The sequence below is a fragment of the Acinetobacter sp. YH12254 genome, from assembly GCF_013417415.1.
Lineage (GTDB): Bacteria > Pseudomonadota > Gammaproteobacteria > Pseudomonadales > Moraxellaceae > Acinetobacter > Acinetobacter pseudolwoffii.
Map to the genome: position 1 here is coordinate 115,344 of NZ_VPEB01000003.1, position 56,357 is coordinate 171,700.

Sequence of the window (56,357 nt, forward strand, 5' to 3'; positions counted from 1 at the left end):
TGCAATTCAGCGGACAAACGGCTGCGATCACCGATAAAACGTAAGGCAATATTGAATTTTTCCATGCGGGGGAGTTGCTCATGAATCGTGTCAAGCAGGAGTTTCATGAGCAATTCGACTTCAAACTGTGGACGATTCCAGTTTTCACTGGAAAAGGCAAAAACAGTTAAAGCCTGGATATTTCTTTTTCTACAGTGTTCTACAATCGGATCCAGAACCGTTTTTCCTTCACGGTGTCCATCACCTTTCTGCATCTGATTTTTTTTGGCGAAACGATTGTTGCCATCCATAATGATGGCAACATGTTTCGGAAGACAGGGGTTTTCTTCAGCAGCGGTCATCGATGAATTAGACCTTCATCAATTCAGCTTCTTTCGCAGCCAAGCGTTTGTCAACTTCAGCAACAAATTTGTCGGTAATTTTCTGGATTTCATCAGCAGCACGACGTTCTTCATCTTCAGAAATTTCTTTTTCTTTCAATAAAGCTTTGATATCACCCAATACATCACGGCGAATGTTACGAATTGCCACTTTCGCATTTTCTGCTTCAGTACGGGCAACTTTCTGCATATCACGACGTGTTTCTTCAGTGAGTGCTGCCATAGGTACACGGATCGCATCTGCTGAAATCGGGTTAAGACCCAAGTCAGATTCACGAATCGCTTTATCAATTGCAGCCACCATTGAACGTTCAAATGGTTGAACCAACAGGGTGCGTGAATCTTCAACACCAACGTTTGCCACCTGGTTCAATGGAACGTCTGAACCATAGTAAGAAACCATCACATTATTTAAAATAGATGGATGCGCGCGACCGGTACGAACTTTTGCAAAACCATGCTCTAGAGATTCTAGAGTTTTGTTCATACGGTCTTCGCTGTCTTTTTTAAGATCGTTAATCATATGATCTTCCTTACTTAATTCTAAAAAAGTTAATTGCTAAATTAGCGCGTAGTATAAAGTGCTTTGGTGCTCACGTCATTAATTGGTAACGTGAGTCCCTTCTTTTTCGCCCATCACCACTGAAAGTAATGCGCCAGATTTATTCATATCGAATACTTGTAGCGGCACATTATGGTCACGACACAAACAGATCGCAGTTAAGTCCATGACACCCAGTTTTTCATCCAGCACCTGATCAAAGGTTAAAGTGTCATATTTAACCGCATCGTCATATTTGCTTGGATCTTTGTTATATACGCCATCGACTTTAGTGGCTTTCAAAATCAAATCTGATTCGATTTCAATACCACGCAAACATGCTGCGGTATCTGTGGTAAAGAATGGATTACCTGTACCTGCCACGAATACACACACTTCACCCTGAGTCAGGTGACGGATCGCATCACGGCTCGAGTAAGACTCAACCACAGTACCAATTGGCAGTGCAGACATCAAACGGGTTTTAATATTACGGCGCACCAAAGCGTCGCGTAGTGCCAGACCGTTCATCACGGTTGCCAGCATACCCATCTGGTCGCCAGTGACCCGGCCAACCAGACCGTCTTTTTGCAGCTGGCTACCGCGGTACAGGTTACCACCACCAACCACGATACCTACTTGTACGCCTAAACCCACAAGGTGCGCAATAGAAAGCGACATCTGGTCGAGCACTTGTGCATCGATTCCCATGTCTTTATTGCCTGCCAGTGCTTCACCAGAAAGCTTTAACAGGATGCGACCAAAGCGTGGCTTTTTAGAATCCAACATCATCAAACTCCAAAGTATTCAATTTAAATTTTTTTAATTCAAAATCTTAAGCGGATTTGACTGAAATGAGTTTTGCATACAGATCATATTCGTCTGCATCGGTAATCTCGACTTCAAGCAAATCCCCTGCCTTAATGACGCTTTTATCAATATCTTCCACAAAAACATTGCCATCAATTTCAGGTGCATCTGCATAAGAACGCGCAACTGCCACCGGGAATTCTTCTTCCAGATCATCTACCAGCACGGTCATGGTCTGACCAATACGTTTTTGGAGTTTGGCTGCCGAAATTTCTTGCTGAACCTGCATGAAACGCTCATAACGCTCTTGTTTAATTTCTTCAGGAACGTGGTCTGGCAAATCGTTTGCTGTCGCACCTTCAACTGGTGAATAGGTAAAGCAACCTACACGATCCAATTGAGCTTGTTTCAGCCAATCGAGCAGCATCTGGAAGTCTTCTTCGGTTTCACCCGGGAAGCCCACCACAAATGTTGAACGGATAACCAGATCAGGACATTTTTCACGCCAGATATTCAATCGCTCCAGTGTGTTTTCACTGTGCGCAGGACGTTTCATCAGCTTGAGAATTTTTGGACTCGCATGCTGAAATGGAATATCCAGATAAGGCAGGATTTTGCCTTGAGCCATCAGGTCAATCACGGCATCGACATGCGGATATGGATAAACATAGTGCAAACGCACCCAGACTCCCAACTGACCGAGTGCTTCACACATGTCATAGAATTTGGTTTTCACCGGCTGGCCGTTCCAGAAATCCAGCTTGTATTTGGTGTCCAGACCGTAAGCAGAAGTATCCTGGGAGATAACGAGTACTTCTTTAACACCGGCACGTTTCAGCGCTGCGGCTTCTTCAAGCACAGAACCAACTGGACGGGAGACCAAATCACCACGCATGCTTGGAATAATACAGAAAGTACAACGATGGTTGCAGCCTTCCGATATTTTCAAATAGGCATAATGTTTAGGTGTTAGGCGGATACCTTGCTCTGGAACTAAATCAATAAATGGATTGTGTTTTGGCGGTTCAGGCACGTATTGATGAACCGCATCCATAACATCTTTATATGCCGCTGCACCTGTCACTTTCAGGACATTCGGATGCATCTGGCGAATCTTGTCTTCGTCTTTACCTAGACAGCCTGTTACGATGACGCGACCATTCGCGCTCATCGCCTCACCAATCGCGTCTAGCGATTCTTGCACTGCGGATTCAATGAAACCACAGGTATTTACTACAACTAAATCAGCACCGTCATAATCCGAAGCGACGTCATAACCTTCAGTCTTTAACTGGGTTAAAATACGTTCAGAATCTACCAATGCCTTAGGACAACCTAAAGATACAAAACCGACTTTGGGGGACTTCATGAATTTTCGCTCTACTAGAATGCGCGTATTGTATGTCTTTTCGCATCATAAAAATAGTTGAAAACCTGACTCTTTGCATCATGCACTAAAATAACGCCATAAAATATACAACATATTTGCGCGCGCACCAAAATAGAACATTTTAGATTTACAGCCTCAATTTAATCCGCTATACCTAAGATGAATTGTGTCGCTGTGGCACATTTCTGCATTTCATCGCAATAAATAAGCTTTAGTCATAAAAGTTGGCGTGCATCTTGCATCAAATCAGAACTTAAAATTGATTAAATTGCTTTATGAAGATGCCATTGCGCCATTTTAATACAGGAAAAAAACCGCGAATGGATCAGCTTATTCCGATCGACTATCGTGTTTTAGTGGACAATATGACCACGTGTATCTTATTGGTAGACCGCGATCTTAATATTTATTATCTCAACTCTGCCTGCGAAGCCTTATTTGATGTGAGCTTATTTCGCGCCAGTGGAAGTCCGGCACTGGGTCTTCTGCAACATCCGACCGATGAGTTTAATACTGAAGAAGCGCTGAACAACACTTTAACTACAGGCCAACCTTATACGCGCCGTGAAGCCACACTGATTGTCAACTTTAAGGACATTCATGTCGATTACACGGTTTCTCAACTAAATCTGGGTAAGCCCTATCACCCACTGTTGTTAATCGAGCTCAATCCTCGTGACCGTATGCTTAAAATTTCGCGTGAAGAAAACCTGATTCAGCAACATCAAGTGGCTCGCCAGCTGATTCGCGGTGTCGCGCACGAAATCAAGAACCCACTCGGCGGAATTCGGGGGGCAACACAACTTCTGGCTCGCAGTCTGAATGATCCACAATACAAAGAATTTACCGATATTATTATTAGTGAAGTCGATCGACTCCGAAATCTGGCCGACACCATGCTCGGTTCACGCCAACTGCCAAGCTATGAGCTGGTAAATGTACATGAGCCACTTGAGCGGGTGCGCTCACTCATCGCCAATCAAAGCAAAAAGAAAATCAAGATTATTCGGGATTATGACCTGTCCTTACCTGAAGTGCTGGCAGACCGTGATCAACTGATTCAGGTGATCTTGAATATTTGCGCCAATGCAGTACAGGCCATGACCGAGAACAAAGAGTTTTTTGTCGATCACCAGCCTGAACTGGTTTTAAGAACCCGGATTCAGCGCCTATTTACCATTAACGGGGCAATTCATCGCTCTGTGGTACGCATTGATATTGAAGACAATGGCCCTGGGGTCCCCGAAGACATTATCGAATCTGTGTTTTATCCACTGGTCACCAGTCGCGCCAAAGGTACCGGACTGGGTCTCAGTATTGCTCAAAATATTATTCATCAGCATAACGGCATGATTGAATGTCAGTCCGTGGCTGGAAAAACCGTGTTTAGCTTATATTTACCTTGGGAGTCGAATCATGTCGCGAAATAAAATATGGGTGATTGATGACGATCGTGCCATGCGCTGGGTACTGGAAAAAACCTTTAAAGAAGAAGGCTTGGACGTGACCAGCTTTGAAGAAGCACAATCCGCACTAGATCAACTCAGTGTTGATGCACCAGATGTGATTCTGACCGATATCCGTATGCCGGGGATTGATGGACTCACCTTCTTGGGTAAGGTCAAACACAATTATCCTGACCTGCCTGTGATTATTATGACGGCGCATTCAGACCTAGAGTCTGCTGTATCAAGTTATCAAACTGGTGCTTTTGAATATCTGCCAAAGCCTTTTGATATTGATGAAGCGCTGGCACTGGTCAATCGTGCGATTTTGCATATTACCAAGCTGCAACAACAAGAATCAGCAAAAGTTGCCCCGCCGATTCAATCGACTGAAATTATCGGTGAATCTCCCGCCATGCAGGAAGTGTTTCGCGCCATCGGCCGTTTAGCGCAATCGCATATTACTGTACTCATTAATGGTGAGTCCGGTACAGGGAAAGAATTGGTGGCACATGCCTTGCACCGCCATTCACCGCGTAGTGCAAAGCCCTTTATTGCCCTGAATATGGCAGCCATTCCCAAAGACCTGATCGAAACCGAACTTTTTGGTCACGAAAAAGGTGCATTTACCGGTGCCAATACCCAGCGTCAAGGTCGTTTTGAACAGGCCAACGGCGGCACGCTGTTTCTGGATGAAATTGGCGACATGCCTTTTGAAACCCAAACCCGTTTATTGCGTGTTTTGGCCGATGGCGAGTTTTATCGTGTCGGTGGTCATATTCCCGTCAAGGTTGATGTGCGGATTGTGGCTGCCACACATCAGGATCTGGAAAAACTGGTACATGACGGCCGTTTCCGTGAAGACTTGTATCACCGCCTGAATGTGATTCGGATTCACATTCCAAAACTGGCACATCGCAGTGAAGACATTCCGATGCTGGCGCAGCACTTCCTGGCACGTGCTGGTAAAGAACTCGGCGTTAATCCCAAAATTCTGCGTCCTGAAACCCAGGAATATATGCAAAAACTGCCGTGGCAAGGCAACGTACGCCAGCTTGAAAATACCTGTCGCTGGCTAACCGTGATGATCACGGGTCGTGAAGTCTATCCAGAAGACCTACCACCTGAACTGAAACAAATTCCAATTCAAGATTTGGATTTAGGCTCACCAATTCCAAACTTAAACCAAGTGGGTCCACAGCACTGGGATGAATTGCTGGGTCAATGGGCCATGCAAAAACTCAAAAATGGCGAGATGAAACTTCTGGATGTCGCTACACCGATGTTTGAGCGCACCCTGATTAATGCTGCACTACAACAAACCCGTGGTCGCAAACGTCATGCAGCTGAACTTTTGGGCTGGGGCCGTAACACGCTGACCCGCAAGCTCAAAGAACTCGGTATGGATACGGCCGATGATGAGGTAGAAGAAGAAATCGAAAGTCCAAGCTAATCTATAAAAGCACCTTCGGGTTACTGCTCTCTCACAATTGAATTTCAGGTATTTGATTTGTAAGTGTGGCAAGAATGCCACACATTCCCCATCATGACAGAATGTAGTGTATGGGGAATAAAGACTTTTGCCTACTTTTGGTCTGTCAAAAGTAGGATTTAGCCTACACAAAGTCATTTAAATTTTTCAAAGAAAAGACAAGGCTGTGGAAAATTAAATATATAAAAATATCAAATATTTAAGCACATGGTGTCATCATATTGACCTGGTACTGAAATAAAGTTCAAATTGTGGAACAGTAGTGACCTTCGGGTGCTTTTTTATACTGAGGTGAGTTAAACAGTCAAGCCGATATAACGCGAATAACCTGCTGCGCCCAAGTCTGACTTTAAGATCAGATAATCTGAATAAGTACTGGCGGTAATTTCATCAAACATATTCACCTGATCGTCATTGGCATGCAGATCATCTACCGAACGTGGCATGCTGTGCTCAAATTCATCGGTCATATATTCAAAGCCAATATCCATGGCAATAAATAAAGTATGTTCACATGGCTGTACATATTGTTCTTCAGTCCAGTCAATAATGTTCTGCTGGCAATGTGGACAGGCAATATTATCGGTGGCCTGAATATCGAGTTCGATCAGTTGGTAAGGCATATAAAAATCAGTCAGTTTGCTATCCATCTATTTTAGCAAATTTTATCTGCCGATTTTACTCAATTAAAATATGAGCCATAACAAAGGAATCCGTAGATTCCTTTGTTATGGCAATAAAAATAGAAAACTGGCTTATTTATGAGCCGCCTTATAACGTGACAGTGCCGTGACTGCTACCGCTGATACAACCACCGCAGGTAAACTTGCCATAAGGATACCTGAAGTTCCCAAACCTAATGCCAAAATTTTCCCGGTTAATAACGGACCGGTCATGGCACCTAAACGACCTAAAGAAATGGCGCTGCCTACGCCTGTAACTTTACCTGCACCTGAATAAAAAATCGGTGAGATGCCATACAGAATAGATTGACCACCTGTAGAAAAGATCCCACCCATCACGCCGGCTAAAATTAATAGCGGAATCGAGGTACTGGTGAACAACAAAACCAAGGCAACAAATAAGCCGCTGTAAATAAGGGTTGCCATTTGCCACAATTTTAAACGATCTAGCAAATAACCCAAACCCAAGGTTCCTATCACCGCACCCACCTGAAACACCAGCATCACCAGAAATGCCTGCTGTTTTTGCAAGCCTTGTTCCATTAGCAGATTAGGCAACCAGCTAATCAGAATATAGTTGATCATCAAGGTAAAAAAGAAACCCACCCAAAGCGGCACTGTATTTTTATACTGTTGCTGCTTGAACAAAACCTCGACCATGCCCGGTACAGCTTCGCCAGATCTTTTTTGCGCTACCGCTGCTGTAGACTGATCTTTAAGAATAAAGGTCATAAAAGGGAGAAGCGCTAAAGGCGTTAAACCACCAATTAAAAATAAAGTCTGCCATTGAATATCTGGAAGCAGCATAGCCAAACCGGCGACAAAAATAGCACCGACAGGCAGGCCACAATACATCAAGCTATTGAGCTTACCGCGATTGGCTTCAGTTGCTTCATCTCCAACCACGGAAATCATGGTCGGCATTGCAGCACCCAGACCCAAACCGGTCAAGAAACGCGCAGCATATAAAACCTCGATGCTCGGTGCAATTGCAGTCAGCGACATGAACACACCAAAAATAGCCACAGACAACATCAGGACTTTCTTTTGTCCCAAATAATCCGCGATACGTCCGCCAAAGAATGCACCAAAGAGCATTCCAAAGACGCCCAGACTAAACACATAGCCCATCTGAACCTGATCTAAAGCAAAGCTTGCCGCAATTCCTTTTGCTGCAATCCCAGGTGCCTGAAGGTCAAAACCTTCAAAGAATGCGACCCAAAAACATAAAAATATTGTTAATATTTTTTGAACTTTTCCGCTGTGTGGCTGCGCCATGATTGATCTCCATCAATAACCTATAAATCGTTTGATAGCCTGACGATCCTATTCCCCCTATTCTTATCCTAATCTGGTCAGAGAAATACCACGACAATAGTCGGATTTAAGTTCATCAACTTGGCTCAACACCCTTTCCATTAGACCTAAAAGTTAAAATTTATAGACTTTTTACATCTTAATAATTTTTATTATCTTTATAAATAAGGCATTTAGTTAAATAGTAGTTATTTATAATTGAATGATAGCCGAGACTTATACAAAAATATCAGCCGATAAAAAGCCCGCATTGCGCGGGCTTTCTCACACTGTATTCTTAAGCAGATTTTTTCGTTTGTGCATTCTTACGAATCGTAATCATCACCAATTGAACAGCCGCAGGCGTCACACCCGGAATACGGCTGGCTTGCGCCAATGTTTCAGGACGTACATCCTTCAGTTTCAACGTGATTTCACGCGACAGACCCGACACGATGTCATAATCGAAGTCGCCTGGAATACGGGTTTCTTCAAGACGTTTCATTTGTGCCACATCTTCATGCTGACGGTTGATATAACCCGCATATTTCACTGCGATTTCAATCTGATCACCGACCTGCGCAGATACATCAGAACCGGTTAACTCGGCAATTTGCGCAAATGAAATATTTGGACGTTTCAAAAGATCGATCGCTGAACATTCTTTAGATAAATCTGCGCCAGTCATCTCAACGAATTTCTTGCCCATCGGATTGTTTGGAGCCGCCCAAAGATGCTGCAAACGACCGGTTTCTTTTTCAACTGCTTCCATTTTTTCGCAGTAAACCGCCCAACGTGCATCATCGACCAGACCCAATTCACGACCGATCGCAGTTAAACGCTGGTCAGCATTGTCTTCACGTAACATCAAACGATATTCAGCACGTGAGGTAAACATACGGTACGGTTCTTTGGTGCCTAACGTAATCAGGTCATCTACCAATACACCCATATAGGCTTCATCGCGTTTTGGTGTCCACTGCTCTTGATCCCAGGCACGACGTGCAGCATTTAAACCTGCCAGCAAACCTTGTGCACCTGCTTCTTCATAACCAGTGGTTCCATTAATTTGACCAGCAAAATACAGGTTATTAATCGCTTTGGTTTCAAGGGTAAATTTCAACGCTTGCGGGTTGAAATAGTCGTATTCAATGGCGTAGCCTGGACGCAAAATATGCGCATTTTCCATACCACGGATTGAGCGAACTAACTCAAACTGCACATCAAATGGCAATGAAGTTGAAATACCATTTGGATAAAGCTCGTGCGTATCCAGACCTTCCGGTTCCAAGAATACTTGATGCGAGTCTTTATCGGCAAAACGGTGAATCTTATCTTCAATTGATGGGCAATAACGCGGCCCCACACCTTCAATTTTACCGGTATACATTGGTGATCGATCTAGACCACCGCGAATAATCTCATGCGTACGTTCATTGGTATGGGTGATATAGCAGTTCACCTGTTCCGGATGCATAGACGCATCGCCCATAAACGACATGGTTGGAGATGGGAAATCACCCGGCTGCGGTGTCATTACAGAAAAGTCGACCGAACGTGCATCGATACGCGGTGGTGTACCGGTTTTTAAACGCCCCACAGGTAAATTCAATTCGCGCAAACGTGCTGCCAATGAAATCGACGGCGGATCACCGGCACGACCACCACTGGATTTTTCCAGACCAACGTGAATTACGCCACCCAAGAATGTACCCGCAGTCAACACCACAGTTTTGGCATCAAAACGAATGCCCATTTGGGTAACCACACCTTTGACGGTATCGCCTTCAACAATCAGGTCATCAGCCGCTTGCTGGAAAATATCCAAGTTCGCCTGATTCTCTAAGGTTTCACGAATTGCCGCTTTAAAACGGACACGGTCTGCCTGCGCACGTGTTGCACGAACTGCTGCACCTTTACGCGAGTTCAAAATACGGAACTGAATACCGCCTTTGTCGGCAGCCAGCGCCATTGCACCGCCCAAGGCATCAATTTCACGCACCAAGTGCGATTTACCAATACCACCGATGGCCGGGTTACAGCTCATCTGCCCTAAAGTCTCAATGTTATGAGTTAAGAGTAAAGTCTGTCGACCCATACGCGCTGCAGCCAGAGCTGCTTCTGTACCGGCGTGACCGCCACCGATAACAATGACATCGTATACTTTAGGATAATGCATAGTGGTAATTGAGAGATAAAAAAGGATAGCTGAGTATTATAGCAAATTTCACTCTAAAGTAGACAAATTCAGTGCAATTTATCCTGAGATAAATCGCACTTAACTCGCATAACAATAAAGCACTGTAATTTAACTTTGCAGAGGGACTATATAAATTAAACATATAAACTGAGAAATTTACTCGATTTGCATTGTTTAATCTGGCGCATTTTTTAATCTATATGTTGGTTACATTACAAACAAAGGTATAAAAGATGAATAAGAATATTTTCCTCTCAACCGTTCTATGTGGTTTATGTTTTGCGCCATTTGCAGCCTCAGCAAATGATAAGGTCGAAACCACTTATAATGCGCAAAAGTATCAACAGGTTTGTAAAGGCAAAACCCAAGGTGCTCAAGTCAGTTTTGCTCATCGAGGCATTATCTGGAATGGAACCTGTGAGCCACAGTTTTTCGCTTCATCAAAAAATGCTTCAATCAAAGGTGATGAAGCTGAACTCATGAGTACCTGTAGTGGCAATAGTAGCGCGACCACCGCCACCATTAATGGAACCGAAGTCAAAGGTAAATGTGCTTTAGGCTTTATGCCGCCACGCCCTCAGGGACAATCCCAAATGCACAGTCAGCCAATGCAACCACAAATGAGCCAGCCGCAAATGCAGCAACCAATGAATGACCAGCAGACTCCGCCTGATGCGCAAATGCAAACTCAGCCAGGCATGTAAGCTGTCATAGCTCTAAATAGCTTACATTTCAAGTAAAAGCTTTGACGGGCAAAGTGAATACATTTTGCCCGTTTTATATTGCTTATTTATTCAGCTCCGCTACACTTAAAATCTATCTAAAAATCAATAATAAAAAGGGATTTTTCATGGATTCGGGGTTTTTTAACTTTTTTTTGCCTATTACCTTGGCAATCATGATGATGGGGCTGGGACTCGAATTAAAAATCAAGGATTTCCTGCGCTTAAGCCGCTATCCTAAAGTCATTTTTATTGCCCTATTTACACAGCTCGTGCTGTTGACCAGTATTGCTTTCTTTATTTGCCTGATTCTGGACTTAGCTCCTTTACTCGCAGTAGGTTTAATGCTTCTGGCCGCTTCACCAGGAGGCCCAACCGCCAACCTGTTTAGCTATCTGTATAAAGGCGATGTCGCACTGAATATCACCCTGACTGCCATCAATACCATCATTTCTATTTTCACCCTGCCCTTTATTATCAATCTCTCATTACAATATTTTATGAGTCACGACTCGACTGTGACATTTCCAGTTGAAAAAATGATACAGGTCTTTTTAATTACCCTGATCCCCGTGATCATCGGGATGCTGCTTCGAGCCAAATTTCCACGCTTATCCATTACCGTCAGCAAATCGATGCGCTTCGTTTCAATTAGTTTTTTAAGCATACTCTTGATATTTGCCGTTTTTAGAGATCGTTTTAATCTCTTTGAATATTTTTCCAGTATTGGTTTAGCCACTGTGATTTTATGTTTTTCCAGCCTGTTTATTGGTTATTGCATTCCGCTACTGATGGGTATTCCAGAAAAAATGGCACGGGCCTGTACCTTTGAAATCGGCATTCATAATACGGCGATTGCGATCACCATTGCGATTTCGGTCTTAGGCAATGTCACCATGGCAATTCCGGCCGGCATTTACACCATTGTCATGTATAGTTTTGCGACTATTTTCGGGGTGATGATGAGTCGCCAATATATCGCTTATCGCAATAAAAATCGTTTATCAGATTTGTAATTTATTTGGCTGAGTCTGCGATAAAGCTGTATGCTTTTCCCAAGAAAAGCAAAAGTATTAAAATAATTTTAACAAGGAGCATGACAGATGGATTCTGGCATTATTACGATTTTACTGCCGCTTGCGCTCGCGATTATTATGGTGGGTTTAGGTCTCGAACTTACCCTCAAAGATTTCGCCCGGGTCACCCAACATCCTAAAGCTGTTTTAGTCGCATTATTTTGTCAACTGGTCTTATTGGTCGGTATTGCATTTATCCTGTGTAAAGTTTTGGCCCTACCCCCACTTCTTGCCGTGGGTCTGATGCTGTTAGCCGCCTCACCTGGCGGCAGTACGGCCAATCTGTTTAGCTATCTGTTCAAAGGTGATCTGGCACTCAACATCACCCTGACTGCGATTAATTCAGTGATTGCAGCCTTAACTTTACCGTTGATCGTTAATTTTTCGATTATGCATTTCATGCAGGACAGCCAGCAGATCACGCTCCAGCTTGGCAAAATTCTTCAGGTGTTTGGCATCATTATTATTCCTGTCGCGATTGGTATGCTGATTCGACATCATGCACCACGCCTGACTGAAAAACTGAATAGACCGCTGCGCATTTTTGCAGTCATATTCTTGATTCTGATTATTGTCGGGGCCATCTATAGTGAACGCACCAATATTGCCGAATATCTGACTCAGGTCGGTGTCGCCACGGCATTGTTCTGTATTTTCAGCCTGACCATCGGCTATTTTGTCCCCCGCTTAATGAATATAGATACCGCTCAGGCACGGGCCAGTGCCTTTGAAATCGGCATTCACAACAGCACATTAGCCATGACCATTGCCCTGACCGTGATGTCCAGCACTGCTGTGGCCATGCCTGCCGCGGTTTATTCAATCTTCATGTATATTTTTGCTGCCATTTTTGGTCTACTGCTTAACCGCTTTGCACCATTAGACAGAACACCTCTTCTCTCTAAGGTTTCATAAGTCTTTATAGAGCTTTATACAGGGTGCTTCGGCATCCTTTTTATTTTGGGTATGCATCAAGAAGATAGCAGCGTTGTGTCTGAACTTCCGTTACAATAGCTTTTTGAAAAATGTATAAAGGTTATTTCTGTGAAGTGGTTACAAATTCATATTACGGTTGAACAAGCTCAGGTCGATTATACTGAGACATTACTCAGCTCACTAGGCGCAGTGAGTGTGACCCTGGATGATGCTGAAAACCAGGATTTGCTGGAACCACTTCCAGGCGAAACACCACTCTGGAATAAAGTGATTGTGACTGGTATTTATGCACAGGAAGAAGGCGAAGAAATTGACGTTGCTGCACTAGAAACCTTTATTGGTGCACAAATGCCAGAAGCGCCGATCAAGCACGAATTCATTGAAGATCAGGCTTGGGAACGCACCTGGATGGATGCGTATGAGCCAATCCAGATTGCTGAAAAATACTGGATTGTACCGGAATGGATGCAAGCACCTGAAGTCGATGCAGTCAATATCAAGCTTGATCCGGGTCTGGCATTCGGTACAGGGAACCACGCCTCTACATTCTTGTGCTTACAATGGCTCGGCAAAATTGACGTTAAAGACAAAATCGTCATCGATTATGGCTGTGGTTCAGGCATTCTCGCGGTAGCTGCCCTGCTCTTAGGTGCTAAAAAAGCATATGCCACTGATATTGACCCACAAGCAGTTCTGGCCACCCAGCAAAATGCTGAACTGAATGGCGTACTGGACAAACTTTATGTCGGCCTGCCAGAAGAATTTAGAGATGAACTCGGCACTAGCAAAGCTGACGTATTTGTTGCCAATATTTTGGCTGCGCCACTAATGATGCTGGCTCCTGAGTTCGCAACTTTAATTAAATCTGAGGGACAGTTCGCACTTGCCGGAGTTATCGAAGAGCAAGTTGCTGATGTTACTAGCATTTACTCAAATTATTTTGATATATTAGAAGTAGAAAAACGAGACGAGCACTGGTGCCGTATCTCGGGTAAACGCCATAAGAATGAATGAGTCTACAAATAGTTTATGAGTGACAAACGAACCCATTGCCCTACCTGTTCCACCACTTACAAGGTCACAGTTGCTCAACTCACCATTGCGCAGGGTATGGTTTGCTGTCCCAAATGTACCACTTCATTTAATGCCTTATCGCATCTGGTGGCCGAAGCCCAAAACTCGGTCACCACCTCAGCGCCTCAGGATCAAACTTATTCTCGATATAACCCACCTGCATATGGTCGCGATCAACAGCAAAATACGCACAGTCTTTTATATATTTTCGATCAGAAAGTTGAACATTCAAATATCAATCTGGAAACCTATTTAAATAATCTGAACTATTTCAGTACCGAACCTATCTCGGTACTGCCGAGCATGAACTGGGAAGATCAGGCAGAAAAACAGATATACCGTGGGCCAATGTATTATATTGGCTGGAGCATCTTGAACCTGATGCTATTTGGCGTATTGCTGTTCCAGTTTTTCTGGTTTAATCCGCAATACATCAAAAATAGTCATATCATGAGTCTGGCCTTTAACAATGTATGCGAGGTGTTTAATTGTTCCAATCTGGAAAAATACTACACGCTGATTCAGGTCAATAAAGTCAAGATCAAGGCAACCAGTCACAAGAAAACTGAATTTAGCGGTGAGCTGATCAACTTCCATGACCATAGCCTGGCTTTACCGATTTTAAGAATCAATCTGGAACAGCGCGGTGAAGTTGTTGCGACTTATAACCTGTCTGCCAAAGAGTACCTGATTGAAAGTCTGGTCAATATTGAACGTATCCCGAAAAACAGTCCATTCAAATTCAAATTTGAGCTTCCTGTCGATCGTAAAAGCTTTGATCGCTATAGTTTGGAAATAATTCGCCCTTAATCTGAATAGAAAGCATTAAAAAATTAAAAAAAGTTAAAAAAAATGCAGTTTTCTTGCTCACTTTTGCTTAGACAATGGTATGATACGCGCCACGAAAGCTATGTGCTGCAACTCCTCGCTACTTTTTCACAACAAATACAGTCTTGCCTAATGCGCTATAAAATTTATTGCGTATCGTGCAGATTTTTTTGTTTTGATTTTGGTCAGTAACAAAACTTTAACTATTGTTACGCTTATTTTTCGACCAAAACGTTGAGATGTGTCAAGCTATTGGCTCAATGCAATGATTAAGTTTTAGAACTCCAGTTTTAGGATCTAAAGCGGAGTTCATTTCAATTTTAGACCACTTTTTATATCGCTTTACCCAAGCGATATTTGTTTTTCGGATTAATTCGCATGAATAGCAAATCTCCTATTTTTACTGCACAATCTGATGTTGCTTTACGTATCCACGTAGATCGCGCAGTTCGCCATTATTTTGCGCAACTACAGGGCGAGCAACCATCTCAGGTATACGACATGGTGCTAGCAGAAATGGAGAAACCTCTTCTATCTGTAGTTCTAGAATATACACGTGGTAACCAAACACGTGCTGCCGAGATTCTCGGACTCAACCGTGGTACTTTACGTAAAAAGTTAAAAGCTCACGGTTTAATGAGTGAATAAATGATAAAATGCTTGCGGCTTCCGCAGGCATTTTTTTTAACCTGTAAATTGCTGATTTTGTTTTATTCTGTTCCTTGAAAACTGTGACGAAGATCATGACTATTAAACGCGCTTTAATCTCTGTGTCTGACAAGACTGGTATTGTTGAATTTGCACAAGAACTTGCTGCTCTAGGGGTAGAAATTTTATCTACAGGTGGTACCTACAAATTGTTGAAAGACAATAGTGTCGCTGTAGTAGAAGTTTCAGAGCATACTGGTTTCCCAGAGATGATGGACGGCCGTGTAAAAACGCTACATCCTAAAATTCATGGTGGTATTCTGGCTCGTCGTGGTCTAGACGAAGCTGTGATGGCTGAACACAACATTGATGCTATTGATTTAGTCGTTGTAAACCTTTATCCATTTGCTGCAACTGTAGCAAAACCAAACTGTTCACTGGCTGATGCGATTGAAAACATCGACATCGGTGGCCCTACCATGGTTCGCGCTGCGGCAAAAAACCATGCATCTGTAGGCATCGTGGTGAATGCTTCTGACTATGCCACTGTTGTAGCTGAGCTTAAAGCTGAAGGCGCTTTATCGCATGCGACTCGTTTCGACCTTGCAGTAAAAGCATTTGAACATACTGCACAATATGACGGCATGATCGCATCTTACCTTGGCGCTCGCGTAGGCAAACAAGAAGGTGAAGCGGACAAGTTTGCACGTACCTTCAATACACAATTGAACAAAGTTCAAGATCTTCGTTACGGCGAAAACCCGCACCAGTCTGCTGCGTTCTACGTTGAAGACACAGCGACAGAAGCAGCTGTTTCTACTGCGAAACAGCTTCAAGGTAAAGAACTCTCTTATAACAACATTGCAGACACAGACGCTGCACTTGAATGTGTTAAATCTTTTGCGAAACCTGCTTGTGTAATCGTTAAGCACGCAAACCCATGTGGCGTTGCAGTGTCTTTAGACGGCATTCAAGCGGCTTATGACCTTGCGTATGCAACAGATCCCGAATCTGCATTTGGCGGCATCATTGCATTCAACCGTGAATTAGACGTTGCAACTGCACAAGCGATTGTTGAGCGTCAATTCGTTGAAGTGATCATTGCACCAAGTATTGCTGATGGCGTACTTGAAGTGACTGGTGCGAAGAAAAACGTACGTGTTTTAGTTTGCGGTGAACTTCCAGCAATCGATGCACGTCAATCGCAACTTGATTACAAACGCGTGAATGGCGGCTTGTTAGTACAAGATCAAGACTTGGGCATGATTACTAAAGCTGATCTTAAAGTGGTGACCAAGCGCGCTCCGACTGAACAAGAAATCGATGACATGATCTTTGCTTGGAAAGTCGCAAAATACGTGAAATCTAATGCGATTGTTTATGCGAAAAACCGTCAAACCATTGGTGTTGGCGCAGGTCAAATGAGCCGTGTTAACTCTGCTCGTATTGCTGCAATTAAAGCTGAACATGCTGGCTTGGTGGTTGAGGGTGCTGTCATGGCGTCTGACGCATTCTTCCCATTCCGTGATGGTATTGATAACGCCGCTAAAGCGGGTATCAAATGCATTATCCAGCCGGGTGGTTCTATGCGTGACGAAGAAACCATTGCGGCTGCTGACGAAGCAGGTATTGCGATGGTGTTCACTGGCATGCGTCATTTCCGTCACTAATTGATTCAAAGTCGTATTTATTAATCCCCCTAAATCCCCCTTTGTAAAAAGGGGGACTTTTCACAAATAAAGGGACATTTTTATTCGTGAAGCCCTTCTTTTTTACAGGGTGAGAAGCATGGCTTCGCAAGGTGGGATTCTATTCTTTTGAGGGATTTTTAGATGAATATTTTAGTTTTGGGTAATGGCGGTCGTGAACATGCATTGGCATGGAAAATCGCACAAGACGATAAAGTTGCAAAAGTCTTTGTTGCTCCGGGCAACGCAGGTACAGCCACTGAAAATAAATGTGAAAACGTAAATTTAAGCATTTTAGACAATGCTGCGATTATCGATTTCGCAAAAAACAATGCAGTTGAGCTTGTCATTGTCGGCCCAGAAGCTCCATTGGTAAACGGTGTCGTTGATGCTTGCCGTGAGGCGGGTGTAAAAATTTGGGGTCCAACTCAATTTGCTGCGCAGCTTGAAGGCTCTAAAGCTTTCGCGAAACATTTCTTAAAACGCCACAACATTCCAACTGCGTTCTACGATGTATTTACAGAAGTAGATGCTGCGAAAGCATTTGTTGAAAAAAATGGTGCGCCGATCGTCATTAAGGCCGACGGTCTTGCTGCGGGCAAAGGCGTGATCGTTGCCATGACCAATCAAGAAGCATTTGATGCGATCGATGACATGCTTGCAGGCAACAAATTTGGCGATGCAGGTTCTCGCGTTGTAATTGAAGAATTCCTTGCAGGCGAAGAAGCATCTTTCATTTGCATGATTGATGGCGACAACATCTTACCTATGGCGACTTCACAAGATCACAAACGTATCTTTGAAGGCGACCAAGGTCCAAACACTGGCGGTATGGGTGCTTATTCTCCTGCACCTGTTGTGACTGCAGATGTATTTGAAAAAACCATGAATGAAGTGATGCGTCCTACCGTTGAAGGTATGAAAAAAGACGGTCACGTTTATACAGGTTTCTTATACGCAGGCTTGATGATTGATGAACAAGGTCAACCAAAAGTGATCGAGTTCAACTGCCGTTTTGGCGACCCTGAAACTCAACCAATTATGATGCGTTTAAAATCATCTTTAGTTGATTTGGTTGAAGCTGGTATTGCGGGTAACTTACCTGCGGAAGCTGAATGGGATGAACGTAAAACTGTAGGTATCGTACTTGCATCTAAAGGCTACCCAGAAACTTCTAGCAATGGTGATGTAATTTCTGGTTTAGACACAGAAATGGCAGATGCGAAAGTATTCCATGCAGGTACGAAAGCACTTGAGAATGGTGACATCGTAACGGCTGGTGGTCGTGTACTTTGTGTGACTGCACTCGGTAATACCATTGGTGAAGCACAAGCCAAAGCTTTGGAGCTTTGTGAAAAAGTGACTTTTGATGGTGTTCAATACCGTAAAGATATTGGTTACCGTGCGATTGCTCGTGAAAATGCTTAACCATTCATTTGATTAAGTAAAAACCCCGCTGAGTGCGGGGTTTTCTTATTTTGCAATAAGGTAATTTTTAGCTAGTTTTTCATAATTTTCTTTATTTTCAAGAAATTATTGGTAATAGTCATACAAATATGGGAATTTATCGTTATAAGTTTGAACATCTACTTCAATTTTTTATATCTAAAGCATAGGTGTTTTCCTCATGCAACTTATTCAAAGCTTTATATAACTCATTAAACTCGGCGTTACCTAAGCCCCTTAACGCAACCTTTTGAAATTACATAAATTTTAAAAAAAACTGTATACTCATCCCTAATAAGTTTATGCAAATCTAATAGCAAGACGCCGACACCGACCCATTTATCCAAATGTGCACAGACGATGAAGTTATGTGCTATTTCCCAAAGAAGCTGAATCGAGATAACACCCTGATGTCTAGAACAGCGCAACGCTACTTTGATTCCATCAATAAATCATATATATCCATTTTTATGATTTAGATTGGATAAAATCTTATAAAGCTCACTATTTAAACAACTCCCTAAAAACCATACCCCTAATATAAATAAAATATTGTTTTAATTAATATTTTTATAAAACAACTTGGTTTTTTATTCAATTAAAGAGCTAAACAAGGCTTTGCTATCCAGTATATCGAATATAGTTTTATTGCTATGATATCGACAATCCCAGAATGCTCAAACTACTTCATGTGCTTATAAACTATCTATTTTTTCTCTCCAAAATAGATTATTTACAATCAGGTTTGTGGCATTTCTGACTTGATCGCGTTCACCAGAACGATTGCTGTAGGCTTGGATCTTTTAGTTTAAGGCCAGTACCAACAACGATCAGGACACATACTTAGATCGTATAAAAATCTTATTTAACACGATTTAAAAATGCTTATACTCTAGGCAAGATTAAAATTAGGAAAATTTCATGAAAAAATTACTTGGCGTTTTATTGAGTGCCTCTGTATTAACTTTGACTGGGTGTGGCAAACAAGAAGCGCCTGCCAATGATGCAGCACAAGCCAATGATGCGAATGGCCTTCAAACCGTAACCATGGCATCGACCGGTTCAGATGCAGATGTATGGCGCTATATCGCCACATTACCTGAAACCAAAGCAGCCGGCATTAAACTTGATGTGAAAAATTTCACTGACTATGTGTCAATGAACACAGCCGTTGCCAATAAAGAAATCGATGTCAATGCATTCCAGTCATATGCCTATATGGTTGCCTATAACGATGCCAATACAGCAAAAATTGCACCATTGTCTACCACCTATTTAGAACCAATGGGAATTTACTCAAGCAAAGTAAAATCTTTGAATGAGTTTAAAACAGGTGCAACCATTGCCATTCCAAACGACGGTGCAAATGAATCACGCGCGTTATTACTTTTACAATCGGCAGGTCTGGTCAAATTAAAAGCTGGCTTTGACAATGTAAAAGGCACAACAGCTGATGTGGCTGAAAATGCAAAAAAAATCGTGATCAAACCCATTCAAATGGCAACTGCAGTCCGTGTAAAAGATGAAGTTGATGCAATTGTGCTAGGCAATACGCTGGCAATGGAAGGCGGTTTAAACGTATTAAAAGATGCGGTTTACTATGAGCCAATTGATCAAAGCACAAAAATGAATGTAAACGTATTAGCGGTTGCAGCAGATCGTCAAACGGATCCTGTACTGCAAAAAGTAGGTGCCTTGTATCATACGCCAGCAGTTCAAGCGTATGTCGATGAAAATTTTGGTGGCACTAAAGTTGCAGTAAACAAGCCGGTGACGTATTTAACTGAATCAAAATAGTACTATAATAGTCTTTTAGAACAGGCAAGGACGATTTCTTGCCTGTTTTTTTATCCGTGATGCAGTTTTTGACACTATGATTGAATTTAAAGATATTTCAAAACAGTATGAGCTTAAGGGTCAAACCTTGCATGCCTTGAATCAGATTAATCTATCGATTCCAACCGGCAGTATTTTTGGCATCATCGGTTATAGTGGTGCCGGTAAAAGTACCCTCATCCGTCTGATTAATTTACTTGAGCGTCCAAGCTCAGGTCAGATTATCATTAATGGAACAGATTTTACCGCACTCGATGCCAAAACATTGCGTCAAGAACGTGCCAATATCGGCATGATTTTCCAGCATTTTAATTTAATGCAAACCAAAACCGTGGCGGCCAATATCGAAATGCCTATGAAGCTTCTGGGCTGGAGCAAGGCTGAACGGGAAAAACGCCTCGAAGAATTATTAGATTTTATTGACCTGAAACATAAACGGCAGGCTTTTCCGGATGAATTGTCTGGTGGTCAAAAACAGCGCGTCGGGATTGCCCGTGCCCTTGCCAACCATCCCAAGATTTTACTTTGTGATGAAGCAACTTCGGCACTCGATCCACAAACCACCAAATCAGTTCTGCAATTACTCAAAAAAATCAATCAAGAGCAAGGTATTACCATTGTCATGGTCACTCATGAAATGGATGTAATTGAAACCGTCTGTGATTATGTCGCTGTGATGGAAAAAGGTGATGTGATTGAAACCGGCAGCACGCTACAGATCTTCAGTCAGCCGCAACACCCGACCACCAAAAATTTTATTCAGACCGTGCTTCAGCAACATTTGCCGGTCAATATTCTGAATAATCTGGAAAACCAGAATCATCACAGTATTTATTGTTTAAAATTCCTTGGTAGCTCGGCACAGGAAACGGTGATTCAGGCCGTGATTAAACAGTTTGATATCAGTTTGAATATCCTGTTTGCCAACATGACCGAAATTAATGGTTCGGTGATTGGTCAGATGTTTATTCAGCTCCTGGGTGATTCCGCAGAGATTAGCGCTGCAGTGCAATATCTGAAAGATAACGGCGTACAGGTAGATCAAGCAGGAGTACAGGCATGAGAGATTTAATTGTACAGTGGCTGACGACAATTACTGCGCCGTTCTGGAAAAGCTCGCTGTCGATGGATCAATTTGTGACAGCGCTGCAAGAAACCTTTCATATGGTGTTCTTCGCCATGCTGTTTGGCTGTATCTGGGGTTTTATTCAGGCAATTACTTTAGTGGTGACGCGTCCTAACGGCATCTTGCAAAATCGTGTGATTTATCACGGTCTCAATCCGATTGTCAATGCGCTACGTTCACTACCATTTATTATTCTACTGATTGCCGTTATTCCGCTGACCAAGTTTTTGGTCGGCACTTCAATTGGTACTTGGGCCGCAATTGTACCACTGACTATTTATGTCGGCCCTTATATTGGTCGCTTGGTTGAAACCTCATTACTGGAAGTGAATGAAGGCATTATTGAATCTGCGCAAGCGATGGGTGCAACCCCAATGCAGATTATCTTCAAGTTTGTCTTACCTGAAGCACGTAGTTCACTGATTCTGAACCTGACCACTGCCACCATCAGCTTGATTGGTGCAACAGCAATGGCGGGTGCTGTCGGTGCCGGCGGTATCGGTGATCTGGCCATTTCTTACGGTTATCAGCGTTTCGATACCTCTGTGGTGATCATGACGGTGATTGTGTTATTGATTTTGGTACAGATTGTACAAAGTCTGGGGGACTGGTTGTCCCGACTTCGTTAATCTAGTTTTTATTGTTTTTAATACTTACGAACCCTTTCTCATTATTTCAAAGTAAAGTCCTGCAACTATTTGATACGTGCCACGGCGACAGGAAGTCGTCTGTTAGCTTGTGATATATGGACATATCATCAAGCTAACAAAAGATTTTTGTTAGCTTTCGCAACAATGCTGCTCATCTTTCAAAAGTAAAAATACTAAATTTAAATTATTAACTTTTATCAGCTCTAAATCGTTTATTTTCTGAAACTTTAACTTTTCTAATCAAGTTATTTATTCTAAGTCTTATTAAAGCTTTTTGTTTAAATATTAGAAAGAGCAAACTTCGACTATTTACGGTTTTCTTTTACTTTTGACTGGGCAAAAGTAACAAAACCCCTTTGTTGATCTGATGACACTCCCTTGTGCCATCAGATCAACTGGTGACATCCATGTCGCTAGTCAGAAATTCAATTTCGGTTAACAATCCCATCTCGTTATAGATATGGACAAAGCCCCAAATCAACATTTAATTAAAATCTAAAAGTTAGCCATTTCCCCTCATTTTCAAACTGAAACAATAAATCCCATGTTAAACTATTCAATGGTTTTAGCAGGGACTCATCTATGCACTTTGTTCATCTTGGTATTCATACAGAATTTTCGATTACTGAATCCATCGTACGGATACCTGACTTGGTCAAAGCTGCCGAAAAAGAACAGATGCCTGCCCTCGCGCTGACGGATCTGTCTAACCTGCATGCCGCAGTCAAGTTCTATGGCAAATGCTTAGGCAAAGGCATCAAGCCGATCCTCGGTTCTGAAATTCGCCTGAATGATGCCGAACATCGTATGACCTTATTGGCGATGACCAATAAAGGCTGGCGTAACCTGACTGAACTGGTGTCTGAAGGCTTTATCAGTGGTCAGCAATTAGACATTCCCTGCGTACAAAAACAATGGATTTTAAACCAGTCCGAGGACATGATTGCCCTGCTCGGCATGCATTCCGATGTCGGCAAGATGCTGATGAGTTCAAATCCGCAAAAAGCGGAACCCTTGCTGGAAGAATGGGTCGAAAAATTCGGCAATCGCGTTTATATCGCCCTGACCCGCACCAACCGTCCGGATGAAGATGACTTCATTCTGGAAGCAGTGAAACTGGCCAAAAAATATAATATCGGTGTAGTGGCACATAACGACGTGCACTTCATGACCCGCAATGATTATGAAGCCCACGAAGCCCGGGTGTGTATCGCCGATGGTTATGTACTGGGGGATAACCGCCGCCCTAAAACCTATTCACCTGAACAATATTTTAAATCTGCTGAGGAAATGGCAGAGCTGTTCTCGGATATTCCCTCTGCGATTGAGAACACTTACCACATTGCCAAACGCTGTAATGTCACATTGCGACTGGGTCAATACTTTCTGCCGGATTATCCGATTCCTGAAGGTCATACCATTGATACTTTCTTTGCACACTTGTCCAAAGAAGGTCTGGAAGAACGTCTGAATTTCCTGTATCCGCCTGAACAGCGTGATGAACACTGGCCAGAAGTTCGCAAGCCTTATGATGAGCGAATCGAGTACGAGATTAATATCATTAACTCGATGGGGTTTCCGGGCTACTTTCTGATCGTGATGGACTTTATTCAGTGGTCGAAAAGTAACGGCGTTCCGGTTGGTCCGGGCCGTGGTTCGGGTGCAGGCTCACTGGTGGCTTATAGCTTAAAAATCACCGATCTTGATCCGCTACGTTATGAACTGCTGTTCGAACGTTTCTTGAACCCGGAACGTGTGTCGATGCCCGATTTCGACGTCGATTTCTGTATCGCAGGTCGTGACCGCGTGATTGACTATGTGGCGCGTACTTATGGCCGTGATGCAGTTTCGCAAATTGCCACCTTCGGTACCATGGCGGCCAAAGGTGCGATTCGTGATGTGGCGCGTGTCTTGGGTAAATCTTATGGTCTGGCCGATCGTATCTCGAAAATGATCCCGACCAAGCCTTTAGGCCTGAGTCTGCTGGAATCCTTAGAAGCCGAACCACAGCTTAAAGATATCGTCACCAATCCATCCAACCCAGATAATGATGATGCGGCTGAAATCTGGGAAATGGCGCTAAAACTGGAAGGCATTACCCGAAATACCGGTAAACATGCCGGTGGTGTGGTCATCTCGCCAACCAAAATTACCGATTTCTCTGCCGTTATGTGTGAGGCTGATGGTACTTCACGCGTGGCACAGTTCGATAAAGACGATGTTGAATCTGCTGGTCTGGTCAAGTTTGACTTCTTGGGTCTGCGTAACCTGACCGTAATTGAAGATGCAGTTAAAAATATTAATAAACGCATCAAATCTGACAAGCCTTTAGACATTGCCTATATCCCGCTTGAAGATAAAGACGCGTATCTGGTTTTTGCCAATGCCAACACCACCGCGGTATTCCAGTTTGAATCCGTGGGCATGAAGAAGATGCTGAAAGAGGCACGCCCAAGCAAATTTGAAGAAATTATTGCCTTCGTGTCGCTGTACCGTCCGGGCCCGATGGATCTGATTCCTGACTTTATCCACCGGATGCATGGAGGCGATTTTGAATATCTACATCCCTTGCTTGAAGGCGTACTAGAACCCACCTACGGGATTATGGTCTATCAGGAACAGGTCATGCAGGCTGCACAGTACTGTGCCGGCTACACCCTCGGTGGCGCGGACTTGTTACGTCGTGCCATGGGTAAGAAAAAACCGGAAGAGATGGTCAAACAGCGCCAGATCTTTATTGAAGGTGCATCGAAAAAAGACATTGATGAAGCCACTGCCAACCATATTTTCGACTATATGGAAAAGTTTGCCGGCTATGGCTTTAACAAATCACATGCTGCGGCCTATGCTTTGGTTGCCTATCAGACTGCATGGCTAAAAGCGCATTATCCGGCGGAATTCCTGTCTGCAGTGTTGACCTCGGAGATGCAGAACACCGACAACGTGGTGTTTCTGATCGATGACTGTCGCAAGAATAACCTAGAAGTTTTACCACCGTCAGTGAATATGTCGCTGTATCAGTTCCATGCCACGGATGAACAAACCATTGTCTATGGTCTGGGTGCGATTAAAGGTGTCGGTGAAGCTGCGATGCAATCAGTGATTGACGCGCGTACACAAGAAGGCCCTTTCCGTGACCTGTTTGATTTCTGTCATCGTATTGACCTGAAAAAAATCAATAAACGCACCCTGGAAGCATTGATTCGCTCCGGTGCGCTGGATTGTTTAGGCATTGATCGTGCCGACCTGATGGCACAACTGCCTGAAGCGGTGCAAGCTGCGGAACAGGCGCGCTCCAACCGTGAAACCGGCATCATGGATCTGTTTGGTGAAGTGGAAGAAGTTCAGCGCAAACCCTCTAAACCGGTCAAGCCATGGGCGGATGAAGTTCGCCTGAAAGGTGAGAAAGACACCCTTGGCCTGTACCTCACCGGCCACCCGATTGATGTGTATCGTAATGAACTGAAATCCTTTGTACCATGTCAGATTAATGAACTGACGCCGACACGTCGTGGTGTCACCACCGTGTTTACAGGACTGGTGGTGGATATTGCCAACTTCCCGAACCGGATGATGATGACCCTGGATGATGGTACGGCGCGTATTGAAATTTCAGCCAATCATGAACGTTTTAACCGCTTTAAAGAGATTATCCAGCTGGATAAAGTTGTGGTGATTGAAGGTGAAATTTATGAGCGTGAAGGCTTTGACCGCCCAATGGGACGTCTTACTAAAGCCTTTAGCCTGAATGAAATTCGCCAGAAGCGTGCCAACAGCATTAAAATCACCCTAACTGCCGAGCATTTCAGTAAAAGTCTGAGTCGTGACTTGCAGCAGATTTTGACACCATATACCAATATCGACATGTCAGCGCATATTCCGGTAATTCTGTATTTAGACTATCCTTATGCTACGACTGAACTTCATCTGGGTCTCAACTGGAAAGTGGCACCACTGGACGAACTATTGGCTAAATTGCGTGATTATTTTGGTAAAGAAGCATTGCATATTGAATATCAGGTCAAGTCCAAAGCCGCCAAAGCTGTTTCTTATGAACAGGCCAAACCGGTCAATGTTCCACCACCACCTGCTGGCATGAGCATGGACGATGCGCTGGAACTGTATCAGGCTGAATCCCAGCCACAATATTCATAAATCCTGATCTTTAAAAAACCTTTAAATTGGAATCCTCATGAGTCAAATTGACAATGCTGCTGTTTCAGCACATCTCTCCCATGTGCGTATTGTCATGGTCAATACCACTTTACCTGCCAACATCGGCAGTGCTTTACGCGCCATGAAAACCATGGGCCTGTCCAAGCTGGTTCTGGTGGCGCCAAAAACCTATCCGCATCCGGATATTGATGCACTGGCCGCAGGCGCAACTGACCTGATCGAGCAGATCGAGATTGTAGAAACGCTCGAAGATGCCATTAAAGACTGTCAGATTGTATTCGGTACCAGCGCACGTAGCCGTACCATTCCCTGGCCGCTGTTAGATGTGCGCCCTGCTGCGACAAAAGCCATGAGCGCCGTGGTACAAGAGCAGCAAGAAGTTGCAATTCTATTTGGCCGTGAAGACCGCGGTCTGACCAATGAAGAACTGGCAATGGCCAACTATCACCTGACCATTCCAGTCAATACCGATTACGGCGTACTGAATGTGGCTCAAGCCATTCAGGTGATCTGCTATGAAATGCGCATGGCAGCCATGAGCCAGATTGAACAACCACGTGATGCTAAAGCAACCATGCAAGTCATTGATGGCATTGAAATGGAATGGGATGAGCCTTTGGTGAATCATGCGCAGATGGAACAGTTCTATCCGCATTTGGAAAAAATGCTGGCCGAAATTGAATTTATGGACCCAAAAAATCCAAGATTATTGCCTTTACGCTTGCGTCGTCTTTTTGGACGTATACAATTAGATCGTATGGAATATCATTTACTTCGTGGTATTTTCAGCCGCGTTCAGGCCTTAAATAACGGCACCTGGAAAAAATCTTCACATACATCATCACAGGACGAGGATCAAATCTAATGCTAAAACAGCTCAAAGAAGATATACAAGCTGTCTTTGCGCGCGATCCTGCAGCACGCAATACCTTAGAAGTCTTAACCACTTACCCTGGCATCCATGCGCTGATCATGCATCGCATGGCACATGAGCTATGGAACAAAGACTGTAAGGGAACTGCACGTGCGTTGTCTTCATTTAGCCGTTTTGCGACTGGTATTGAAATACATCCGGGCGCCAAGATAGGCCGGCGTTTCTTTATTGATCACGGTATGGGTGTCGTAATTGGGGAAACTGCAGAAATTGGCGATGATGTTACCCTCTACCATGGGGTGACTTTGGGTGGAACGACCTGGAATAAAGGCAAACGCCATCCAACTTTAGAAGATGGCGTGGTGGTTGGCGCTGGTGCCAAGATTTTAGGGCCATTTACTGTCGGTAAAAATGCCAAGGTCGGTTCTAATGCGGTCGTGACTAAAGCAGTTCCTGAAAACACGACGGCTGTGGGTAACCCTGCACGCTTTATTACCAAAAATAAACCGAAGGATGATGCAGAAACCCGTCGTCGTGATTATGCAGAAAGTATCGGCTTCCAGCCCTATGCTGCAACTGAAGACCAGTCTGATCCAATTCTGGAGGGTATGCGCATTCTACTGGACCGTATTCAGCAAAATGAAAAACGCATGAACAACTTGTGCAACCGTCTTTCTTTGCTGGATCCGACCTTTAATAAACAGCAACAAGATGGTCAGCCTTTAAGCAAAAAAGAATTACAGATTCTGGAAGAAGCGCGCCGTGAATGTGAAGCTCAGACCAGTCAGTCTAAAGCCTGAATAGAGCGTTCAATTCTGTAACATGCATTTACTTGCATGATCGTTAGAGTTTTCATAGACTGACGGTCATGTGATTTTTGTACTAGCTGTTTTAAAAAATAACACGAATGGATGAATATTATGACCTTTAAGCCCTTGGCACTTGCTTGTTTAGCATTCACAATGACTGCATGTTCGACCGTCTCTCAGAAGTCTGCTGAGAAACCTGTGGATCAAGTGGTTTTTGTAGAACCTGAATTAAGTCCGCCATTTTATGCATTAAATCCATTCAATTATAATGAACCACCTGCGTTTGAGGTGCATTTGCAAAAAGCTGCGGCTCAACCCGTGACCAAAATGGTCGTGACTCATCCAAATGATCCATCCAAGCAATTAACCTTGGATGTCAATAAACTGATTATTCCCATTGTAGACAGCAATACACGTTCAATGCGTTATGCGGCTCTGGCAAATACCAATGAAATCGACATCACCGAGATTGATGATTTCCTGCAAATGGTGGAAGGTAAAGCACGTCATTATCCACCACGTTTTAGCGATCGTCAGGAACGTCGTGGCTTTGAAGCCAAACTGCGTGAAGTCACTCAACAGCTGGATACTTTAGCTGCACGTGAAAATGCCTCTTTCGATGTTCTGGTACGTGCATTTAAAGCCAGTGTCATGGCACGTAATCTGGATCTGGGTTCAGTCTATACCACCAAATCCCTGACCTATGCACAACGGATTCTTAAGATCAACCAAGATGATCCTGAAGTGAACTTCTGGTTCGGCTTTGGCCTGTCTGAAGGTGGCGGTCAACGTGAAGCGATTCCTTATCTGGACAAAGCCATGAAAGCTGGCGTTCAGGAAGCCTATCTTGCTGCAGCCAATAATTATATTGCGCTGGAACAGAAAAAAAATGCGGCTCAAACCTTGGCAAACTATAAAGTGAAATACCCGCAAGAAGCTGAAGTGGCAGACCGTCTGATTCAGGAAATTGAGAAACAAGGTCGCTGGAATGTTTGGCAAGTTCTGCAAACCGCAAATCAAGCTCCAGCTGCTGCAACGCCTAAAACGCCATAATCAAAATTTATCTTCTTTCTCTGATTACAAATAGACTGCTACGGCGGTCTATTTTTATGAGAAAAAATTAGTAAAATACAAACCATTATCCAAACTTACAACTTAAATTCAGTGAAAGGTTTTATGCACGAAAAAATAAATAAAAGATTAATACTGTGCACTTTAGTCATCACCAGCGTGCTGAGCGGCTGTCAGGTGGTCAGTGTTAAGGAACAGGCGCTTAATGTCACACTCAGCAATGAGCGTGACAGTATTTTGACGCGCGACAAACTGAGCGAAGCCAGTCTGAATGTGTTGTCCATGACGGGGCGTGAAGCCCAGATCTGTATTGACCAGCCCGAAGAATGTGTAAAGGATCTTAAAAAGATTCCCCAGATTTTAGATGAACAATTACTTTCTACAGCAAGTGAGTTGTATCTCGCCAATTCTTTACAGAATGCCAAGTCAGCCGAGTGCAACACCAGTGTTTTGAGCAAGACCCAATCTCAGGAAAAGCAACAGCTGCAAAAACAGAATATCCAGAAATGTCTGGATCAGCAGCTCAGCATGCTGGATAAAAGCATTCGTTATAGTTATGCCTACCTGTTTAAAACCGAGCGTGCCCCGCAAGACCGTATTTTCGACAACCGTCAGGTTCAGATTCGTGATTTTTATAACCTGGCGATTGCTCATCTGATTCAACGCTATGCTGAACGTTATGAAACCAAGCGTTCCGGCCAACGGATTCAGGTGGGTAACAGTGTGTATAGCATTGATCTGGAAAATTTTCCGCAGCTGAAAAACCAGCCCATTGAGCAACTATTATCCACCTACAACATGAACTTCTCTGGGCTTCGTTCAATTACCCGTCGTGACGGTTTTGGTTCAGAGTTTTTAGTGGTTCTACCGGAGCAGCAACCATCCGAAAAAGATAAAAAATATATTACTGACCCACTCAATCACAAATATCCGAATGGTATCAATCCCAATATCCACGCAGCACGATATCTGGCCACCACGATCACCGCTGTACCTAAATCAGCCAATAGTACTGAACAGATTTTATCGACCTCCGAATTTCATCTGAAACTCTATGATCCCTATAAATATGAAAAAATTAAGGTCGCTTCTAAGGAATATGCTCTGGCAGCCAATTTTTCAGCACCTTATGGTTTATGGCTGGCCGAGAACAATCTGGGGCGTCTGGCCTATCTGACCCTGATTGATCGGGATGATAGTCTGAGCATGCCCCACCTGTATATGCTTGAACCTTATAATCCGAACAAGAAGATCCTGGTATTGGTCCATGGTCTGGCCAGCAGCCCCGAAGCCTGGATTCGTATGACCAACGATATTATGGGGGATCCGGTTCTAAGAGAAAACTTTCAGGTCTGGCAGGTGTTTTATTCTACCAACATGCCGATTCTGGAAAGCCGTTTTCAAATCAATGCACTGGTTCAGCAAGGATTTGCCCAGGTCGCGAACAATGCCGCAGCTAAAAAAGATGCAGTACTGGTCGGACATAGTATGGGCGGCGTGATTGCCCGTTTGATGGTCAGCAATGCCGATATCAGCCAAGATGCTTTTAAACTGGTACAAAATACCCGTATTGAACAGTTTAAGGATAAACCGCTGTTTCAAGCACGCCTGCAAATGCAGCCGATTCCAAATTTTAGTCGGGCGATTTTCTTGGCCACACCGCATCGTGGCACAGAATATGCCAATCGCTGGCATACCAAACTGGCGCGTAAAATTATTCGGGTTCCAGGTGCATTTTTAGGTGCCTTTGCTGATACTTTACAAGGCGAAATCGGATTAAAAGAATTTGTCAAAGAACTGGGACATGACCTGATTCAAAACGGCCCGAGTGATTTGAGTGAAAATTCGAAATTCAATGCGCTAACTAAAAACATTCAGCCCTATACCGGCTTCAAATTTCACTCCATCATCGGTAATACCGTAGATACTACAGAACCTCAGCTGATGAGTGATGGCATTGTTTCCTACGAAAGTGCTTATTTGCAAGGTGCAGTATCTAACAAAGTAATTAAGGGTGGTCATTCCATTCAGGAAACCCCTGAGGCCGTACTGGAATTGCGCCGGATTCTCAGATTACACCTATCTGACCTGGGTCTTTATGATCCCGAATAAACAATTCCCTTAATTTAAATCAACCACTGCATGTTCACATCCGGTGGTTTGTTTTTTAAAATTGGAAATCATGCTGAATAAAAGTTCAGACCGACAGATCTGTCGCACGACTTAAACATTCATCTGGAATTTCATTTCTTTCTAAAAATTAAATTTGATAGACTTGTTTCAATCTTGATTTAAAGCACCCTAAGATAAGCGACCTCATTCACTATGCTCCTGAACAGATCCTCGATAAAATATTTTTATAGATCTGTTTAGATGTGCTTTAATTTTTTGTGCATACGCTGCTTATCAGTATTTGCATTTCTCTCTTGTTGAAAGGATTTATTTTTAATGACCAGTTCGGAAATTATGGCTGATCTTTCTACCTTAACGCCCATGATGCAGCAATACATGTCGGTGAAAGTGCAGCATCCACACTCATTGATGTTTTATCGTATGGGTGATTTTTATGAACTGTTCTTTGAAGATGCACACAAGGCAGCCAAAATTTTAGGCATTACCCTGACCCATCGCGGTAAAGCCAATGGTCAGCCGATCCCAATGGCAGGTGTGCCTTACCATGCAGCCGAAGGCTATCTGGCCCGTCTGGTCAAAAAAGGCGAAACGGTGGTGATCTGTGAGCAGATTGGTGAGGGCGAGAGCACTCGCGGTAAGGCTCCCATGGAGCGCGGCGTGGTAAGGATTATCACCCCGGGCACCCTGACCGATGATGCCATGCTCGGTGCACATCAAAGCTCTAATCTGGTGGCTTTATGTATTCAGCAAAATCAGATCGGGATTGCACTGCTCGATCTCAGTGCCGGCTTATTTAAAGTACAGCAGCAGGATTATGATCTTAACCAGCTCATGATTGAACTGGCGCGCTTAATGCCAAGCGAAATTTTGCTGGATGAAAATACCGCTGATCCGATGCTGACCGAGCAACTCAAGCAGCAACTTGATATTTCCGTGACGAAGCGTCCCAATGTGGACTTTAGCCTGAACAATGCACAAAAAACCTTGTGCGACCAGTTTGCCGTCAGCACACTTTCCGGTTTCGGGATTGATCATTTGCCGTTGGCAAAAGCTGCCGCTGCGGCACTGATTCACTATGCCAAAGAAACCCAGAAAACCGCTTTACCACATATTCGTTCGATTCAGCTAGAACAGAGTTCCGACTTTATTGCCCTAGATCCAGTGACGCGTCGCAATCTGGAACTGATTGAGCCTTTATTTGAGCATGGTACTTCACTGTTTCAGTTAATTAATGATTGCCAGACGGCTATGGGTGGACGCTTGCTGAGTCGCACCCTGATGCAGCCTTTGCGTGACACTGCCTTGCTGGATGAACGTTTAGATGCCATCCAGGCCCTGCTACAAGGTTTCCATGAAGTACCTGTACGTTTGGTACTTAAGGAAATTAGCGATATTGAACGTGTCCTGAGCCGAATTGCTTTGGGCAGTGCCCGACCGCGGGATCTGGTACAACTACGTCAGGCCTGTGCGCAAATTCCATTTTTACGCCATGCCCTACAGCCGATTGTCAGTCAACAACAGTCTGAGCTATTAATCCAGCTAAATGAAGAACTCGGAGATTTCCATGGCCTGCATCAACGCTTGATGTCTGCCATCGTAGAAAATCCGCCGGTATTGCTGCGTGATGGGAATGTGATTGCCGAAGGCTTTGATAGTGAACTGGATGAATTACGTCAGATTCGTGATCACGCCAGCCAGTTCCTGATTGATCTGGAAATTAAAGAACGTGAAGCCAGCGGAATTCCGGGACTGAAAATTGGTTATAACCGAGTGAGTGGTTATTATATTGAACTCTCACGTGCTCAGGCCGAACAGGCACCCGAGCACTATATCCGCCGTCAGACTCTGAAAAATGCTGAACGCTATATCACACCTGAACTGAAAGCCTTTGAAGATAAGGTTTTATCCAGTGAATCCCGTGCTCTGGCGCGTGAAAAAATGCTGTTTGAAATGCTGCTGGATGAATTACGTCAGGATATCGGCAATTTACAGATGATGAGCAGTGCCATTGCCCAGATTGATCTGGTGGCAAACTTTGCCCATCAGGCACGTTTACGCAACTGGTCACGTCCAAAATTCAGCCCTGAAGTCGGTGTAAGTATCACTGCTGGCCGTCATCCGGTGGTGGAAGCTTTAAGCAAAACTGCTTTTACACCGAACGATACGCGACTGGACTTTTCCCATCGCATGGCGATTATTACCGGACCCAATATGGGCGGTAAATCGACCTTTATGCGCCAGACCGCATTGATCGTCTTGCTGGCGTATTGCGGGGCTTATGTACCTGCACAAGCTGCGACTTTAGGGCCTATTGACCGGGTTTTCACCCGTATTGGTTCTGCCGATGATTTATCAACTGGCAAATCGACCTTTATGGTGGAAATGACCGAGACTTCGCAAATTCTGCATCATGCCACCAGTCAGTCGCTGGTACTGATGGATGAAGTCGGTCGTGGCACCAGTACCTATGATGGCCTGTCTCTGGCCTGGGCCTGTGTGCTGGATCTGAGCAAACGCATTCAATGCCTGTGTCTATTCGCAACCCATTATTTTGAGCTGACCGAACTCGATAAAGAAAGCGGCATTGATAACTACCATGTCACGGCTAAAGAACTGAATGGCAATCTGATTTTGTTACATAAGGTACAACATGGCCCTGCCAGCCAGAGTCATGGCTTACAGGTGGCGAAACTTGCCGGTATTCCGGCATCAGTCATTAAAGAAGCACAAAACCGCTTAAAGATTCTGGAAAAGCAGCAACTGGCCAAACCAAAGAGTTTACAACATGATCTATTTGCACTGCCGGAAATTGTAGAGCCAGTGGAACGTATTATCGAAATTGAGAAAGAATCTCCAGCTCTCGAATTACTTGAGGACATCGATGTAGACAACCTGAGTCCACGCGAAGCCTTAGCACAATTATATGCACTAAAAGATTTACTCAAACAGCCGGGGTAATTCTCTAAGTCATAGACCTCATCCCGTATGGGGTCTAGCACTGATTTATACTTGAATTTAGCCCTATTCCGGCTTTTTTCAAATTTAACAGCCCTATATATAACAAATATCAATAAAAGGAATTGTTAGTTCCCCCTGTTTTTGCCTAAAATACAGTATTCGTAAATAGAACCATATTTTTTAGGTAGCTGTCGCCATGACCTTCGTTGTCACTGAAAATTGTATTAAATGTAAATATCAAGACTGTGTTGAAGTTTGCCCTGTAGACTGTTTCTATGAAGGTCCTAACTTCCTGGTGATTAACCCGGACGAGTGCATCGACTGTGCCTTATGCGAACCTGAATGTCCGGCGAATGCAATTTTCTCTGAAGATGAATTACCAGAAGGCCAAGAAGTATTTATTGAATTGAATGCTGACCTGTCGCAAAAATGGCCAAATATCACACAAATTGGTGACCAGCCAGCAGATCGTGAAGAATGGAATGGTAAAGCTGACAAATTACAATATCTTGAAAAGTAATTAATTTCAGTTAAAAAAGATCAGCACATGCTGATCTTTTTTATACTCAATCCACACATTTTATTGCAATATTCTCCAAATTTCTCCGTATATTTAGTCTAAAATGGCGCTATTTATAAATATCTGATTTCTATAAATGAAGAATTTTGCAAAGGGATTATTGAGTCTGTGTGTAATCCCTCTCGTTTTTGTGGGTTGTACCACGACCACAAAACCACCGGGACAGACCGTGCCCGATGGAAAGCGGATTTATATTCCCCAAGAACGTGTTCAATACGACCGCAAAGTCCAGCCTAAAACTGTACCTTATCTGTATACCCACTGGGTCTCTGCGCTGGATAATTTATCACGTGTACGTGAGTACGAAGTCTTTCTGGAACGCAATGGCGTAGGTAATATTATTCCCAGTTTTGAATTAATGCGCACCGCGCGGGACTGGGCCAAATGTGGTCGTTCACAGTACATGATTCCAAGCCGTGAATTATGGGCCAATCAGGTTCCAACCTTGCGTGTATTTAAATATTTAGTAGCTGCCAATGTCCTGACTGATTTTGAAGTCACTTCCGTCTATCGTGACCTGCCTTTAAACCAGTGTGCCGGTGGCGCCAATTCTTCACGCCATCTGTATAATTCTGCCATCGATTTTCGTATTGGCCCAGAATATCCACAAGCGCAAGACTATAGTTATATTGAAAATACCAAGTTCAAACTGTGCCAGTTCTGGGCGCAACATGGTCAAAGTCTGAATATGGGACTCGGCATGTATGCTTCTGGTCAGATCCACATCGATACCCAAGGTTACCGTACCTGGGGGCCAAGTCTGGGGCGAAACTCCTCAATGTGTAATTACTAAGTCATGACAACGGCTATACAAAGTTCATTTAAGACTTTATATAGCCTAAAAAAACAGCAGCTATAGCACAATAAATTGCGCTATGCCGCGAAAAGTTTAAAATGCACCCATCGCAATTGATGGTGCTAAAACTATGCAACACATGTGGACAGACATTGACAACTACATTGAGTCACATTTAATTCCTGAAGATCCCATCCTGAACCAGACGCTGGAAAATACTGCTGCGCATGGTCTGCCAGATCATCTGGCTGTAGCAGCAAATCAAGGCATGTTGTTGCAGATGCTGATCCAGATGAATCAATGTAAACGTGTACTGGAACTCGGAACATTTGCCGCATACAGCACCATGTGGTTGGCACGTGCTTTGCCCGATGATGGTTATATCCTGACAATTGAAGGACGTGATACCCACGCGGCAATGGGTCAGGAAAATATTGACTGTGCCCAGCTCAAGCAAACTGTTGAACTGAAATGTGGTCGTGCAGCAGATGTACTCAAAGCTCTACCCGCAGAGACCGAGACTTTTGATTTTATCTTCATTGATGCAGACAAACAGAGTTATCCGGAATATCTGGAACTCAGTTTAAATCTGTCGCATTCAGGTACACTTATTTTTCTGGACAATGTAATCCGTGCAGGCGAGATTATCAATCCGGACAATCACAAGCCAAGTATTGAAGGCATCCGTGATATGTTTAAAGCGCTGCAAAATCATCCACGTATATTATCTTGTACCGCTTTACAGACTGTAGGCAGTAAAGGACATGATGGTTTTGCACTCGCGATTGTCAAATAAAACCAGAAGAACAAAAATCACCCAGCCCCATATTTATTATATATAACATTAACTTAAAAACATTAACCACAGAGTTATCCACAATATATGAGGATAACTCTGATCATTTTTAAATCAAGCTGTAACAATTTACGTTGAAATTTTTATTTTGTTTGCTTTTTAGGCAATCCTCACTTTGCAACCAGTAAAGGCACCTTGGAATTACGGAAAATTGTGGTGGCAATACTACCGAGGAAAAACTGATGGATTTTGCTGTGACTAAATGCGCCCAGAACAATCAGTTGAATACCCATCTCCTGTTGATAGGTCAAAATATTCTCGGCGACATCGCCATAGCGATATTGCGGCACTACATCTAGACCCGCTTGAGTCAGATATTGCAGCGGCTCAGTTAAAATTTCGGCATGATCGCCAATATATAACAGGTGACATTGTAATAAACGCAGCAGATCACTTTCCGCAATCCGTCTCATCATTTTGATACAGGTTGGAGAATATTCATAGGCAAAAATAAATCGTGTTGGCGGTTTAAACTGCTCCCCAACGGTCATCACGGTACAATTGGCGCCACGAATAAAGTTTTCGACATTGGTGCCGATCGGTTTGTTTTTTTCCGCTGAGCGTTCACCGAGCAATCCAATTAATGCGATATCATCCGGCTCAAGAATCTGGAAACTTTGCTCCAGAAAATCCCCTTTTTCCTGAATATGTGTGGTTTGAATACCATGTTCGGCTAAAATCCGCTCGGAAATATGTTGCAGCAGATTATTGCTATAATCCAAGGCAATTTCGCTTTGTTTTTGTTCAAGCTCGGCCAATTCCTTCAGCAACATGGCATTGCTTTCAAACCCGATTACCCCACTGATCTCGCCCAGATGATAACTGGCCGGGTAATAATCCAAGACCTGTAACAAAACCAGTTCACGTCCAGTCTGTTTGGCAATCCATGCAGCCGCGTCTGCCAGCGCGTTTATACATGGTGAAGAGTCGATGCAGGCGATGACACGTTTCATGTTTAGCCTCTCTATTTATGATAAAAATTTCTTTGTTATTTTTAACTTAGCATAAGCTTTATAAAATGTGCAGCAAAATCTGTAAGGCTTGAATTGAAATATGTTAACTTTTATGTGATTGACCGATAATTAGAAGAATAATTCGGCCATTAGACCAAACACTTAAATTCAGGTCATTAAAATGCGTTTAAAATCATTTTCTAATTTATACCAGCGAAATTCCCTTTTGCTGTCAGGAAATCAGCAATACTGTTGCACAAGGAAGAAGTCTTTATAAAATCCGCTCATGCCCTTGCGACGCAATGCTTCTCATCCGAAAGGGAGAAAGGGCTTTTAATATCTCATGGATTTAAATATCAATAGAACCATCATTTTCTGATTGATGAAAGAGATCTACCGAGTGTAAAGCTTTATTCGCGATATCGAATAAAGCTTGCAGGATTCCCAGCAACGATGGCCCGTGCTTCGACATCTTTGGTGACCATACTGTCCATTCCGACAATGGCCTGATCTGCGATTTTAACGCCATCTTTAATACCGACATGTGCGCCGAGCCAGACATCCCGGCCAATTTCGATGCCTTGTGAGCGTACCGCTTGCTGATAAATTGGCTGTTCTAGCTGCATACCGTGATCAAATGCATACAGATGACAATACGCTGCGATACGCACTTGATCATGCAGTTTAATCCCCAGCCGGCCACCATCCAAAATACAGTGATGATTGATCGCCACTTCATTACCAATATCCAGTGGGCCATGCAGGGTGCAATCTGCGGCGATAAAGGTATTATCGCCAATGACGATCTTGCGTCCCGGTTCCGCAAAAATATGTGCCAGTGGTGAAATAAAACAGTTTTCACCAATCTCGACGGTTTCCATTTCCATCAGATAAGCCTGATATTCTTTTTGCCAAGCTTCTGCCCAGCCACGGTTTTTCGGCTTTAAGGACCAGTATAGCCAAGGCATATAGTTCAGGCGATGTTTATGCTGCTCACGATATTTCAGTAATGGATCTGCTTCAGTCATCTGTTGCTTCTTCTATGATTTTGAGCTGTTCACGGCCACGAGTCACATCCTGAATTTTTAAAGCAAAAGCTTCAATCTGATGCTTCTGCAACTGTGCCTGAACCTGAACGCCTTCGGCACTATAGTCTTCCTGATAATCGATTTGCTGCTGATTCAGTTCATACTGAAAAATGGCCCATTCATTAAACTGACAGAAAAATTGCACTTTTTTCTTTTCAATCAGTTCAATTTTGTCTGCCAGCAGCAAGCATTGTCCAGCGCAGCCGCCATAGGCACGAACCAAACCTCCAGTGCCGAGTTTAATCCCGCCATACCAGCGATTGACCAGCACCAGTACATTAGTCAATTCATTACCTTCAATGGTGGCGAGAATCGGGCGCCCCGCAGTGCCTGAAGGTTCACCATCATCATTAAAGCGCACCTGATGGCCAATTTTCCAGGCCCAGCATTGATGCGTGGTACTTGGATCACGATAAGCGTCCAGAAAATCTTTGACCTGCTGTTCATTTTCTACAGGGGTCGCAAATGCCTGAAATCGGCTTTTTTTGATGTCTTCCTCAAAACTGACCAGGCTGGCAAGCGTATATGGCATAACTTCGGGCTTTAAAATCGAACCCTGGCAGTATACCTGCTTTACTCCAACAAATAAAAAGCCTCTCCATGGAGAGGGCCCGATTTGACTCGATTGTTTGACTCAATGGCCTGAAAGGATTAGCGTTCCCGCAACGCTTCTTTGGCCTTGTTGAATGGCTTGATCAGATAATCCATGACAGTTTTTGAACCGGTGCGAATGTCTACCGTGGCCACCATACCTGGGGTGATATTAAACTCCTGACCCGCATTATTATTCAGTTTGTCACTGTCCGTGCGGATATAGACCCGGTAATAGAACTGATCCTGCTTGACTTCATCACGGATGGTGTCTGGTGAAATCATCGCAACTTTACCATTCAACCCACCATAGATTGAATAATCATATGCTGTAATTTTAACCAGTGCTTCCTGATCTGGACGAATAAAGGCAATATCACGTGGCGAAATCCGCGCTTCAACCAGTAGTTTTTCGTCGAGTGGCACGATGGTCATCAGCTTTCCATTTTGTGGAATCACACCGCCCAAGGTCATCACATCAATTTCTTTTACGATACCGCGTACCGGTGATTTAAAAATAGTCCGGCTCAACGTATCTGACTTGCCGCGTACCACCTGCTGCTGAGTTTCCACATCGGTATTGGCTTTGGACAGCTCTTCCCGCGCGCTCACATAATATTGATTACGAATATCATTCATTTGATTACGCAGGTCGTTGGCTTCACGTTTTAAGCGCAGTACTTCAACCTCACTGGCTGCCCCTTTGGCCACCAGTGGTGCTGTCATTTCCAGCTCTTGCTGTACCAGTACCAAGGCCTGTTCTAGACCGGCCACGGATTCCTCCAGATTGGCACGACGTGACTGATACAGTGCCGTTTCTTCTTTCACCAGTTTTGGATATTTCAAGACTTCTTCGGGAAATACCAATGGCGTACCGCTCACTTCCGCGCGTAAGCGAGCTGAGGTCGCACGTGATGAAATCAGTAAGGATTCAGATTCACCGACATTGGATTCAAAACGGGTCGGGTCGAGCTGAGCCAACACTTGGCCGCGCTCTACAATTTCACCTTCTCTAACATTGAGCGTGGTCAAAATACCGCCTTCTAAAGACTGAACCACCTGCTCTTTAGAAGATGGAATCACTTTACCCGTACCGGTAGAGACTTCTTCCAGGCTAAATAACCAGGCCCAGATCAGCAATACCAATAAACCAATGCCGACAATCCAGATAATGACACTCGATTTCGGTAAAGGTGGTTCCTGAAAGCTGACTTTGCTTGAACGTTTTAGTTCTTTGAGTTCACTCATGCACTTGCTCCAACAACCCGCTTATTGCCACCCTGTGACTGATTCAGGATCTGATCTCGTGGACCATCCATGACAATTTTTCCATCATTCACCACAATAATACGATCCACCAGCTCCAGTACCGCACGGCGATGCGTCGCAACCACCATGGTACGATGGCTCAAATAACTTTTAAGATGATCAATCAACTGCTTTTCTGACACATCATCAATCGCAGCAGTAGGCTCATCTAGCAGTAGAATTTTCGGTTGACGGATCAATAACCGTGTTAACAACAGCGCCTGACGCTGACCGCCAGAAAAACCAACACCACCTTCCAGAATGATATGATCCAGACCTTCTTTTTTCTCCTGCACAAAAGCGAATGCACCCGTGATTTGCAGCGCTTCCAGAATTTGCTGATCGGTGGCCAAGGGCGCACCCAAGCTGAGATTTTCACGAATCGAACCATAAAATAGCTGCGAGTTCTGGTTCAGCAAGCCCATATCACGGCGTACATCTGAAGGATCGATCAGGGTTAAATCAATACCATCCAGTTTGACCTTGCCCTGTAATGGCGTCTGCATCCCGGACAAGAGCTGCAACAAGGTTGATTTCCCGGCACCGTTACGGCCCAGAATCGCAATCTTTTCACCCGGTTTGATTTCAAGCTTTGGAATCATCAGGCTTGGTTTTGGATCATCTTCACCGTACTTGAATACCACACCACTGAGTTCATAATGACCATCCAGAGCTGGGCGATGAATCAGATGAGAATAATCCGGCTGATCGACCGATTTTTTCATCAACTCATCCAGACCGGCTTTGGCCACTTTGGCCTGTTGCAGACGACCCAACACGCCAGTAATTTGTGAAATGGGTGCCAGCATTCGTGAAGACAGAATCGAACAGGCCACCAATGCACCTGTGGTCATCTCGCCGTCCATCACCGCAAAAGCACCGACCAATACCACAATGGCAAAGGTCAAGCCTTGGATTTTTTGGGTCCAGGCCGTCATCAAACCCACAATCTTACGTTGCTGCATGCTGACATCGGCTGAAACTTCATTCATATGGTTCCACTGATTCTGGAAGCGTGTTTCAGCTCTGAGCAGCTTGATATCTTCAATCCCTTGCACGGCTTCTACCAGCAAGGCATTACGGATGGCAGATTCACGCATGCCCAGCTGAGCCAGTTCTGCCAGTTTTTTCTGCGCCAGAATGCCAGGCAGAATCATCAGTGGCACCACCAGCAGCATCACCCAGAACAGGTTGCCGCCAATCACCCAGAAAATCCCTAAGAACAGGAAGAAAAATGGCAGGTCGGCAATCGCAGTCACTGTGGTTGAAGTGACCAGTTCGCGTACCCCTTCCAGTTCCCGAATCTGCGAGATAAAGGTACCAGTCGATTTGGAACGTTCACTATTTTTGATGCGCAAAGAATGGCCAAATACCCGATCCGAAATTTTCAGATCAGCACGTTTACCAATAATGTCTGACAGATAGATTCGGGAGACGCGTAAAACAAACTCGAAAATTGCCGCAATCAGCACACCGCCAGCCAAAACCCATAAGGTAGGAATCGATTGTGATGGAATCACGCGGTCATACACGTTCATCGAGAAAACAATCGTGGCCAGTGCCAGAATATTCGCGATTAAAGAGGCGAACATGACATCGATATAACGTTTCCAGTCATTCAAGACAATTGACCAGAACCAGTTTTTCTCGAACGGCTTGATATATTCATCCACCCGCGCATCCGGCACAGAAGATTCGGGACGCAGAACATACAGATGCTTTACGCCCGTCTCTAACTGTTCAACCGTGAAACTTTGAGACAAGCCTTCATCGCCACTGAGCTGTATACTGACGTTAGCTTGGGTGTCGATGCGTTCAATCACACCCACATCCCCACTCTCAAACTCCACCAGCAAAGGCAAACGCCACGGATTCAGCAAGCTGCTGTCAAATTTATTTTTACGGACATTTAAACCAATCTGCCGGCTGACAATTTTGAGCATCTCGTCGATGTCATGATGCTGGTTCCAGTCCAGTTGCAGACGAATCCGCTCCTCAGAAGGTTCAATCCGGTAATGTCTGGCAATATTCAAAACCGCTTTAAGCCACGGTTGATAATTTATTGTAGTACTCATGGCTGAACTTCAAACCCCTGAATAGAAATACGGTTAAGCGCGTAAATATCCCGTGTACGGCCGGTAACCTGAATATATTGCACAATCGCCGAATAGATGTCATAGCGCGCAGATTCAATTTCCTGTGCTGCACTATGAATCGCCTGTTCTGCGTTGAGCAAATCCACCACGGTTCGGGTACCCAATTTATATTGTTCTTGATACAGCTCTTTGGTTCGTACCGTGGTTGCACGACGTTGGGATAAAACTCCCATTTGTTTTTGCTTATTTTCAATCTGCTCACGAATCAAGCGAACCTGATCCAGTACATCCAGATAAACCGTATTGACCTGCGCACGTGCAGCTTCTTCGGCATAACTGGCAGAACGTGCCTGAGAGCGTGCTGCGCCACCCTGATAAAAATTACTGCTGGCTTCAATCATGATTGAATTATAAAAGCCGTCATCTTCATTATTATTCGGATTTCGCCCATTAACAGCCTGACTTAAACTGCCTTTCAGATGAATGCTTGGATAACGACTTAAACGTGCCTGATCTTTTTGAAAGCGTGCAACCTCTACACCCGATTGTGCCAGAATCATATTGGGAATCTGGGTAAATTCCGGATCCTGATACAGATCGGCCTGCGCCACAATACGTTCTGGAATCTCCCATTCCACCGCAGACACATCAAACCCCAGCAAAGTGCGTAAACGTTGCTGATATTGTCTGAGCTGGGTCTGCTGCACCAGCAGGTTCGATTGTGCCGCTTCCAGATTGGACTGAGCCTGAATTGGATCGGCCTGACTGCTGATACCGGCACGGGCACGCAAATTGGCAATTTCTGCAATCCGTCCAATGCCCTGAATCTGTTGCTGGGCAATTTTGGTAATTTCCTGATAACGCTTGATATTAACAATCGCATCTGCCACTTCAAAAGCCACCTGATCCAGACTGACCAGCACCCTTGCCTGCTCTTCTGCCAATCTGGCTTCCTCGATACTGACATTGGTTTTGATCTTGCCAAAGTCATACAGCATCTGTGTTGCATTTAAGGAAACCACTTGACGTCCACGCTCACCCGAGGTCAGATCACCGGTCCCCAATCCGCCCGATAACTGCGGATAATAGGCTGCTTTTGCCACATCAATATTGGCCGCCTGTGCAGACAGGGTAGAAATACTCTGGCTAATTTCAGGACGTCGCTGAACTGCGGTATGGATCGCTTCCACCACATTCATCTTTTGTGGAATAGGAGCCACGATAGGGCTGGTAGCAGACTGTCCCTGTTGTGGCTGGGTAATCTGTGGCAGTTCAGCTACCTGAGAAGTGTCTAATGAGTAGCGACTGAGTGACGTAATATCAACTGAATGCGCTGACCCTGTTGGCTCTGGTGCAATCAGTTTACTTAAACCGTTTTTAATATTTGCAAAATGGTTTTGCGAAGTTTCTGCATGTGCCAAGGAAATAGATAAAGGCAAAAGAAGACTCATGAAGATCCCCCTTTTTTTATCGGTTTTCCCCTGAACATTTTTTATGTGTACCCTAAATCGCATAATAATTAATGTTTCGTATTTTAGCTTAACAATATATCAAATCGTTGTAAAAGATACTTTTTTAACGTTGATTTGATGAAAAAAAACCCTCATCCGACAATTGGTGCCGTGATGTGGGTATCTTACAGACATAAAAGCTGTTTATACGGTAAAATCATCACCTAAATAAACTTTTCTTACTGTTTCATTGGCCAGAATTTCTGCTGGCGTACCTTCAGCAAGCAATGCTCCCTCACTCACAATATAAGCATGTTCACAAATCGCCAGCGTTTCACGCACATTATGATCGGTAATCAATACCCCAATCCCACGATCTTTCAAAGTGGTGATGATATCTTTAATATCACCAACCGAGATCGGGTCGACACCAGCAAAAGGTTCATCGAGTAACATAAATTTTGGATCTGCCGCCAATGCACGAGCAATCTCGGCACGGCGTCGCTCACCACCGGAAACACTCATTCCTAAAGAATCTTTGATATGAGTGATTTTAAAGTCGGCCAAAAGTTCCGCCAGACGTTGCTGACGCTGAGCCTTGGTCAAATCCTTGCGGGTTTCCAGAATCGCCATAATATTTTGTGAAATTGTCAGCTTGCGGAAAATCGATGCTTCTTGCGGCAAATAGCCAATTCCCTTGCGTGCCCGTTCATGCATGGCCAGATCAGAAAGATCCAGATCATCCAGATAGATTTCACCTTTATCCATACGTACCAGACCGACGACCATATAGAAGCTGGTGGTTTTACCTGCACCATTAGGGCCGAGCAATCCGACAATCTGGCCACTTTCCATACTAAAAGACACATCTTTCACCACCCAGCGCTTATTATAATTTTTCGCCAGATGTTTGATGGTCAAGGTTTGAACTTGCTGCGATTGTTCCATTAATCACGTGCTCCTGGAAAGGATTGTGAAGCTGATGGTGGAATCACAATTTTTACACGACCTTCAGCTGAACCGGTTTTATTCGGTGTACCAATCGCTTCAACATCACCTTTATTCATACTATATTTTAAAGTCGCACCACGAATACTGGCCCCATCCTGCTGCAATAAGGCATTACCGGACAGGGTAATAATTCCGGTTTCAGCATTGTAGACAATTTTCTGAGCCTGACCTTTGGTTAGACCTTTGGAGGCATCTACTTTTTGCTGGAACTGTGTCGGGCTACCGGTAGCCGTAATCAGGCTAATCTGGCGCTTATTGTTCAGATTGGCCACAATTGAATTGGCTTGCAGCTTCATGGTGCCCTGTTCAATGATGACATTGCCAGAATAGGTCGTCACCCCAGTACGCTCATTAAAAGTCGCGCGATCCGCCAGTAAGGTGATCGGCTGGTTACGGTCAGATGGCAAGGCGAAGGCCGCGATTGAAGCAAGTCCAATCACAGTCGCCAGCGCAGTGCGCTTCAGGAAAGTGTGCATCATTTTGACTTTAGGAATTTGGTTCATACTTTCCTCGAATATTAAAGAATTCGTATTGACCATCATTAAGATTGGCTTTAAGACCCTGGCTGATAAATTCAGCCTGTGGAGACTCCACGATCACCGTTTTATCAGTTTCAATTTCACGTGTTTTTGGAAAAGCCGTCAGCTCCTCAGTACGGAACTCTAACTGTCCATTTTGCATGATTTTGGTGGCAAGCACTTCTTGAGAGAGTACAACTTTTGTATTGTCATCATAGCCATGCGCCATTTTGGCAGAGAAAGTCGCATCGACTTGAGCATTGTCATAGGTCGAAGCTTGCAGGTTTTCCAGTTTGGAGGTCTGTTGCTGCAGGTTCTGCTCAAGTCGATCCACTTGGGCGCGAACCGATAACATACCTGATTCATCTGTCTGGGTTAAGTTAATCTCTTGAGCGGAATAGGTCATGCTGCGCGCGGAGTCCGTCTGCAGCTTATTGCCCTTGCCACTGTAATAATAATAACCACCACTTATTGCGGCAATCATCACAGCCGTAATATATAAAACTTTAGTATCCATAAGCGGTGTACTTAATCCAAAAGATATGACTTATTAATAAGGCGCACGAGTATATTTTTCAAGTAACTCTTGGTATACGCCTTTGGACATCAGCAGCATATCGCAGATTTCACGTACTGCACCACGGCCACCCAGCGCCTGAGTCACCAGATCTGCACGGCGACGAACTTCGACATGACCATTCGGTACGGTCACTTTCATGCCAGCAATGGCAAAAGCAGACAGATCAGGCCAGTCATCGCCCATATATAAGCAGTCTTCAGGGTCGATATTGAGCTGTGCACATGCTTCGCGTAGTGCTGTGCCTTTATCTTCACGGCCCTGATAGACCAGATCCACACCCAGATCCGACATTCGTTTTTCGACAATATTACTTTTACGGCCAGTGATAATAATCACATTGATTCCAGCCTGCTGAACCAGTTTCATGCCCAGACCATCGCGGATATCGAATGATTTGATTTCATCACCAGTATTGGTCAGCGTTACAAAGCCGTCACTTAAAATACCATCTACATCAAGCACTAATGCTGCAATATGACGTGCCTGCTCTAATAATACATAAGATGCCATTTATTAATTTACCCCAGCCTGAATCAGGTCATGCATACTAATCACACCAATCACTTTATTGGCCTCATCAACCACTACAAACTGGTTGATTTTACGTTCATTCATACGTTCCAGTGCCACGACTGCACGTGCTTCCTGAGAAATCGTAAGCGGATTCTTGGTCATCACGTCCTGAATCGCCAGATTGACATCAAAACCTTGCTGTTTATCAATTAAACGACGCAAGTCACCATCGGTAAAAATCCCCAGCAAGACATCATTTGCATCTACGACCGTGGTCAATCCCAGACGTTTGTTGGAAATTTCATACAATACTTTGTTCATGGCGGTATCTGGTGAAACTTTAGGTAAATCATTACCCGTACGCATCAGGTGTTTTACATGTAATAACAAGCGCTTACCCAAAGCTCCGGCGGGATGCGAGCGGGCGAAATCATCTGAAGTAAAACCACGCGCATCCAGTAACGCCACAGCCAAAGCATCGCCTAAGGCCAAGGTGGCAGTCGTTGATGAGGTGGGTGCCAACCCGAGCGGACAGGCTTCCTGAATATTGCCCAGAGTCAAAGCCACATCGGCATTTTGTGGCATTGGGCCACGCTCATCGCCGCTAATGGTAATTAAAGGAATTTCAAGATGTTTGATGAGTGGCATCAGCATCATGATCTCATCACTCTTGCCTGAGTTTGAAATCGCAATCAGCACATCACCCGCGACCAGCATTCCCAAGTCGCCATGACCGGCTTCACCCGGATGCATAAAGAATGAGGGTGTTCCGGTCGAAGCAAAGGTCGCCGCCATTTTACGGCCAATATGACCTGATTTGCCCATTCCGGTAATTACCAGACGGCCAGTACACTGTAGAATAATTTCACAGGCCCGGCTAAAACGGCCATCAATCTGTGTGGCTAAAATCTGTAATGCTTGTTCTTCGATACGCAAGGTTTCAAGTGCAACTTTCTGGAAGTCTATTTGATTTGGCATATTTGGTGGGTTCAAAGTAGGTTTACCTTAACTCTATATAGAGTTGACTCAGTCTAGCAAAAAATAATTTTCGCAATTTTATCATATCTATGCAAATGTCAGGTTTCAAAATGTAGAGCTTTTCATAAAACTTAAACAGAATGTTTAGAAATTTTCCTGACCAAAAGCTCTTCATTATTCAGAATTTCATTATGTTAATCAGTTCTGATTTTCCTTTTTATTTTGCGTAGGCAATAAAAAACCCCAATCTTTCGATCAGGGTTTTTTGAATTTTGGAGCGGGAAACGAGACTCGAACTCGCGACCCCAACCTTGGCAAGGTTGTGCTCTACCAACTGAGCTATTCCCGCAATATGGGAGTGAATTATAGAGAGTTTCTGCTAACTGTCAACTCTCTATTGATTCAACTGTCGAATTAATCAGCACGACGCCATACAGTTCCTTGACGGGTATCTTCCAGCACCACTCCTTGGTCTAATAAAGACTGGCGGATTTCATCGGCACGAGCAAAGTTTTTCTCTTTTTTGGCATCTTTACGTTGCTGGATCAGATCTTCAATCTGCTCTTCAGACAAGCCTAAAGCTTCCTGACCAATATCAGACTTTAAGAATTCGTCGACATTGTGCTGTACCAGACCCAGAATATTGGTGAGATGGCGCAGAGTAGAATAATAAACAGCAGCCTGTTCCTGATTCTGATCTTTTACTGCACGGTTCAGCTCTTTATTCAGTTCAAATAATACAGCAATGGCTTCTGGCGTATTGAAGTCATCTCGCATGGCTGTATTAAAACGCTCAACAAAGTCTTGATCTAACGTATCAACCAGCTGTTCGCCATATACTGCCTGATAAGCTTTAAAAGAATGATAGAAACGCATCAGCGTATTTTTCGCTTCTTTTAAGGCTACATCAGAATAGTTCACCGGGCTACGGTAGTGTGAAGATACGATAAAGTAACGCACTACTTCTGGATGGAATTTTTCAATCACATCACGGATGGTAAAGAAGTTACCCAAAGACTTCGACATCTTTTCACCATCAACATTGATGAAGCCGGCATGCATCCAGTAATTTACATACTGTTCGCCAGTGGCTGCTTCTGACTGTGCAATCTCGTTTTCATGATGCGGGAAGCTTAAGTCAGCACCACCGCCATGAATATCAAAATGATTGCCTAGGCAGCAAGTTGACATCGCAGAGCATTCAATATGCCAGCCTGGACGACCATTGCCCCATGGTGATGCCCAAGAAGGTTCATTTTCTTTGGCATGTTTCCAAAGTACAAAGTCAAACGGGTGTTTTTTCTCAACTTCGACGTCTACACGTTCAGAAGCGCCTGCCTGCATATCTTCCAGTTTACGGCCTGAGAGACGCCCGTATTTGGCGAATTTTTCAACCTCGAAGTAAACATCGCCATTATTTGCCGGATATGCAGTCCCTTTTTCCACCAGCGTACCAATCATGTTTTGCATCTGATTTATGTAATCAGTGGCTTTTGGTGCTTCATCCGGTGCAAGACAGCCTAATTTGGCAAAGTCTTCATTCATGGCATCAATAAAACGGCTGGTCAGTGATGAAATGCTTTCCCCATTTTCATTGGCACGTTTAATAATCTTGTCGTCAATGTCAGTGATATTGCGTACGTATTTTACTTTCCAGCCCTGACTGCGCAGGAAACGGATAATATAGTCAAATGCAACCACTGTGCGTGCATGTCCGATATGACAGTAGTCATAGACCGTCATCCCACAGACATACAGATCAATCTGACCTTCTTTACGAGGTACAAATTCTACTTTTTTACGTTGCTCTGAGTTATATAGAACAAATGGTTGCATAGGTCTTCTAGAATGCTTTTACAAATGATGGCTCATCTTAACCTAAGCATTATTTTTCATAAAGTTTTAAGAAAAGTTTTCAAGGCTTTTTCTGCTGTTATTTCTATATTGTATAAAAAGACCAGCTATTGCTGGTCTTTTTAGATATCAGGATTTAGCTTCTGTTTTGCACTGTATTAACATCTGTTTGGTTTTTGGACCTAATGGATTAATCAGGCTGGTATTTAAAACACGCGCATAGTTCTGATGATCTTTCTGGTAGAAATCTACCGTAGTCCCTTGGTACTCGGCGGTAGTTATATATTGATAATCTTCAAAAGTTTTTTCAGACTTAGGCTCAATTGACTTTAATAAAGCACGCTTTTGCTTAGCAGAAATTAAGCGCAAAATGCTTTTTTCACCAATCACATAAGATAAGCTATGAGCTTTTTGCTTTGAACAATCTAAAGCATATCGGCCTTGAAGTTTACCTAGTTTTACCGAATCCCCTACAGCCGTATTGGCATGCGTAAATGCACTGATTGAAGTCAGGAGTGCAATACTCACAAATAATTTTTTCATAGTTTGCTCAATATTTAAAAATGGCGAAGCATAGGGTGAAAGCAAATGCTCCCACCCTATTGGCGAATTAATAGATGATTTGATTGTTTTTCAACAAATCAGCAAGTGTCGTCTCAACGTTATTCAATGTCAGCAATTCTGTCATTGCATATTGATTACCTGAGATCGCTTTTCCGCTGTCATCAACAACTGTCTCGCCATCTCGGTCAATACTAATAATCGTATGACCATCTTTGACTTCAACAGATACAAATTTCGCTAGGTCAATACTACCGCCTTCAGATTTTTGATCTGCTAACAGTGCAGAAATATCAATCTTGTCAGCATTTACATTATAAGCTGAGTTATCTAGCTCATTTACCTTCTGACGTATATCGCCTACCGTAAAGTCAGTCCAAACATCATGACCATTACCACCCAACTTGTCGTGTTGGTTCAGCAAGTCAAAGATCACAGTATCACTACCGCCTCCCATCGTATAAACATCATTCGCTGAATCGCTATAGACATATTCAATGATATTTGAACCTTTGACGATCTTAGCGACATCAATTTCAATGGTAGATTTATCAGTTTCACCAGTTGGAGATATCAGCTCATAAGTCATAATCTCACGACCACCACCTTGACCATTTGGTGTATAGGTATAAGCACCTGATTTATCAATAACGAATGTACCGTATAGACCTTCAACCGTAATCGTTTTAGCACCCACGATTGGATCTAAAGAAAGTACTTTATTACCGACTTTCAGAATCGTCTGGTCTTTTAAACCTTCACTAAAGATATCATTTTCAAGTAAATTACCTTTGATAACATTTGCTTCATCAGCATAGTTGTAATCAGGATCTGCCATCCAACGATCTTGATAATCTTGAGTTCCTTTGATTTCATATTGATAATCAATACGAGAACCGAGCACACCGTGCACTTTCATTTCTAAGATGTAATAACCCGCTTTAAGATCTTCTGCCATAAACTCTAAAGAAGTACCACCTTTTTTAGTTGATACATCTGTACGTACAACTTCTCTGACTTGATTACCTTGTTCATCAGTAGTAAGACGGATCAAGTCATAAGAAATTTTTACATCATAAGATGGCCATGAAACTTGTGCTTTCGCATCAAATTTAAAATAGAGGCTATTCGTTGAATATTGCGAATGCGGTGCAATCGTAAACTCAATCGCTGTTTCTTTTACTTCATTCTTAGCAGGTGCGTATAAATCATCTTTATACACAACTTTTTGATCTACAAAATCATCATGACGAAGAACCATACCTGCTTTAGTCGATGAAGGCTGCCCATTGATATCAAGTACATCACGTTGTGCATCTACACTACCAATTTTCACATTGATTGCAGAAACAGCTGTCTCACCTGTTAATAAGTCTTTATAAACATATGTAAAGGTATCGATAGCACCATAGTTTGGCTTCTGCGAAGTTGTATCAACTGTGTATGTATATGAACCATCTTTCGCCACAGTCAATGTACCAAACTCACCTTTGATATCTAAACTTTCACCAGTGAACTTTTGACCATCAACTTGAATCATTTCAATTTGATCTGCTTCCAGCTCAACTAAATGACCTTCAGCGATTGCTTCATATGCATATCCATCATCAGTTTCTTTAGGCTTGTAATAATCAGCCACTACTGCACTATCCAATTTGAGGGTTGAGCCACCCAAAACTTTCACACCACGATCTGTGAGGAATGCTTTATATTGACCTTCTGTTAATGCCAGTGTGAACGGATCATTATGAATACCGCCCAAAGGAATACCGAGTACAGATAGTGGAACGATCAAGAATTTATCTTGGAAATGGTATAACTCCCACTGATTTGTCTTCTCATTCAACTTATAAATTGCAAAGTCTGAGATTGCTGCAACCCCTACTGCAGAGGTGCCTGTTGCGGAGAACACGGTTTCAATCACTTTACCTGCACCAACATTTAAGTTAATCGCATTGCTTGAACCGATGACATTCACATCCAACACATTCCCTAAACCAACACCTGCAACGCCAAATGATGTTGCTGATGCTTTGCCATCACCTAAAAGCTCTTTGATTGCAATCGTTTCAGGATCCGCTGGCTCGTACTTTTCTGAGAAAATAACTGTTAACTCCGAAGCCTCAACGTTCATGTGGGCAATCACAGTATCTACGTCTAATTCAACATCGTGTAGATTCAACGTAATGTCGAGGTTTGCCTTCGTCATTTGACCTGAAATTGGATCATAGATGGTATATTCGAAACGATCGACGTCACCATAGTTGAAGTTTTTCGTTTCAAATGCTGTATAGGTGTATTCACCATTGGTAAATAAAGTTAATGCACCATATTTACCATCAATTTTAGTTCCCACAAAGTTTTGATCATCCTGAATCATGACTGTCTGGGAATTTTCAAGTGTCACACTTTTCGCAGAAATCACGTATGTGACTTCTGGATTGAGAAGTAAATCTGCTTTATTGTCTTTGTTCACATCCGTGATTACATTACCTGTTGCTTGACCTGCGACAGAAATTGGTTTCACGTAATCCAATAATAAATCTCGTGTGGTCTCTAAAGTATAACCAAACAATGCATTGATACCACGTGATGGCTCTAGTAATACAATATATTGCCCTGCATCCAATTTCTTTGTGAGCTCTTCAGATACACCACCTAACAGTGCTGCACCAAACCAACCTTCAACTTGATCGTCGAGCTTATATTGCTTGGTAATATCATCATATTTATAAATAAATAGATCAAAATCAGCGAGTATTTGCACACCACCTGTTTCAGCTTTAAAGGTAATTAAACGTTCTGTATTTTCTGCAACATTAATCTCAAAACGGTTTTGGGGGTCAATTAAACCTAAATCGAGCACACTACCCAAGCCAATATAGGCTACATTGAATGTTGATTTAGAAACTAGAGGTTGACTCTCTACACTTGGATCAACTGCAAGTGTTAAATGATTCACATCATCATAAGCAACAATCTCAGTGACTGCTCCGCCATTAATATCAATCGTCAGTTTATTTTGATGAGTTAATTTTCCATTCGTCGCAGTATATGTAAATACGTCAGTTTTACCGATTAAGTTGCCTTGAGCATCTTTCGCATGGGCTGACGAATTTAATTTGTATGTGTATGAACCATCTTGTGCAATCGTCAAAATACCATGTTGACCCACCAACTGAACGGATTTTGCCTTATCTTCAGAGGTAAATTGATAGACTTTACCGAATTGATTAGAGACCTCAACTATTGAAAGTTCATCGAGAACCTTATTAAAGTCATTTGCTAAGACATTACCAGAACGTTCAGAGTCCTCATAGAAGTAAGACTTGAACTCAACAGAAAGCTGAGTTTTTTCAAATAAAGTTAATGTGTTACTTACGAGCTGAGCAACAACTTTATCCACGATACGATCAACTAATCCCACCACGTCCTTGATTACAGGAAGATTCAAAATCTCATGTAATAAACGTGATACTGGTAAAGTCAGTACATTTAAAACCTCAAGCGTATCTTCTAAAAGCTTTTTCAATCCCGCAGTTGATGGACTGTCTGGATCCAAAATTTTAGCGACTAAATCTAATATAATTTCTTGGTTATTTTCACCAAGTAAACCACCATCTCCTAATGCCCCTAAACGAATATCTTTAATTGCCTCAGTTAATACACTATCAGACTTATAAGGAACAACGCGATAATCGCCTTCTGTTAGTCCACTGAAAGTAACCTCATAGTTCTTATTTTTCACTGAACCTAATGCGTATTGTGTACCTAATGAAGCAACAACCCCATTACCACTCAATGGAGCAGACATAACCGCTTCCCATTTCTGAGACGCTTCACTCCACTTTTGCAATTGAATACCGTAACCTTTCGCAACAGTCAATAAACCTACATTAGTAAATTCCGCACGAATTTCACCAATTGCAGCACTTTTCACTTTAATCGGCTCATCTACTTTAGCACCTGCACTGAAGGTCATCATACGCTGTGCTGATGGTTCTGATGGTTCTGATGGTTCTGATGGTTCTGATGGTTCTGATGGTTCTGATGGTTCTGATGGTTCTGATGGTTCTGATGGTTCTGATGGTTCTGATGGTTGGACTACACCAATTGAGCCTTCAACAGCAGCTTGATCTTCTCCCTCTAAACTAATACCACCACCAATGTTTCCTAACAAACCAGCAAATGTGAATTTTCCTGCGTTTCCTTCGAATGTATGTTCACCTACACCTGTACCTAACTCAACTTCATCTGGTTCAGTCAAACCTAACTCAACATTAAATTCTTTAGAGGCATTTAGATCTAGTGTATTTCCTTCAGCATCTTTAAGACCTGCAACCGCATTCACATTTGCAATGCCGTCTACTAGACTAATTTCACTCACATTAAAATCAAGAGACCAATTGATATTACCATTTGCATCTTTTGTCCAAACAAAACCGTCTTTTGCTTGATTCTGATTTAATGCTGTTAAATCAATTTGACGTTCAACCACATTACCATTGATCAGAATAGAAACCTTGAGATCAGCAACATTCACATCACTAGGTAATGCAGCAATTTGACCTTTAACAGTCACATAACCATCTTCAACTTCAGAGGCATCAACCTTAAAGTCAGTCCCTTCAACTTCTGTAATTACATGCAATTCATCAAGATCAGATGCCGGATCTAATACTTGGATATCAAGTGTGAAACCTTCTGTAACTGGAAGTTTTAAAGTATTACCTGCATCATCTACAATAACAGCAATGGCTTGAACTGAAGGTTGATCACCATGTTCGAGTTTTAGACCGGTTGTTGAAACATCAGCTGTCCATTTACCATCTTTATCAGCCACGACGGTTACTTGCTGTGTCACACCTTTATTGGTAATGCTCACCACAACTTCTTTTAATGCATCACCAGCAGCAGTTGCGATACCAGATACATCGCCTTGAATTGTGATCTTGCCATCTTTTTGCTGGCTTTCATTCACAACTATCGTTTGTTTTTGATCTTGGATAAATAATGCTTCACCTTCAATCTCTGTAATACGAATAACCGCGTCTTGTGAGGCAGTGTCAGTATCAATAGTAAACTTAAGTTCAGGTGATGAACCCTGTGTTACACCATTACTGTTAGCAACAGTATAGCTCACGACATATTCTGCATCATTCAATGGTTGTGTTGGTGTATAACTCCAAGTACCGTCACGACCAACAATAATTGGTTGATCCGTAACGACAACTTTACCATTTATCGTTAGGGTAATAATCTCACCTTCTACACGACCAGAACCTTTGATTTCTGGTTTGTTATCGTTAGTTTTACCATTTGATTCGATTAAACCAAGAATTAAAGGGACGTCATCCCACGCTTCTGGTGCTGTAGTCGGTTCACTTGGCGCTAATGTACCCACAATAATTGAACTAGAAACAGAATCAACATTATCCCATTCATCTGTTGCAGTCACTTTTACAGGATTCAGGCCTTCACGTACTGGCATATAGACGTTCAATGCTTTTGCCTGAATTTCAGCATCATTCAATACGTAACGATCGCCATTTACAGACACAATATCGCCAACTTTTGCATCTTTGCCAAGAGTTACTTTTAACGACGTATAAAATTTTCCGCTCATCTCTGCTGCATTCAGCGTGCCATCTTCATTAACATCATTTAAGAAGGTCAATGATTCGACAATGTCACGCTCTGTACCAATGACTGAACTATCTACGTCAAAGAATGTAAATTCGACATCCGTTTGCTTTTGGGCATTTTGAGCATCAACTTTAATAAAGTTGAATCCGTCCAATACTGGAACATCATTAATCGTGACAGATTTTTCGCTAATATCAGCATCTGTCAGCTCACGTTCAATACCATTAGCCTTAATGATATCACCTGCTTTAGCATCCTCTCCTAAATGGATTTTAATGTTGATCTTAGAATCTGGTGAAAGTTCATCAGCTGTAATTTTACCATCACTGTTTTCATCACTTAGCAACTCAATCTTAGTGACTAAATCAGCTGAGCCTGATGCACCATTTAAAGACTCAAGCCACTCCGCTTCTGATAAAACTGGTTCACCAGCTGCTGAGGCTTGTTCAACATAAAGCTCATATGCAGATTTACCATCAACGCCTTTTGCAGAAATACCTGTATCCGTTGTACCAATAAACCAGTTGCCGTTACTACCGATATATGGTGTTAAACCGTTTTGACCTGCTGCACCAGTGGCACCTGTCGCACCTTGAGCTTGTACACCTGTATCAACACCATTCACATGCCAGTTGCCGTTGATGATTTCAACTTTGGCTTGGACTGGAATGTCGGTGCTTTCTTCACCG

Annotated in this window: 43 protein-coding genes and 1 tRNA gene (1 of these 44 only partly in view); 22 read left to right on the forward strand and 22 right to left on the reverse strand. The window is 43.3% G+C overall.

Features of this window, described 5'->3' with window-relative positions:
* The 4 genes from uppS to rimO form a co-directional block, all read right to left on the reverse strand.
* Positions 1-341, reverse strand: partial view of a polyprenyl diphosphate synthase gene (gene uppS / locus FTV29_RS03780; protein ID WP_005096706.1) — the 5' end (the start) only. Its footprint begins 412 nt before the window's first position; the window shows 341 of its 753 coding nt (coding positions 1-341); its start codon is at positions 339-341; its stop codon lies off the left edge, out of view.
* Between the two features lie 7 nt (positions 342-348).
* Positions 349-903: a ribosome recycling factor gene (gene frr, locus FTV29_RS03785; RefSeq protein WP_005096705.1), complete on the reverse strand. Its 555-nt coding sequence runs from the start codon at positions 901-903 to the stop codon at positions 349-351.
* A 78-nt stretch (positions 904-981) separates the two neighbouring features.
* Positions 982-1,710, reverse strand: coding sequence for a UMP kinase (pyrH, locus tag FTV29_RS03790; RefSeq protein ID WP_005171248.1), 729 nt, complete (start codon positions 1,708-1,710; stop codon positions 982-984).
* A gap of 46 nt (positions 1,711-1,756) precedes the next feature.
* A complete protein-coding gene (gene rimO, locus FTV29_RS03795) occupies positions 1,757-3,100 on the reverse strand; it encodes a 30S ribosomal protein S12 methylthiotransferase RimO (RefSeq protein WP_180075096.1) in 1,344 nt (447 codons plus the stop codon).
* Positions 3,101-3,441: 341 nt separating this feature from the next.
* Here rimO and glnL point away from each other — a divergent pair, with 341 nt between their 5' ends.
* The gene (gene glnL / locus FTV29_RS03800) at positions 3,442-4,551 is read left to right on the forward strand and encodes a nitrogen regulation protein NR(II) (RefSeq protein ID WP_005096702.1); all 1,110 of its coding nucleotides are present in this window, start codon (positions 3,442-3,444) and stop codon (positions 4,549-4,551) included.
* Positions 4,538-6,019 carry a nitrogen regulation protein NR(I) gene (glnG, locus tag FTV29_RS03805; protein WP_005096701.1) on the forward strand — a complete coding sequence of 494 codons (1,482 nt, stop codon included), beginning with the start codon at positions 4,538-4,540 and terminating at the stop codon, positions 6,017-6,019. Before glnL ends, glnG begins: the two co-directional genes overlap by 14 nt.
* A gap of 335 nt (positions 6,020-6,354) precedes the next feature.
* Here glnG and FTV29_RS03810 read toward each other — a convergent pair whose 3' ends face one another.
* From FTV29_RS03810 to mnmG, 3 genes are all read right to left on the reverse strand, one after another.
* A complete protein-coding gene (locus FTV29_RS03810; RefSeq protein ID WP_035337926.1) occupies positions 6,355-6,681 on the reverse strand; it encodes a hypothetical protein in 327 nt (108 codons plus the stop codon).
* A 132-nt stretch (positions 6,682-6,813) separates the two neighbouring features.
* Entirely contained in the window at positions 6,814-8,019 is a 1,206-nt protein-coding gene (gene mhpT, locus FTV29_RS03815) for a 3-(3-hydroxy-phenyl)propionate transporter MhpT (RefSeq protein WP_180075097.1), read from the reverse strand.
* A 316-nt stretch (positions 8,020-8,335) separates the two neighbouring features.
* A complete protein-coding gene (gene mnmG / locus FTV29_RS03820) occupies positions 8,336-10,216 on the reverse strand; it encodes a tRNA uridine-5-carboxymethylaminomethyl(34) synthesis enzyme MnmG (protein ID WP_100328704.1) in 1,881 nt (626 codons plus the stop codon).
* A gap of 254 nt (positions 10,217-10,470) precedes the next feature.
* Here mnmG and FTV29_RS03825 point away from each other — a divergent pair, with 254 nt between their 5' ends.
* The 20 genes from FTV29_RS03825 to FTV29_RS03920 all read left to right on the forward strand — a co-directional run bounded on the left by FTV29_RS03825 (position 10,471) and on the right by FTV29_RS03920 (position 36,460).
* Positions 10,471-10,941: a hypothetical protein gene (locus FTV29_RS03825; protein WP_005171252.1), complete on the forward strand. Its 471-nt coding sequence runs from the start codon at positions 10,471-10,473 to the stop codon at positions 10,939-10,941.
* 146 nt (positions 10,942-11,087) lie between these two features.
* Positions 11,088-11,975 carry a bile acid:sodium symporter family protein gene (locus tag FTV29_RS03830; RefSeq protein WP_074382869.1) on the forward strand — a complete coding sequence of 296 codons (888 nt, stop codon included), beginning with the start codon at positions 11,088-11,090 and terminating at the stop codon, positions 11,973-11,975.
* Positions 11,976-12,062: 87 nt separating this feature from the next.
* Entirely contained in the window at positions 12,063-12,950 is an 888-nt protein-coding gene (locus FTV29_RS03835; protein WP_005096694.1) for a bile acid:sodium symporter family protein, read from the forward strand.
* A gap of 129 nt (positions 12,951-13,079) precedes the next feature.
* Entirely contained in the window at positions 13,080-13,985 is a 906-nt protein-coding gene (gene prmA / locus FTV29_RS03840) for a 50S ribosomal protein L11 methyltransferase (protein WP_074382870.1), read from the forward strand.
* 15 nt (positions 13,986-14,000) lie between these two features.
* Entirely contained in the window at positions 14,001-14,855 is an 855-nt protein-coding gene (locus tag FTV29_RS03845) for a DUF3426 domain-containing protein (RefSeq protein WP_074382871.1), read from the forward strand.
* Between the two features lie 396 nt (positions 14,856-15,251).
* Positions 15,252-15,521, forward strand: coding sequence for a DNA-binding transcriptional regulator Fis (fis, locus tag FTV29_RS03850; protein WP_001086304.1), 270 nt, complete (start codon positions 15,252-15,254; stop codon positions 15,519-15,521).
* A gap of 95 nt (positions 15,522-15,616) precedes the next feature.
* Positions 15,617-17,191, forward strand: a complete 1,575-nt coding sequence (gene purH, locus FTV29_RS03855; protein WP_180075098.1) for a bifunctional phosphoribosylaminoimidazolecarboxamide formyltransferase/IMP cyclohydrolase — start codon at positions 15,617-15,619, stop codon at positions 17,189-17,191.
* Positions 17,192-17,353: 162 nt separating this feature from the next.
* The gene (gene purD, locus FTV29_RS03860; RefSeq protein ID WP_180075099.1) at positions 17,354-18,637 is read left to right on the forward strand and encodes a phosphoribosylamine--glycine ligase; all 1,284 of its coding nucleotides are present in this window, start codon (positions 17,354-17,356) and stop codon (positions 18,635-18,637) included.
* 939 nt (positions 18,638-19,576) lie between these two features.
* Positions 19,577-20,452 (forward strand): MetQ/NlpA family ABC transporter substrate-binding protein, encoded by an 876-nt coding sequence (locus tag FTV29_RS03865; protein WP_100357114.1) that lies wholly within the window; start codon positions 19,577-19,579, stop codon positions 20,450-20,452.
* Between the two features lie 76 nt (positions 20,453-20,528).
* Complete coding sequence (locus FTV29_RS03870) at positions 20,529-21,554, forward strand: methionine ABC transporter ATP-binding protein (protein ID WP_005171261.1); 1,026 nt, start codon at positions 20,529-20,531, stop codon at positions 21,552-21,554.
* Entirely contained in the window at positions 21,551-22,246 is a 696-nt protein-coding gene (locus tag FTV29_RS03875) for a methionine ABC transporter permease (RefSeq protein WP_005096687.1), read from the forward strand. Before FTV29_RS03870 ends, FTV29_RS03875 begins: the two co-directional genes overlap by 4 nt.
* A 603-nt stretch (positions 22,247-22,849) precedes the next feature.
* Complete coding sequence (dnaE, locus tag FTV29_RS03880; RefSeq protein ID WP_180075100.1) at positions 22,850-26,422, forward strand: DNA polymerase III subunit alpha; 3,573 nt, start codon at positions 22,850-22,852, stop codon at positions 26,420-26,422.
* Between the two features lie 37 nt (positions 26,423-26,459).
* Complete coding sequence (locus tag FTV29_RS03885; protein ID WP_005096685.1) at positions 26,460-27,308, forward strand: RNA methyltransferase; 849 nt, start codon at positions 26,460-26,462, stop codon at positions 27,306-27,308.
* A complete protein-coding gene (gene cysE, locus FTV29_RS03890; protein WP_005096684.1) occupies positions 27,308-28,117 on the forward strand; it encodes a serine O-acetyltransferase in 810 nt (269 codons plus the stop codon). The genes FTV29_RS03885 and cysE overlap by 1 nt, the downstream gene beginning before the upstream one ends.
* A gap of 120 nt (positions 28,118-28,237) precedes the next feature.
* Positions 28,238-29,179, forward strand: a complete 942-nt coding sequence (locus FTV29_RS03895) for an ABUW_2363 family tetratricopeptide repeat lipoprotein (RefSeq protein ID WP_180075101.1) — start codon at positions 28,238-28,240, stop codon at positions 29,177-29,179.
* A gap of 123 nt (positions 29,180-29,302) precedes the next feature.
* Positions 29,303-31,309, forward strand: a complete 2,007-nt coding sequence (locus FTV29_RS03900) for a triacylglycerol lipase (protein ID WP_180075102.1) — start codon at positions 29,303-29,305, stop codon at positions 31,307-31,309.
* Positions 31,310-31,645: 336 nt separating this feature from the next.
* Entirely contained in the window at positions 31,646-34,288 is a 2,643-nt protein-coding gene (mutS, locus tag FTV29_RS03905) for a DNA mismatch repair protein MutS (RefSeq protein WP_180075103.1), read from the forward strand.
* 196 nt (positions 34,289-34,484) lie between these two features.
* Positions 34,485-34,808, forward strand: coding sequence for a ferredoxin FdxA (fdxA, locus tag FTV29_RS03910; protein ID WP_004279936.1), 324 nt, complete (start codon positions 34,485-34,487; stop codon positions 34,806-34,808).
* Positions 34,809-34,944: 136 nt separating this feature from the next.
* Positions 34,945-35,661 (forward strand): D-Ala-D-Ala carboxypeptidase family metallohydrolase, encoded by a 717-nt coding sequence (locus FTV29_RS03915; protein WP_074382876.1) that lies wholly within the window; start codon positions 34,945-34,947, stop codon positions 35,659-35,661.
* A gap of 133 nt (positions 35,662-35,794) precedes the next feature.
* On the forward strand, positions 35,795-36,460 hold the full coding sequence (locus FTV29_RS03920) for an O-methyltransferase (RefSeq protein ID WP_180075104.1): 666 nt from the start codon (positions 35,795-35,797) through the stop codon (positions 36,458-36,460).
* A 170-nt stretch (positions 36,461-36,630) separates the two neighbouring features.
* Here the strand turns inward: FTV29_RS03920 and FTV29_RS03925 are convergent, their stop codons facing one another.
* From FTV29_RS03925 to FTV29_RS03995, 15 genes are all read right to left on the reverse strand, one after another.
* The gene (locus FTV29_RS03925) at positions 36,631-37,473 is read right to left on the reverse strand and encodes a universal stress protein (protein ID WP_005171275.1); all 843 of its coding nucleotides are present in this window, start codon (positions 37,471-37,473) and stop codon (positions 36,631-36,633) included.
* A gap of 410 nt (positions 37,474-37,883) precedes the next feature.
* On the reverse strand, positions 37,884-38,501 hold the full coding sequence (locus tag FTV29_RS03930; protein ID WP_180075105.1) for an acyltransferase: 618 nt from the start codon (positions 38,499-38,501) through the stop codon (positions 37,884-37,886).
* On the reverse strand, positions 38,494-39,093 hold the full coding sequence (locus FTV29_RS03935) for a YigZ family protein (RefSeq protein WP_159515872.1): 600 nt from the start codon (positions 39,091-39,093) through the stop codon (positions 38,494-38,496). Before FTV29_RS03935 ends, FTV29_RS03930 begins: the two co-directional genes overlap by 8 nt.
* Before the next feature lie 119 nt (positions 39,094-39,212).
* Positions 39,213-40,400 carry an HlyD family efflux transporter periplasmic adaptor subunit gene (locus FTV29_RS03940; RefSeq protein WP_100534979.1) on the reverse strand — a complete coding sequence of 396 codons (1,188 nt, stop codon included), beginning with the start codon at positions 40,398-40,400 and terminating at the stop codon, positions 39,213-39,215.
* Positions 40,397-42,535 (reverse strand): type I secretion system permease/ATPase, encoded by a 2,139-nt coding sequence (locus FTV29_RS03945; protein ID WP_005096672.1) that lies wholly within the window; start codon positions 42,533-42,535, stop codon positions 40,397-40,399. The genes FTV29_RS03940 and FTV29_RS03945 overlap by 4 nt, the downstream gene beginning before the upstream one ends.
* Positions 42,532-44,070 (reverse strand): TolC family protein, encoded by a 1,539-nt coding sequence (locus FTV29_RS03950; RefSeq protein WP_180075106.1) that lies wholly within the window; start codon positions 44,068-44,070, stop codon positions 42,532-42,534. The genes FTV29_RS03945 and FTV29_RS03950 overlap by 4 nt, the downstream gene beginning before the upstream one ends.
* A gap of 141 nt (positions 44,071-44,211) precedes the next feature.
* Complete coding sequence (gene lptB, locus FTV29_RS03955; protein WP_005096670.1) at positions 44,212-44,955, reverse strand: LPS export ABC transporter ATP-binding protein; 744 nt, start codon at positions 44,953-44,955, stop codon at positions 44,212-44,214.
* Complete coding sequence (lptA, locus tag FTV29_RS03960; RefSeq protein ID WP_005171293.1) at positions 44,955-45,521, reverse strand: lipopolysaccharide transport periplasmic protein LptA; 567 nt, start codon at positions 45,519-45,521, stop codon at positions 44,955-44,957. Before lptA ends, lptB begins: the two co-directional genes overlap by 1 nt.
* Positions 45,505-46,053 carry an LPS export ABC transporter periplasmic protein LptC gene (lptC, locus tag FTV29_RS03965; protein WP_180039828.1) on the reverse strand — a complete coding sequence of 183 codons (549 nt, stop codon included), beginning with the start codon at positions 46,051-46,053 and terminating at the stop codon, positions 45,505-45,507. The genes lptA and lptC overlap by 17 nt, the downstream gene beginning before the upstream one ends.
* Positions 46,054-46,086: 33 nt before the next feature.
* Positions 46,087-46,626 carry an HAD family hydrolase gene (locus FTV29_RS03970; protein ID WP_180075107.1) on the reverse strand — a complete coding sequence of 180 codons (540 nt, stop codon included), beginning with the start codon at positions 46,624-46,626 and terminating at the stop codon, positions 46,087-46,089.
* A 3-nt stretch (positions 46,627-46,629) separates the two neighbouring features.
* Complete coding sequence (locus tag FTV29_RS03975) at positions 46,630-47,607, reverse strand: KpsF/GutQ family sugar-phosphate isomerase (protein ID WP_180075108.1); 978 nt, start codon at positions 47,605-47,607, stop codon at positions 46,630-46,632.
* Between the two features lie 273 nt (positions 47,608-47,880).
* A tRNA-Gly gene (locus tag FTV29_RS03980) sits at positions 47,881-47,956 on the reverse strand.
* A gap of 65 nt (positions 47,957-48,021) precedes the next feature.
* The gene (gene cysS, locus FTV29_RS03985; protein WP_180075109.1) at positions 48,022-49,443 is read right to left on the reverse strand and encodes a cysteine--tRNA ligase; all 1,422 of its coding nucleotides are present in this window, start codon (positions 49,441-49,443) and stop codon (positions 48,022-48,024) included.
* Between the two features lie 147 nt (positions 49,444-49,590).
* A complete protein-coding gene (locus FTV29_RS03990) occupies positions 49,591-50,004 on the reverse strand; it encodes a hypothetical protein (protein ID WP_180075110.1) in 414 nt (137 codons plus the stop codon).
* Positions 50,005-50,071: 67 nt separating this feature from the next.
* On the reverse strand, positions 50,072-56,293 hold the full coding sequence (locus tag FTV29_RS03995) for a BapA/Bap/LapF family large adhesin (RefSeq protein ID WP_218946043.1): 6,222 nt from the start codon (positions 56,291-56,293) through the stop codon (positions 50,072-50,074).
* Between the last annotated feature and the right edge of the window lie 64 nt (positions 56,294-56,357).

What these genes read in the sequence shown, in the direction of transcription:
- frr (WP_005096705.1), bottom strand. Translation starts at nt 903, where the DNA reads ATGATTAACGATCTTAAAAAAGACAGCGAAGACCGTATGAACAAAACT.
- pyrH (WP_005171248.1), bottom strand. Translation starts at nt 1,710, where the DNA reads ATGTTGGATTCTAAAAAGCCACGCTTTGGTCGCATCCTGTTAAAGCTT.
- rimO (WP_180075096.1), bottom strand. Translation starts at nt 3,100, where the DNA reads ATGAAGTCCCCCAAAGTCGGTTTTGTATCTTTAGGTTGTCCTAAGGCA.
- glnL (WP_005096702.1), top strand. Translation starts at nt 3,442, where the DNA reads ATGGATCAGCTTATTCCGATCGACTATCGTGTTTTAGTGGACAATATG.
- glnG (WP_005096701.1), top strand. Translation starts at nt 4,538, where the DNA reads ATGTCGCGAAATAAAATATGGGTGATTGATGACGATCGTGCCATGCGC.
- FTV29_RS03810 (WP_035337926.1), bottom strand. Translation starts at nt 6,681, where the DNA reads ATGCCTTACCAACTGATCGAACTCGATATTCAGGCCACCGATAATATT.
- mhpT (WP_180075097.1), bottom strand. Translation starts at nt 8,019, where the DNA reads ATGGCGCAGCCACACAGCGGAAAAGTTCAAAAAATATTAACAATATTT.
- mnmG (WP_100328704.1), bottom strand. Translation starts at nt 10,216, where the DNA reads ATGCATTATCCTAAAGTATACGATGTCATTGTTATCGGTGGCGGTCAC.
- FTV29_RS03825 (WP_005171252.1), top strand. Translation starts at nt 10,471, where the DNA reads ATGAATAAGAATATTTTCCTCTCAACCGTTCTATGTGGTTTATGTTTT.
- FTV29_RS03830 (WP_074382869.1), top strand. Translation starts at nt 11,088, where the DNA reads ATGGATTCGGGGTTTTTTAACTTTTTTTTGCCTATTACCTTGGCAATC.
- FTV29_RS03835 (WP_005096694.1), top strand. Translation starts at nt 12,063, where the DNA reads ATGGATTCTGGCATTATTACGATTTTACTGCCGCTTGCGCTCGCGATT.
- FTV29_RS03845 (WP_074382871.1), top strand. Translation starts at nt 14,001, where the DNA reads ATGAGTGACAAACGAACCCATTGCCCTACCTGTTCCACCACTTACAAG.
- fis (WP_001086304.1), top strand. Translation starts at nt 15,252, where the DNA reads ATGAATAGCAAATCTCCTATTTTTACTGCACAATCTGATGTTGCTTTA.
- purH (WP_180075098.1), top strand. Translation starts at nt 15,617, where the DNA reads ATGACTATTAAACGCGCTTTAATCTCTGTGTCTGACAAGACTGGTATT.
- purD (WP_180075099.1), top strand. Translation starts at nt 17,354, where the DNA reads ATGAATATTTTAGTTTTGGGTAATGGCGGTCGTGAACATGCATTGGCA.
- FTV29_RS03865 (WP_100357114.1), top strand. Translation starts at nt 19,577, where the DNA reads ATGAAAAAATTACTTGGCGTTTTATTGAGTGCCTCTGTATTAACTTTG.
- FTV29_RS03870 (WP_005171261.1), top strand. Translation starts at nt 20,529, where the DNA reads ATGATTGAATTTAAAGATATTTCAAAACAGTATGAGCTTAAGGGTCAA.
- FTV29_RS03875 (WP_005096687.1), top strand. Translation starts at nt 21,551, where the DNA reads ATGAGAGATTTAATTGTACAGTGGCTGACGACAATTACTGCGCCGTTC.
- dnaE (WP_180075100.1), top strand. Translation starts at nt 22,850, where the DNA reads ATGCACTTTGTTCATCTTGGTATTCATACAGAATTTTCGATTACTGAA.
- FTV29_RS03885 (WP_005096685.1), top strand. Translation starts at nt 26,460, where the DNA reads ATGAGTCAAATTGACAATGCTGCTGTTTCAGCACATCTCTCCCATGTG.
- cysE (WP_005096684.1), top strand. Translation starts at nt 27,308, where the DNA reads ATGCTAAAACAGCTCAAAGAAGATATACAAGCTGTCTTTGCGCGCGAT.
- FTV29_RS03895 (WP_180075101.1), top strand. Translation starts at nt 28,238, where the DNA reads ATGACCTTTAAGCCCTTGGCACTTGCTTGTTTAGCATTCACAATGACT.
- FTV29_RS03900 (WP_180075102.1), top strand. Translation starts at nt 29,303, where the DNA reads ATGCACGAAAAAATAAATAAAAGATTAATACTGTGCACTTTAGTCATC.
- mutS (WP_180075103.1), top strand. Translation starts at nt 31,646, where the DNA reads ATGACCAGTTCGGAAATTATGGCTGATCTTTCTACCTTAACGCCCATG.
- fdxA (WP_004279936.1), top strand. Translation starts at nt 34,485, where the DNA reads ATGACCTTCGTTGTCACTGAAAATTGTATTAAATGTAAATATCAAGAC.
- FTV29_RS03915 (WP_074382876.1), top strand. Translation starts at nt 34,945, where the DNA reads ATGAAGAATTTTGCAAAGGGATTATTGAGTCTGTGTGTAATCCCTCTC.
- FTV29_RS03920 (WP_180075104.1), top strand. Translation starts at nt 35,795, where the DNA reads ATGCAACACATGTGGACAGACATTGACAACTACATTGAGTCACATTTA.
- FTV29_RS03925 (WP_005171275.1), bottom strand. Translation starts at nt 37,473, where the DNA reads ATGAAACGTGTCATCGCCTGCATCGACTCTTCACCATGTATAAACGCG.
- FTV29_RS03930 (WP_180075105.1), bottom strand. Translation starts at nt 38,501, where the DNA reads ATGACTGAAGCAGATCCATTACTGAAATATCGTGAGCAGCATAAACAT.
- FTV29_RS03935 (WP_159515872.1), bottom strand. Translation starts at nt 39,093, where the DNA reads ATGCCATATACGCTTGCCAGCCTGGTCAGTTTTGAGGAAGACATCAAA.
- FTV29_RS03940 (WP_100534979.1), bottom strand. Translation starts at nt 40,400, where the DNA reads ATGAGTGAACTCAAAGAACTAAAACGTTCAAGCAAAGTCAGCTTTCAG.
- FTV29_RS03945 (WP_005096672.1), bottom strand. Translation starts at nt 42,535, where the DNA reads ATGAGTACTACAATAAATTATCAACCGTGGCTTAAAGCGGTTTTGAAT.
- FTV29_RS03950 (WP_180075106.1), bottom strand. Translation starts at nt 44,070, where the DNA reads ATGCGATTTAGGGTACACATAAAAAATGTTCAGGGGAAAACCGATAAA.
- lptB (WP_005096670.1), bottom strand. Translation starts at nt 44,955, where the DNA reads ATGGAACAATCGCAGCAAGTTCAAACCTTGACCATCAAACATCTGGCG.
- lptA (WP_005171293.1), bottom strand. Translation starts at nt 45,521, where the DNA reads ATGAACCAAATTCCTAAAGTCAAAATGATGCACACTTTCCTGAAGCGC.
- lptC (WP_180039828.1), bottom strand. Translation starts at nt 46,053, where the DNA reads ATGGATACTAAAGTTTTATATATTACGGCTGTGATGATTGCCGCAATA.
- FTV29_RS03970 (WP_180075107.1), bottom strand. Translation starts at nt 46,626, where the DNA reads ATGGCATCTTATGTATTATTAGAGCAGGCACGTCATATTGCAGCATTA.
- FTV29_RS03975 (WP_180075108.1), bottom strand. Translation starts at nt 47,607, where the DNA reads ATGCCAAATCAAATAGACTTCCAGAAAGTTGCACTTGAAACCTTGCGT.
- cysS (WP_180075109.1), bottom strand. Translation starts at nt 49,443, where the DNA reads ATGCAACCATTTGTTCTATATAACTCAGAGCAACGTAAAAAAGTAGAA.
- FTV29_RS03990 (WP_180075110.1), bottom strand. Translation starts at nt 50,004, where the DNA reads ATGAAAAAATTATTTGTGAGTATTGCACTCCTGACTTCAATCAGTGCA.